The following is a 55659-nucleotide window of genomic DNA, read 5'->3' as shown; positions in this document are numbered from 1 at the left end:
ATCCGGGCGAGGTCCTCGCGGCTCAGCACCGGCGGCATCTGGTCGAGCACCGCACCGGTCGGGGCCCCGGCGAGCAGCGCCACCTCGGCCTGGTGGTCGGGGTAGCCCATCGAGATCCGCATCAGGAACCGGTCGAGCTGCGCCTCCGGCAGCGGGTACGTGCCGTCCATGTCGACGGGGTTCTGCGTGGCGATCACCATGAAGGGGCGCGGCACCGGATGCGGGACGCCCTCGACGGTGACCCGGCGCTCCTCCATGACCTCCAGCAGCGCCGACTGCGTCTTGGGCGAGCCGCGGTTGATCTCGTCGGCCACGGCCAGGTTCGCGAAGATCGGTCCAGGGTGGAACTCGAACTCGGCCGTCCCCTGGTTGAAGATCGACACGCCGGTGATGTCGCTGGGCAGCAGGTCGGGCGTGAACTGGATGCGCGCCCACTTGGCCTCGACGGACGCCGCGATCGCCCGCGCCAGCGTCGTCTTGCCGACGCCCGGGACGTCCTCGACCAGCAGGTGCCCCTCGGCCAGCAGGCAGGTGAGCGCCAGCTCGACCTTCTCCCGCTTGCCGCGCACGACCCGCTCGATGTTGCCCGCCAGCGCCGCGAACATCTGCGCGAACCGCCCGGCCAGCGCGTCCGCGTCCACCGCCGCGTTCTCACTCATGATCCGCTTCCCCGCGCGCTCGACATGGTTCGTTCACCCTCGGACGGCCTCGGCCGCTCACGTCTGGCATTCGAAGAGACCGTCCGACGGGTAGCCGTTCTTGGAAGTGGCCACCAGAGTGTCGTTGAGGTAGCCGTTGCCGTACGACGTCTGGACCTGGTTCCAGACGGAGCTCGACGTGTTGCTCTCGGGGTCGTTGTACGACTGCCCCTGGACCTGGCACACCACGGTCATCGTGATGATCTGCCCCTTGGGGATCGTGCCCGTGGTGGGACCGGAGGTGTTCGGGCCCGACCGGATCAGCGTGTTGGTCTGGCCGTTGTTCTGGTTGCGGATCTGCTTGGTCGGATAAGCGAGGTCCACCGTCTTCGTCAGTTCCGTGGACTCACCAGCGCCGTTGCGGGCCTTGACGCTCACCTGGTGTGTCGTCGCGTTGGCCAGCCCGCGGACCGCCTCCGAGGTGCGCTTGGTCGTGAGCGTCCCGCTGGGCGAGGTCACCACGTAGGTGACGTCGAAGCCGGCCGAGGGGGCCCATCGGAGGTCCGCTCCGTGGTTGACCGGGGTCGCGCTGAGGCCGGTCGGCGGGCCGGGGGCGGTGCAGGCGGTGGCGGCGACCTCGCCGGACTCGCTGTAGGCGGGCTTGCCGTCCTTCCCCTTGTACTCGGCTGCCACCTTGTAGACGTGGGTGGTCGTGTCGCAGGTGAGGCCGCCGACGGAGAACGTCCCGCCCTGGACGGCCCCGGCGAACTGCGCCGGCCTCGCGCCCGCGACCGGCTTGCCGTTCTGGCCGAGCAGGACGAACCGGGTCACCGGGTAGACGCCCTGCGGCTGCGCGGCCGCCGTGAACCGGACCTTGATCGAGCCGTTGTCGCCGGACGCGGCGGGCGTGGGCGGGTCGGGCGCGGTGGGGTCCTTCTTCACCGGCGGCCTGACGGGCCTGCTCGGCGGCGTGACGGTGGTGGTGCCGCCGTTGCCCGTGCCGCCGCGGTTGCGGTTGCCCTGGCCGCCTCCCGGGTTGGCCTGGACGGGCAGCGGGCGCCGCGCGCTGCCGGGGACCTTGTCGTCGTACTTCTCGATGCGCTTGACGCCGCCGTCCGGGCCGAAGGCGAGGGCGGTGGGGCCGTCGGGGTCGTTGACCCACAGCATGTGGTCGCGGACGAGCATCTCGATCGTTCCGCCGGGCCGCGCGGCCGCGACGGGCCGCTCCCAGGCGTTGCGCTCGGTGTTGAAGACCAGCAGCCGGCCGGACGTCCGGTCGGGCAGGTAGACGCGCTGCCCGAGGACGTTCGGGGGCTCGAAGGCGTGGTGGTCCGGCACGCGCAGGGCCACCGAGTCGACCCGCCCGACGCCCGTGTCCAGCAGGTAGAGGGAGCCGCCCGCGCCGAGCATCGGGACGATCTGCCCGTCGGCGACCGCCGGGACCTTGACCCCGTCCGCGGCCCGCGTGACGGGCGCGGGCAGGTTGACCCGCTGCGTGCCCTCGGGGCGGACGATCAGCGCGGTGGCGGACGTGCTGTCGGTGATCACGGGCCGTCCGGCGGCGATCGTCAGCGCGAGGCGGTCGCCGGCCTTCCCGACGGCGACGGGCTCGCCCTGGCGGCCCGACCTGAACGGGACGACGCGGCCCGTCTGCGGGACGGGCACCCAGAGCGCGCCGTCGGCGTCGATGCCCGCCTGCCCGAGCGGCGCGGTGAGGGTCGCGGGGGTGCCGACCGGCGCCAGGGTCACCGGGTCGATCTGCTGGACGGAGCCCTTGACGAGGTCGACGGTGTAGGCGGCGCCGGCGCCGGAGAGCACCTGCATGCCCGGCCCGCCGGCCTGCCGGCTCTTGGTGATCTTGAGCTGGGAGGGGTCGATCCGGCTGACGACGCCGGTCTCCTCGTCGACCAGCAGCACCGTGGCGCCGTCCTGGACGATCCTGATGCGGTGGCCGCGCATCTGCGGCACCACCGGGGTCTTGCCGTCGACCTTGCCGGCCAGCCCGTTGGCGTGCACGACCAGGCCCTTGCCGCTCGCGCTCAGCCAGGCCCCCACGTCCGAGAGCCGGTACCGCGCGCTGGCGGTGCCCACGCCGTAGACGAGCGCGCCCACGGCGAGCACGCCGACCAGCCCGGCGGCGATCTGGCCCGTCAGCCTGTCACGCCGGAAGAATCGGTAATGACCGCGCGGGCCGGTGGTCCGCGCGGAGGATCGGTCCCCGTTCAATCCCCGCTCACCCTCTCGGCGCGCCGGGAGCGGGAAACCGCTGACCCGGGGCGCGAAGGCACCTTAACGGCAATACGGGGCGCTCCGGAATGGGTTTGCGGAGATCGGCCTGGTAGATCGATGCCGGTCCGGCAGGTTACGGGCGATCCGCCATGACATCAATCGGTTGTGGGCAAGGGATTGCGGCTTGCCCCCGTCCGTCGGTCTGAGATCCGAACGCGAACGTTATCCGGGACGTCCTAGTGTTGGGCATCGCGACGACGACTCCGAGGTGGACGTGGAAAACGTGAGCATCGCCGACCTGTGGCACCGGGTGACGGGAACGCAGCCGGATCCGCCGTGGTGGCTGGTGGCCCTTGTCGGCCTCGTGGCGCTCGCCTCGGTGGTGCACGGCCCGACCTGGCGGATGGCGCGCAACACCGTCACGATCGCGCACGAGGGCGGGCACGCGCTGGTCGCGCTGGTCACCGGCCGCAAGCTGGACGGCATCAAGCTGCACTCCGACACCTCGGGCGTGACCGTGTCGCGCGGCAAGCCGCACGGCCCCGGCATGATCCTCACGGCGATGGCGGGGTACGTCACGCCGCCGCTGCTCGGGCTGCTGTTCGCGCTGCTGCTGGAGGACGGCCGCATCACGCTGATGCTGTGGTTCACCCTGGCCCTGCTCGCCGCGATGCTCATCATGATCCGCAACGCCTACGGGGCGCTCTCGGTGATCGTGACGGGCGCGGTGGTCTTCGCGGTGTCGTGGCTGGGCAGCGCCACGGTGCAGGCCGGGTTCGCCTACCTGGCCGCCTGGTTCCTGCTGCTGGCCGGCACCCGCCCGGTGATCGAGCTGCAGCGCATGCGGGCCCGGCACATGGCGCCGAGCTCCGACGCCGACCAGCTCCACCACCTCACCGGCGTCCCCGGGCTCGCCTGGGTGGGCCTGTTCGCCGCCACAGCCCTGCTGGCCCTGCTGGCGGGCGGCGCGCTCCTCATCCCGGACGTCTCGCTGCCCGACCTGCCCACCCCGCCCGGCTTCGGCGGGGTGGGCTGACGCCGGACCGGGCCGCGATGGCGCCGACTGTCCGAGGGCGCCGATAGTTTCGGCTGTGTGAGGGATCGGTGGTCTCGTGAGCAGGTGCTCGGGCTCGCGCCCGACGCGTCGTCCGCCAGGGCGGCGGGCGGCGTCGCCAAGCCCGCCAGGTGGGCGGGGACGGGGTGCGACGGCGAGGCCGTCTGGGGCGAGTGTCAGGGCAGCGGCAAGTCCTCCTACCGGACGTGCGCCGACCTGACCGGCCCGGCGTTCCGGTGCACGTGCCCGAGCCGCAAGTTCCCGTGCAAGCACGCCCTGGCGCTGCTGTTCCTGTGGGCCGACGGCCTCATAGAAGAAGCCGAAGGCGCTGCGGGGGGTGCGGGGGGTCGTCCCCCCGCAGAGGTAGGAGCCGAAGGCGCTGCGGGGGCCGCGGGGGAAGGCGCCGAGGGCGGGTCGCGTCCCGCGTGGGTCGCCGAGTGGCTGGAGGACCGCCGTGAGCGCGCCGGCCGGGCGGCCGAGCGGCGCGCCGCCCCGGCGGCCAAGGCCCGCGATCCGAAGACGGCGGAGCGGCGGGCCAGGCGGGTCGACGACGGGCTCGCCGAGCTCGACCAGTGGCTCCGCGACCAGGTCGCGCACGGCCTCGCCCAGGCGGAGAAGGCCCCCTACCGGCTGTGGGACGACGCGGCGCGGCGGCTCGTCGACGCCCAGGCGGGGGCGCTGGCGGGGCCGGTCAGGGGCCTGGCCGCGATCCCGCGCCGGCCCGGCTGGCCCGGGCGCCTGCTGGAGGAGTACGCGCTGCTGCGGCTGCTCGTCCGGGCCTACCAGCGGCGGGAGGAGCTGCCCGAGGGGCTGCGCGAGACCGTCCGCTCGCGGGTCGGCTTCACCGTCCCGCAGGAGGAGGTGCTGTCCGGCGGGGAGCGCGTGCGGGACCTGTGGTCGGTCACCGGGTCGCGCGACACCGCGCAAGACCTGCTCACCACGCGCAGGGTGTGGCTCCGCGGCGGCCGGACGGGGCGTCCCGCGCTCGTGCTGTCCTTCGCCGCGCCGGGCACGTCCTTGGACGGTTCCCTCGTGGTGGGTATGCAGATCGATGCGGAGCTGGTCTTCTATCCGGGCGCGCAGCCGCTGCGGGCGCTGGTCGCCGAGCGGTACGGGGCGCCGATGCGGGCCGCGCCCGCGGGGACGTCCGTCCGGGGCTTCCTCGACGAGCACGCGGCCGCCGTCGCGCTCGACCCGTGGCTGGACCGCTGGCCCGCGACGCTGGCGGACGTCCGCCTGGCGCGCACCGGAGAAGGAGACCTTTACGTCGTCGACGGCGCCGGAGACGCGCTGCCGCTGCGGATCGGCGATCCGTGGCGGCTGCTCGCGCTGTCGGGCGGCGGGCCGGTCACCCTGGCCGGGGAGTGGCGCCCGCGCGGCCTGCGCCCGCTGGCCGCGTGGCACGAGGACGAGGGGACGGTGGTCCTGTGACCGCCTGGGACGAGCACGTCACCGCCGCGCTGCTGGGCACCGAGCGCCGCGACCCGCCCGTCCGGGCGGAGGCGCCCCCCGACGGCGGCGCCGACAGGGCGGGGCGCCTGCTCGACCAGGCGGCGCTGCTGGCCGTCCGGCGGCGGGCGGGGCGGGTCCCGGCGGGCGCGGCGCCCGAGCCGGTGGCGCTGGCCCCGGTGGAGGACGTCCCGGCGGTGCCGAGGGCGGCGGCGGCCCGGCTGCGGCGGATCCTCGGCGGCGAGCAGATCCGGGTGCTGCCCGAATGGCTGGACGCGGCGGCCGCCCGGGGCCTGCGGGTGCCCGCCCAGTCCCTTCCCGAGCTGCTGGAGCGGGGGCGCAGCGACCGGATGCTGCGGCCCTCGATCGCGCGGGCGTGCGGGCGGCGCGGCGTGTGGCTGGCCCTGCAGAACACCGACTGGGCCTATCTGGTCGGCTCCGGCGACGACCCCGGCGGCGGCCCCGAAGTGTGGGAGACCGGGACGCGCAACCGGCGGGTGGCCTACCTGACCATGCTTCGCGAGACCGAGCCAGAGCGCGCGCGGGAGCTCCTCCGGGGAACCTGGGCCAAGGAGCCGGCGCCCGACCGCGCGGCGTTCCTCGCCACGTTCGGGCACGGGCTCTCCCTCGACGACGAGGAGTTCCTGGAGGCGGCCCTGGGCGACCGCGGCAAGGACGTCCGGCAGATCGCGTCCGACCTGCTGGCCCGCGTGCCGGGCTCGGCGTACGGGGAGCGCATGGCGGCGCGCGCCCGAGCCTGCCTGACCGCCGAGGAGCGCACGGTCCAGGGCCGGAAGCAGACGTGGATCCGGGTGGAGCCGCCGGACGCCCACGACGAGGACATGGCGCGCGACGGCGTCCCGTTCCACCCGACCGGGTCGTTCGCGCCGCGCGGCGGCGGCGCTCCGGTGGGGACGCGCGCCGCGTGGCTGCGCGAGATCCTGGCCCGCACCCCGCTGTCCACCTGGACGGAGCTGTTCGGGCTGCCGCCCATGGAGATCGTGTGCCTGCCCGTCTCCGACTCCGACGGGCGCGACGTCCACATCGGCTGGGCCCGCGCCGCCCTCGGCCAGCGCGACACCGGCTGGGCGCGGGCGCTGCTCAGGGGCGGCGTCATGGTCGACGAGCCGGAGGCCCTCGCCGACCTGCTGTCGGTCCTGCCCGGCCCGGAGCGCGACCCGGCGGCGGCCGACCTGATCCGCTGGGTGGAGGGGCGGCCCGGCCTGCTGCGGGTCCTGGAACGGGTGCCCGGTCCGTGGGCCGGGCCGCTGGCCGCCGCGGTGGTCGAGACGCTGAGCGCGTCGGCCGAGCGCCCCACCCGCCGTGACGAGCACCTGATCACGCAGCTGTGCCGGCTCGCCGACCAGCGGCTCGACCCGGCCGCCGCGGTCCGCCTGGCGGCCCTCGGACCGGCCGCCCCGCGGGCCGTGACCGACCTGGTCGCGACCCTGCGTTTCCGCGACGAGATGCTGAAGGAGCTTGACCAGTGACCGAAGAGGCAGGCCCGGCGGGCCTCGGGGACGGTTCCCCCGCGCCGACCGCGGGCGCCGTGCTGCGGCCGCACGCCGAGCAGGAGCACGCCGCCGAGCTGGCGCGGCTGGCCGAGCACGACGACCGGCCCCGGCCGCCCGGCTGGCGGCTGTCGCCGTGGGCCGTCACCGCGTACCTGCTCGGCGGCGAGCTGCCGGACGGCACGGCGATCACCCCGAAGTACGTGGGGCCGCGCCGGCTGATGGAGGTCGCGGTGGCGACGCTCGCGACCGACCGGGCGCTGCTGCTCCTCGGCGTCCCCGGCACGGCGAAGACCTGGGTGTCCGAGCACCTCGCCGCCGCGATCAGCGGCGACTCCACGCTGCTCGTGCAGGGCACGGCGGGCACGGCGGAGGAGGCGATCCGCTACGGCTGGAACTACGCGCGGCTGCTCGCCGAGGGCCCCTCGGAGCGCGCGCTCGTGGAGAGCCCGCTGATGCGCGCGATGCGGCACGGCTCCGTCGCCCGCATCGAGGAGCTGACCCGGATGCCCTCCGACGTCCAGGACGCCCTCATCACCGTCCTGTCCGAGAAGACGCTGCCCGTGCCCGAGCTGAACACCGAGGTGCAGGCGCGCAAGGGCTTCACGGTCATCGCGACCGCCAACGACCGCGACCGCGGCGTGAACGAGCTGTCCAGCGCGCTGCGCCGCCGGTTCAACACGGTCGTGCTGCCGCTGCCGGAGTCCGTCGAGGACGAGGTCGCGATCGTCGCGCGCCGCGTCGACCAGATCGGCGCCGGGCTGGAGCTGCCCGAGAGCCCGGCGGGCCTGGAGGAGATCCGGCGCGTCGTCACGGTGTTCCGGGAGCTGCGGTCCGGGGCGACGGCCGACGGGCGCACCAAGCTGAAGTCGCCCAGCGGCACCCTCAGCACCGCCGAGGCCATCTCGGTGGTCACCAGCGGGCTGGCGCTGGCCGCGCACTTCGGCGACGGCGTGCTGCGCGCCGCCGACGTGGCGGGCGGGCTCGTCGGCGCCGTCGTCCAGGACCCGGTGTCCGACCGCGTCGTGTGGCAGGAGTACCTGGAGGCGGTCGTCCGGGACCGCCCCGAGTGGCGGGACTTCTACCGCGCCTGCCGGGAGGTCTCTTGAGCCAGGTCGAAGTCTTCGGCATCCGGCACCACGGGCCGGGGTCGGCCCGCGCGCTGCGGGGTGCGCTGGAGGACTTCAAGCCGGACGCGGTGCTCGTCGAGGGGCCGCCCGAGGCCGACGCGATCGTGGAGCTGGCGGGCGACCCGGGGATGGTGCCGCCGGTCGCCCTGCTCGCCTACTCCCCCGCACCCGCCGACGGCGACCGCCGGGCCGCGTTCTGGCCGTTCGCCGAGTTCAGCCCGGAATGGCAGGCGATCAGGTACGCGCTGTCGGCGGGCGTGCCCGTCCGGTTCTGCGACCTGCCCGCCGCGAACCAGCTCGTCGCCGAGGAGGAGGAGCCGCCCGAGGAGGGCATCCGGCTCGACCCGCTCGGCTGGCTGGCGAAGGCCGCCGGGTACGACGACGCCGAGCGCTGGTGGGACGACGTGGTCGAGCACCGCCACGGCGGCCCGTCCCCGTTCCCCGCCATCGCCGAGGCCATGGCGGAGCTGCGCGGCGAGCTCGAACCGGCCGCCCGGGAGGAGCAGCGCGAGGCCCACATGCGCAGGACGGTGCGCCGCGCCCTCAAGGAGGGCCACGAGCGGGTCGCCGTGGTGTGCGGCGCGTGGCACGTCCCGGCCCTGCGCGCCAAGGTCCCGGCGAGCCGCGACGACCGGACGCTGCGCGGCCTGCCGAAGACCAAGGTCGCCATGACGTGGGTGCCGTGGACGCACGGGCGGCTCGCCGGCCGGTCCGGCTACGGCGCCGGCGTGCGCTCCCCCGGCTGGTACCACCACCTGTTCGCGGCCCGCGACCGCCCGATCGAGCGCTGGCTGACCGCCGCCGCCCGCGTCCTGCGCGAGGAGGACCTGCACGTCTCCTCCGCGCACGTGATCGAGGCCGTCCGGCTCGCCGAGGCCCTGGCCGCGCTGCGCGGGCGCCCCCTCGCCGGGCTGGACGAGGTCACCGAGGCGACCCGGGCCGTCCTGTGCGAGGGCGCCGAGCTGCCCGTCCGGCTCATCCAGGACCGGATGGTCGTCGGCGAGCGGCTCGGCGCCGTCCCGGACCGGACCCCGATGGTGCCGCTGCAGCGCGACCTCCAGGCCGAGCAGCGGCGGCTCAGGCTCAGGCCGAGCGCCCTTGAGAAGGAGCAGGACCTCGACCTGCGCAAACCCACCGACCTGGAGCGCAGCCGCCTGCTGCACCGGCTCCGCATGCTGGACGTGAACTGGGGCGTCCCGTCGGAGAGCCGCTCCAAGGGCACGTTCCGCGAGACGTGGACGCTGCTCTGGCGGCCCGAGTTCGACGTGGAGCTGATCGAGGCGAGCGCGTGGGGCACCACCGTGCGCGGCGCGAGCACCGCCCGCGCGCGGGAGGCGGCCGAGAGCGCCGCCGCCCTCGCCGACCTCACCGACGTGGCCGAGCGCTGCCTGCTCGCCGACCTCGGCGACGCGCTCCCCGCGGTCATGCGCGCCCTCGCCGACCGCGCCGCGGTCGACACCGACGTCGCGCACCTGATGGCGGCGATGCCCGCGCTGGTGCGCGCGCTGCGCTACGGCGACGTCCGCGGCACCTCCACCGGCCCGCTCCGCACGGTGGTCGACGGCCTCGTCGTCCGGGTCTGCGTCGGGCTCCCGCCCGCGATCACCGGGCTCGACGACGACGCCGCCCGCGAGTTCCTCGGGCACGTCGACGCCGTCCACGGCGCCCTGTCCCTGCTCGCCGACGAGGGCCACGTCGAGCGCTGGCGCCGCGCCCTGGAGGGCCTGCTCGGCCGCCCGGACGCCCTGCACGGCCTCATCGAGGGGCGCCTCACCCGCCTGCTGCTGGACGCCGGGCGGCTGCACGACGTCCCCGACCGGATGGCGCGGGCCGTGTCCACCGGCGCGGCGCCCGACCGCGCCGCCGCCTGGGTCGAGGGCTTCCTCGCCGGCGGCGGCCTCCTGCTCCTGCACGACGAGGCGCTCCTGCGGCTCGTCGACGGGTGGATCGCCGGCCTGCCCGCCGACTCGTTCACCGACGTCCTGCCCCTCCTGCGCCGCACCTTCGGCGCCTACCCCGCCGCCGAGCGCCGCGCCATCGGCGAGCGGCTCCGCCGGCGGGGCCGCGCCCCCGCCGGGCGGGACCGGCCGCCGGAGGACGACGTCGACGAGGCCCGGGCCGCCCCGGCGGCCGCCACGGCCCTGCGGATCCTCGGATGGGAGAGCCCCGCATGACGAACGAGAGCGCGACCGGCGAGAGCGCGGACGACCGGCTGCGGCGCTGGCGGCTCGTGCTGGGCGGCGACCAGGCCGACGGGACCGGCGTGACGCTGGGCGGCGACGACGTCCGCATGGACGGCGCGCTGGAGCGGCTCTACGGGGCCGGCGGCGGCGAGGGGCGGCCGCGGCCGGGGCGGCGCGGCGCCGGGCTCGGCGACTCGGCGCCCTCCGTGGCCCGGTGGCTCGGCGACATCCGCGCCTACTTCCCGTCGAGCGTCGTGCGGGTGATGCAGAAGGACGCGATCGAGCGCCTCGACCTCACCCGGCTGCTGCTGGAGCCGGAGATGCTGGACGCGGTCGAGCCCGACGTCCACCTCGTCGGGACGCTGCTGTCGCTGAACCGGGTGCTGCCCGACAAGGCCAGGGAGTCGGCGCGCGCGGTGGTCCGCACGGTCGTGCGCGACCTGGAGCGGCGGCTCGCGCAGAAGACCCGCTCGGCCGTCGGCGGGGCCCTGGACCGGTCGGCGCGGGTGCTGCGCCCGAGGCGGCTCGCCGACGTCGACTGGGACCGCACGATCCGCGCCAACCTGCGCCACTACCTGCCCGACCAGGGCACCCTCGTGCCGGAACGGCTGATCGGGTACGGCAGGCGGCGGCAGGCCCTCAAGCGGGACGTGGTGCTCGCGATCGACCAGAGCGGCTCGATGGCGGCGTCGGTGGTGTACGCCAGCGTGTTCGGGGCGGTGCTGGCGTCGATGCGGTCGCTGCGCACGTCGCTGGTGGTGTTCGACACCAGCGTCGTGGACCTCACCGACCAGCTCCACGACCCGGTGGAGGTGCTGTTCGGCACACAGCTCGGCGGCGGCACCGACATCAACCGCGCCGTCGCGTACTGCCAGGGCCTGGTGACGCGACCGGCCGAGACGACCCTCGTGCTGATCAGCGACCTGTACGAGGGCGGCGTCCGCGACGAGATGCTCCAGCGGGTCGCGGCGCTGACGGCGTCGGGCGTGCAGGTCGTCGTCCTGCTCGCCCTGTCGGACGAGGGCGCGCCCGCCTACGACCACGACAACGCGGCGGCCCTGGCCGCGATGGGCGTCCCGGCCTTCGCGTGCACGCCCGACGCCTTCCCCGGGCTGATGGCCGCCGCCATCGAACGCCGCGACCTCAAGGAGTGGTCCGAGCGCGCCGCACCGGACCGGTGAGCGCGTCAGACCGGTGAGCGGGACAGGCCGCGGACCAGGAAGAGCACCACCAGGGCGGTCACCAGGGCGTGGCCGGCCAGCGCGGACGGCTGGATCTCGACGAGCGCGCCCCAGGCCGCCCACATCGCGACGCGGGCGACACGCGCGGCCATCACCGTCCCGGCGGCGGCGCGGCTGCCGCGCCACGCCAGGATCACCCCGACCAGCGTGACGACGGCGACGACCGCGAACGACGAGGCGACCACGGGCAGCAGGCCGCCCCGGTGGCCCTCGCTGAGGGACGGCCGGGCGATCAGGATCGCGAGGGCGGCGACGTCCAGCGCGGCGAGAAGGCCGGCGAGGAGCAGGCCGGTCACGACCGCCGGGCCGCGCCGCAGCGTCCGGACGCCGCGGGGCGACCGGGGCAGCGGGCCCGGTGCGGGCCCCGGCCCCTGTGTCGGCGCGGGAGCCGGCGCGGGCGAAGGCGGCGCGGGTGAGGCCGGTCCGGGTGAAGGCGGAGCGGGCGCAGCCGTGGGCGGGCCGGGCCAGGTCGGCGTCTGCTCCCAGGAATCCGGGGCGGACGCGTCGGCGGCCGGCTGCGGCGCGAGCTCGGCCGCGGGCTCCGGGACCGGCGACGTCGGGCCGGCGAAGTCCTCCGTGAGGAACTCGGGAGGGATCTCCAGGCGGGCGTGCCGCTCGCTCTCGCCGAGCAGCCACAGCAGGACGTCCTCGGAGGTGGGACGGGCCTGCGGGTCCTTGGCGAGGCAGGCGGCGGCGACCTCGGCGAGCGGGCCGGGCAGGGCGCCGAGGTCGGGCGTCTCGTTCAGGATCCGGTACATCACCGCGGGCAGCGGGCCGCCCGCGAAGGGATCGCGGCCGGTGGCGGCGAACAGCAGGGTGCTCGCCCAGGCGAACAGGTCGGCCGACGGCCCGACCCGCCCGGTGAACTGCTCGGGCGCCATGTAGGCGGGGGTGCCGACCACCTGGCTCGTCATCGTCGCGCTCGCGTCGAACGCGCGGGCGATGCCGAAGTCGATCACGCGCGGCCCGTCCGGGCCCATCAGCACGTTCTGCGGCTTGAGGTCGCGGTGCACGACGTTCGCGCGGTGGATCGCCGACAGCGCCGTCACCGAGCTGATCGCGAGCCGGTCGAGCGCCGCGCCGGTGCGCGGCCCCTGGTCGTGGACGAGGGCGCGCAGCGACGGTCCCGGCACGTACTCGCTGACGATGTAGGGGCGGTCGCCCACCACGTCGGCGGCGAGCATCTGCGCGGTGCAGAACCCGGCGACCCGCTCCAGGACGGCCATCTCGCGCACGAACCGCTCCCGCGCGCTGGCGTCGCCGGCGAGCTGGGCGTGCAGCAGCTTGACGGCGACCCGGGACGGCCCGGGGCCCGGCTCGGCGGGCCGGCCGAGGTAGACCGCGCCCTGGCCGCCGGCGCCGATCCGGCCGAGCAGCTCCCACCGTCCGAGCCGGGTGGGATCGGCCGCTGTGAGGGGAACAGGACCCGCCATTCGCACCCTCTCGAAAAAATTGAGCATTCCCGCGGGCACAAAACCGCTCCGCCCGGCATCGAAGAGTATAGGTTCGGCGAGCCCGAAGCGGGAGAAGAGATGCTGCAGATTCGTTCGACGATTGCGCGGTCCAGGCCCGGCGCCGTGCCGCTGGCGGGGTGCGTCGCGGCCCTCGTGGCGGCCGGCGCGCTGACCGGCTGCGGGGACGCCGGCGCGACCATCACGCGGCTGACGGTGGGATCGCCGGGGCCCGACCCGTACACGCTGGTGTCCGGCACCGACAGGGTGGACGTGAAGGCGCGGCCGCAGGCGGGCGGCACCAAGGAGGGGGACGCACCGGGACTCTACGGCGGCACGCGCCGCGCTTCCACCTGCGACAGGGAGCGACTCGTCGCCTTCCTGCGGACTCATCCCGACAAGGCGCGGGCGTGGGCGCGCGTGCAGGGCATCCCGGTGGGCGACATCCCGCAGTACGTGTCGCGGCAGACGCCGGTGCTGCTGCGCACCGACACGCTCGTCACCAACCACGGGTACCGGGACGGGGAGGCGGTGAGCGACCCCGCCGTCCTACAGGCCGGAATGGGCGTTCTGGTCAATGGTTACGGAGTGCCCACGGTGAAGTGCAATTGCGGCAATCCCCTCAGTCCGCCCGGCAAAAAGATCTCCACCCGGAACGCGTCGTACAGTGGCCGGTCCTGGCCGGGATTCGAGAAGGGGAATGTCACCCGGGTACAGCCGCGGGATTCCCGTAAGGGACCGATCGCCACTTTCGTCCTTGTCGACCCGGAGGCCACGATGGGATTCGCCCGGCCCCGCGCCACCGGAGGGGCGTCGGACGGGCCGCCGACCGCGCTGCCGCCGGCGGAGACCGAGGTCGTGGCGAGCGACTCGCCCGCGCCGTCCGGCTCGGGCCTGGAGACGCCCGGCGCCGAGTCCCCCGGCACGGAGTCGCCCGGCACCGAGGCGCCCGCGCCGGAGTCGCCCGGCGCGCGGTCACCGGGGACCGAATCGCCCGGACCGCAGACCCCGGGCCCCGCGCTCTCGTCCCCGTCGCCGGGCGTGGTCACGCAGGACCCGGGTACGGGCGCCGGTGGGAAGGAGGCGCCGGGCGACGAGGCGCACGGGCCCGTCTCCCTGCCGCCGTCGAGGGAGCCCGCGCCCGCGACCTCCTGAGTTCGTGCGCTATCTTTGCTCATATGAGCAGTGCTTCAGATGTCATCGCCCCGGACGCCTGCGCCGTCCGGGTGGTCGACGCCGCGAAGGTCGCCGCCGTCTCGGCCTCCCTGCCGGACACGGAGACGATCACCGAGCTGGCGCAGGTGTTCGGGCTGCTGTCCGACCCCGGCCGGCTGCGGGTGATCACCGCACTGCTCGAAGGGGGAGAGATGTGCGTGTGCGACATCGCCGCGTCCTGCGGGCACTCGGAGTCGGCGGTCTCGCACGCGCTGCGCCTGCTGCGCGCCAACCGCGTCGTGCGCGTCCGCCGCGCCGGCCGGATGGCCTACTACCGGCTGGACGACTCGCACGTCCGGCTGCTGCTCGATCTCGCCCTCACCCACGTCGGCCACGGGGAGGAAGGCCCATGATCGGGGATCGCGGGGACACGCCCGGGAAGCGGGGGCACGAGCACGGGGGCGCCCGGCACGGGGGGCACGGCCACGGGCACGGGCACGCCGTCTCCGCCGGCGCCGACCGGCGGCTGCTGACCGGCGCGCTGGCGCTGATCATCGCCTACATGTCGGGCGAGGTGGTCGTCGGCCTGCTCGCCGGGTCGCTGGCACTGATCACCGACGCCGCGCACATGATGACCGACGCGTTCGCGATCGCGCTGGCGCTGGTCGCGATGCGCATCGCCGCGCGCCCGCCGAAGGGCGGGTACACCTTCGGCCTGCGCCGCGCCGAGATTCTCTCCGCGCAGCTGAACGGGCTGACGCTGATCCTGCTCACCGTCTACTTCGTGTACGAGGGGGTCCGGCGGCTGGTCGAGCCGCCCGCGGTGGAGGGCCAGTTCGTCTTCTGGACGGCCCTCGCGGGCATCGCCGTCAACGTCGCGGCGACGATGCTGATCAGCCGGGCGGACCGGCGCAGCCTGAACGTCGAGGGCGCGTTCCAGCACATCCTGAACGACCTGTTCGCGTTCGTCGCGACCGCGGTCGCGGGCCTGGTCGTGTGGACGACGGGCTTCGCCCGCGCGGACGCGATCGCCTCGCTGGTGGTGGCCGCGCTGATGCTCAAGGCCGGGTACCGGCTGCTGCGGGACGCGGGCCGGGTGCTCATGGAGGCCGCGCCCGCCGGGATCGACCCGTCCGAGCTCGGCGCGCGGCTCGCCGGCCGCCCCTGCGTCGAGGAGGTCCACGACCTGCACGTGTGGGAGGTCAGCTCGGGCTACCCGGCGCTGTCGGCGCACGTGCTCGTGGACTCCCAGGGCGACTGCCACGCCGTCCGCCGCGACCTGCAGGAGCTGCTGCGCGACGCCTACGCGATCACGCACACGACGCTGGAGGTCGACCACGTGGCCGAGCCGTCCGGCGGCGGCCACGTCCACTGCGACGACGCGCACGGCCCCCGCCATGTGGCGGAGGCCGCCGAGCCCCACGAGCACGCGGGCGGCGCGCCGTGCGACCACTAGGGCCGTGCGGGCGCGCCGCCCCGTGATCAGCGGGCGGTGCAGGCGGCGCCGTTCACCGTGAAGGCGCTCGGGGGCGGGTTCGCCCCGCCGCTCGATCCGTTGAAGCCGATCGTCACCGAGCCTCCCGGCCGGATCGTCCGGTTCCAGTCGAGGTTGCGGGCGGTCACGTCCGGGCCGCTCTGCGACCAGGCGGCGTTCCAGCCCTGGGTGACGCGCTGCCCCGCGCCGAACGCGAACTTCAGCGCCCAGCCCTCGATGGGCGAGGTCCCGGTGTTGGCGACGGTGACCTGCGCGGTGAAGCCCGTCCCCCACTGGCTCTGCACCGAGTACCCGGCCGCGCACGCCGGGGCGGCCGGGCCGCCGCCCGCCGGGATCTCGACCAGCGTGATCGAGGACGCGGGGAACGTCGAGGTGAACCCGTCCGCTCCCACCGCCACGTCCGGGGCGCGGACGATCGCGGCCGGGTCGGCGCCGCCGTACCGGTAGACGCGCCCCGCCGCCGAGCCCGACCGCCCGGCGATCGAGACGGTGCTGGTGAGGTCGTCGGTGAGCGACTTGTTCACGATCATGAGGGTGAGCGCCCCGTCGGACGCGCGCTCCGCCGCGTACACCGCGAGCCTGCCCTGGTCGGCGCTCGACGCGCGGACGGACGTCTCGCCGAACGAGGCGCCCGCGCCGTCGTAGTTCCGGTACATGCGGAACGCGTAGGCGCCCGGGTCGGACGCGCCCGGCGGCGCCCACAGCGTCGCCAGGTCGAGCCCCTCGCGGCCGAAGATCCCGAGGACGTCCGCCTGGGCCAGCGCGCCGTTCAGATGGCCGAGCGCGCCCCAGTTGTACTCGGTGATCGCCAGCTTGGTGCCCGGATAGTTCTGGTTCACGAGCTCGCGCATCCGCGGGATGTAGTTGATCGGCTGGCCGATCCAGCTCTCGTCGGTGTAGGCCGGGTCCCACAGCTGCCGGGTGGAGCGCAGCCGGAGCTCCTGGGTCGCCGCGTCGCCGGGGTCGGCGGAGGACACCCCGGCCTGCTGCGGGTAGATGTGCTCGTCGAAGTAGTCGAGGATGCGGGTGCCGTGCTCCTGCTCGTAGGCCTTCATCTGCCGCAGGTACCAGTCGGCGAACGGGACGCCGCCGTGCGCCGCCCGGTCCGGCGGGTTCGACCAGCAGTCCCCGCCCTCGCGGTCGCAGGTCTGCTTGTCCAGGCCCGACATCGTCAGCGACTGGAAGCCCCAGCCGACCGGGCCGAGCGTCCTGGCCCCCGGGTCGGCGGCCTTCACCGCGGAGGCGATCGCGTACGTCTGGCGGCGCATCTCGTCGTAGCCGGCGCCGTCCGGGTGCACGTCGCGGTGGGTGGCGTGCCAGAGGTCGGGCTCGTTGTCGAGATCGTAGAAGCGCACCCCGCCGTCGTCCGCCCGGCCGTACTTGCCGGTCAGGTGGGACAGCCAGTCGGTGACGTACCGGGGGCCGGCCGGGACGCTGGTGTCGGCCGGGTCGTTGCCCGTGACGTTCGAGCCGTCCGGCTTGACCCCGTTGCCGCAGTCGGGCCGCCACTGGGCGTCGGCGCCTTGCTGCGGGCCGTACTTGGCGATGCCGAACCCGCAGGTGTAGTCGCGGCCCTTCGGCGTCCAGCCGATCAGCGGGACGGTCAGGAGCGTGCCGGTGCCGGTCCGGCGGTCCTGCTCGGTGAACTGGTCGGTCTCGGATCCGTCGGGGAGCTTCGCGGGGTCCGGCGCGGGGCCGGGCACGTTCTCGAAGTACCAGTCCGAGCCCCGGTTGGTCTCATCGAAGAGATAGTTGTAGCGCGTCGTCGCGTTGCCGCCCCACCGCCGGACGGGGAGGCGCAGCTCCTTGGCGAGTTCCTCGGACGCGAAGTTCATCCCGTACACGTAGGGGCTGATCGCGTGCCGGGACGCGGACGGGTCGACGGTCAGCGCGGGCCCGTCCGCGGCCTGCGCCGGGGGCGCGGCCCACGGCAGGAGCGCGGCGGCCGCGGCGACGGCGAGCCAGGCCTTCCTGGTCATGTCACACCTCGCATGCCTTGTCGTTCACCTCGAACGCGGCGGGCGCGCCGCTCGCCGCGCCGGTCGCCTGGAACCCGACCGTGAGCGAGGCGCCGGGCGCGACCGAGGCGTTCCAGTCGAGGTTCTTGGCCGTGACGGCGGCGCCGCTCTGCGACCAGGCCGCGCTCCACCCCTGGCCGACCTTCTGGTCGCCGGGGAAGGCGAACTCCAGCGTCCAGCCGTTCAGCGCCGAGGACCCGGTGTTGGTGATGGTGACCTGGGCGGTGAAACCGCCTGACCAGCTGTTCTGCACGGTGTAGGCGACCTTGCACGACGTTCCCGGCGTGCCCGGGTCGCCGGGGTCGCCGCCCGGGTCGCCCGCGCCGAGCAGGTAGGGGTCGAGGTAGGCCTGCTTCGTCGTGTTGACGGTCGTCCAGTCGTCGTTGAGGATGCCGCCGGTGTCGCCCGAGTTGGGGTTCCACGACCAGAAGGTGAAGGAGACGCCGCCCGTGCCCTTGCCGAGGTAGGCCATCAGGGTGCGCAGCCACGTCTGGTCGCGCGGGTCCCTCAGCGTCGTCCCGAACTCGCCGAGCAGGACCGGCGCGACGTTGTTCTTGTAGAGGTAGCCCCAGTTCTTGTCCCAGATCCCGGCCAGGTTGGACGGGAAGGACGGGTCGTCGAACCACGGCTGCGGGTACACCGACGTGGCGTAGTCGTGGGCGGAGTACACGAGCCGGTTCGCGACGTTCAGCCGCACGGGGTACTGCGCGGCGCCCTGGAGGTTGCCGCCCCACCAGTAGTTGTCGCTCCCCTGGTCGTTGACGCCCTCGACGATGATCAGCCAGTTCGGGTTGGCCGCGAGGATCGCGTTGCCGGCCCGCTCGGCGGCCAGCCGCCAGTCCCTCGACTGGTCGCCGCAGCCCCAGCACGCCGGGGAGTGCGGCTCGTTGTGCAGGTCGGCGCCGATGACCGTGGTGTCGCCCGCATAGTGCCGGGCGAGCATCGTCCAGTCGGAGATCCAGCGCGACTCGGGGTAGGCGGCGGTGTACCAGAGCGCGGACTGGCCGCCGGAGTCCGGGCGGTGCCGGTCGAGGACGACCTTGAGCCCGATCCGCCCCGCGTAAGCGATGATCTTGTCCAGGATCTGCAGCCCGTTCAGCCCCTGCAGGTCGGGGTTCTTGGAGTAGTCGATGCTGTTCGGCGTGCTGCCGGAGTCGAACAGCTGGCTGCTGTAGGGCAGCCGCAGCGTGTTGTACCTCAGGCTCTTGATCTGGTCGAGCATGTCCTTGTAGCCGCGCGACCAGAGGCCGTGCGGCGCGTAGTTGGACGTCTCGGCGCCGAACCAGTTGACGCCCGTCATCCGCACCGGCTGCCCGGCGGCGTCGAGCAGTTGCCGGCCGCTGGTGTGCCAGTAGCCGGCGCCCGCCGCGCGGGCGGGGCGCGGCGCGGCCTGGACGAACGCCAGCGCCAGCAGCACGGCCACGATGATCGGGACGAGGCGGGTCCGCCGGAGTCTCACGGTCACGGTCGTTCTCATACGGGGTCCTCGATCGACGGGGTGGGAGCGCTCCCACAGTCGGCCGCGGCACCCGGCCTGTCAAGGACGGCTCCAGCCGTCCCGCGCTGACCAGGCACCCCGCGTGAAAACCCGTGAAAAAAGACCGGCCCCGCCCGGGGGGCGGGACCGGTCTGCTTAATCAATCAACAAGGGCCGTTCGTCAGTTCCGCTAGCCCCGCTCGACGCCGAGGTTCTTCGCCACCTCGTCGATGACCTCGTTGAGGTCCTCCTCGGAACCGCTGACCACGGGCTGCTTGTCGGCCCAGTCGTCGCGCTTCTCCGGCAGTTTGCCGCCAGCCATATCGATCACTCCATCTCGTTTTATCCCTCACAAAAGGTCGAAGCATTGACTCCGACCACACCGGAGACAGTCCGCGATGCCCGGGACGCCGCAACAGCGGTGTGCCGGCTAGGAGAGGGCGAACAGGTCGGCGGGGCCGTGCCAGCAGACCGTGCGCAGCCAGTCGTCGCCGAGGCCGAGCGCGGCCAGCGACTCCAGCTGGTGCGCGTACTCGTAGGGGATGTTCGGGAAGTCGGTGCCGAGCAGGATGCGCCCCTCCAGGCCGAGGTCGCGCAGCCGGGGCAGCAGCGCGTCCGGGAAGGGCGCCAGGGCGGCGAAGCGGGTGAAGATCATCGTCGTGTCGAGGCGGACGCGCTCGTGGGCGTCGGCCAGGGCGAAGAAGCCCTCGAACTCAGGCGCGCCGAGATGGGCGACGATCGCCGTCAGGCCCGGGTGGCGGGCGAGCACCTCGCCGAACGGGCCGGGCCCGGTGAAGCCGTTGGCCACCGGCCCGGAGCCGGCGTGGACGAGGGCGGGCACGCCGGCGTCGGCGAGCATCCCCCAGACCGCGTCCAGCTCCTTGAGGCGCGGATCGAAGCCGCCGACCTGGAGGTGGACCTTGAAGACGCGGGCGCCCGCGTCCAGCGCGCGGCGCACGTACTCCTCGACGCCGGGCTCGGGATAGAAAGTGGCGGACTGGAGGCACTCGGGGACCCGGGCGGCGAACCGGGCGGCCCACTCGTTCAGGGACTCGGCCATTCCGGGCCGGTGCGGGTAGGCGAGCGAGGTGAACGCGCGGACGCCGAGCCCGCGCAGGAAGTCCAGCCGCTCCTGCTCGGAGTCGCGGTAGCGGATGGGCCACTCGGTGCCGATCAGCGGCCCGGCCTCGTCGAAGTAGTCCCACACCGCGCTCATCAGGCGCTGCGGCATGAAGTGGACGTGGACGTCGATGATGCCGGGCAGCCCGAGCGACCGCCAGAACGCGGGGACAGCTGAATCAGAACGAGGTTCGGCCACGCCCCGACCCTAGCCGCTCAGGTGATCTCGGCGAGCAGGGCGGGCAGCGCGGCCCGCAGCTCGCGGCGCCAGTACGGCCAGGTGTGGGTGCCGCGGTAGAAGTGCGTGGAGACGGGGACGCCGAGCTTCTTCAGCTTGCCCGCGAACTCGCGGGAGACGGTGTGGGCGAGGGCCTCCAGCGCGTCGTGCGGGACGGGGTCCCGCCCGCCCCGGCCGGGGTGGTCGAAGGGGCCGGGGGCGCCGTCCCCCGCGCTGACGTGCACCCGGACGCCCGCGAGGCGCCCGGCGAGGTCGTAGGGGTTGTGCTGGCGCCACACGACGCGCTGCTCGTCGGGGTCGCCCCACACGTCCGTCCAGTCGAGGGACGGCGCGCCGATCGCGACGCTCAGCTCGACGAGGTCGGCGACGTCGAGACCGGCCGGGTCGCGGTGCAGCGTGTGGACCGGCCCGCTGAACGACGCCGCCGCCCGGAAGAGGCCCCGGTGCCTGGCCGCGTACGCCAGCGCGCCGAGCCCGCCCATCGCGTTGCCGGCGACGGCGCGGTCCGGGCCCGCGCGGTATCCGCGCTCCAGGATCTGCCGCAGCTCGGCGAGGTGGAAGGTCTCCCACTTCGGGGCGCCGCCGCCGCCGCGGTTCCACCAGTCGGTGTAGCTGCCGCACGGGCCGCCGTCCGGCATGACGACGATCACATCGGCGTCCTCGGTCAGCTCCTCGATGTCGCTGTGCTCGCTCCACGCGGTGTGGCCGTCCCGGCCCGCGGAGGCCCCGTGCAGGAGCCAGAGCGCCGGCCAGGTGCGGGAGGCGTCGCGCGACCAGCCGGGCGGCAGCAGGAGGCGGACGTGGACGACGTCCGCCAGGACGGGGGAGCGCACGGCCAGGTCGAGGACGCGGCGGCGCGGGCGGCGCTCGCCGACCACGGCCGCGCCGTCGTCGGCCGGGGCGCCGGGCGGGGCCGTGCCGCCCGCCGCGATGGACGCGGTCAGCCCGGCGACCGCAACGATGAGTCCCGCTCCCGCCAAGCCGCGCAACCGCATGATCTCCCCCGGTCGTCCAGAGGCGCCTGCTGGTAAAGGTTCCCTCTGACGGGAATGTTTCAACGCTGTGTAATCGGTTTATAAAATGTCGGGCCGGGAGTTCCGGTCCACGTACCCTCCAGGGTGGCGCGGACGAAGGGGGCGACCGGAAGAGATGCGGAGCGTCCAGATGCGGAGCAAGGCGGAGCTGGAATCGGCGATCGCGGGCGGCGGGCGCGCGGCGCTGGTGATCAACTCCCGCTCCCGGCGGGGGCGGCGGCTCTACGGCACGGCGCGCCGCCTGCTGCGCGAGGCGGGCCTGGAGTTCCCGCACGTCTTCCCGGTGACCGACCCGGCCCGCCTGCGGGAGCTGTTCACCGACGTCCTCGCCCTGGAGCCCGACCTCGTGGTCGTCGGCGGCGGGGACGGCACGGTCGCCGAGGCGGTCGGGCACCTGGCGCACCGCGACATCGCGCTCGGGGTGCTGCCGCTCGGCACCACCAACAACTTCGCCCGCAGCCTGGAACTGCCGCTCGACCTGCCGGGCGCGGTCGCGACCCTCGCCCTCGGCCGGCCGGGCGGCGGGAAGGTCGCCGACGTCGACGTGGGCTGGTTCGAGTCGACGGGCGACCCGCAGGGCGAGGGGCCGGGCGCCGACCGCGAGCACATCTTCGCCAACATGGTCAGCCTCGGCCTGTCGGTCGAGGTCGCCGAGCACGTCCCGCACACGCTCAAGCGGTTCATCGGGCGCCCCGCCTACGCGCTGACGGCGGCGGGGCTGCTGCCCCGGCACAAGGCGTTCACCGCCCGCATCACGATCGACGGCGAGACGCACGAGGTCGCGACGCACCAGCTGAACGTCGCCAACGGCGCGCACCACAGCGGGCAGCGCATCGCCCGCGACGCCAGCCCGGACGACCGGCTGCTGGCCGTGTACCGGCTCGGCGACGAGCGGCGGCTGCGGCTGGCGTCGGCCACGGCCCGGCACGTCCTCACCGGCCCGTGGCGGTCGCTGGAGGACGACGCCTTCCTCACCACGGCGAACGTGGAGATCGAGACCGACCCGCCGATGCAGGTGGACGTGGACGGCGAGGTCCGCGGCCGCACCCCGGTGTCGATCAAGCTGCGCGGCAACGCGCTGCGGGTGATCGTCCCCAGGACGTTCGTCGACACCTGACCGGCCGCGGGCGCCGCGGGCGCCCGGGCCCGTCAGCCGGTCGCGCCGCGCTCGTCGGCCATGACGTAGGCGCCCGCCTCCAGGCGCTCGATCACGCCGAGCGTCCAGGCCCTGGCGGAGTCGGCGGAGTGGACCCACCAGCCGAGCAGCTCGCGCAGGTGGTCGGAGGGGTCCAGCTCGTCCAGGGGCGGGGCGACGGAGGCGCGCCAGGCGGCGAGGCCGTCGAGGCGCTCGCGCAGCAGGGCGAGCGCCTCGGCGCGCGGCAGCTCGGTGAGGAACCCGAGGCCCGCCGTCAGCATCTCCGGATGCCGGACGTCCACCGCGGAGAGGGCGGAGCGCAGCAGCCGGTGGAACTCCGCCCGGCCGGCCTCGGTGATCTCGTAGTCGGTGTGCGGCGGGCCCGCCTCGCTCTCCTCCACCTCGTGGGCGTGCAGCAGGCCCTCCTTGGCCAGCTGCCTGAGCGCGTGGTAGATCGAGCCCGGGTTGACGTGGGCCCACTCGTCCGAGCCCCAGGAGAGCAGCTCACGGCGGACCTCGTAGCCGTGCGCCCGCCCGAACCTGCGCACCCCGCCGAGCACCAGCAGCCGCGTCGTCGACATCCTCTCCCCCTGATCGCAAACCCGTTCAGGGTAGAGGCTCCGGCGGCCGCGCGCGCGGTCCTCACCGCTTCAGGGCGGCGAGATCCTCCGGGGCGAGCACCAGATCCGCGGCGGCGAGGTTCTCCTCCAGGTGGTCCGGGGAGCCGGTGCCGGGGATCGCGAGCATCACCGGCGACAGCGCCAGCAGCCCGGCGAGCAGCACCTGCGGGACGGTGGCGCCGTGGCGGGCGGCGACCGCGTTGACGCGCGCGTCGTCGGGGATGCCGAACCCGCCGAGGGGGAAGTAGGGGGCGTAGGCGATGTGGTCGCGCTCACATGCGGCGAGGAGCTCGGCGTCCCGCGGCCGCGTCACGTCGAACCGGTTCTGGACGGCCGCGACCGGCGCGATCCCGCGCGCCTCCTCCAGCTGGGCGAGGCTCACGTGGCTCAACCCGAGATGCTTGATCAGCCCCTCCTCGCGGAGTCCGGCGAGGACGGCGAAGCGCTCCCCGATCGGCTCGGTCCCCGGCTCCTCCAGCCCGCCGGGCCGCAGGTAGACCAGGTCGAGCCGGTCGAGCCCGAGTTCGGTGAGGTTGCGCTCCACCTCGGCGCGAAGCTCCGGTGCCGGGAGCTGCCCGGACGGGAAGGGGTCGCCCGGGCCCCGGTACGGGCCCACCTTCGTGGCGACGACCAGGCCGGGCGGGTAGGGGGCCAGCGCGGCGCGGATCATCTCGTTGGCCGCGGGGCCGCCCTCGTAGTAGTAGAACGCGGCCGTGTCGATGTGGTCCACGCCCAGCTCGACGGCCCGCTGGAGGATCTTGATTCCGGTGTCCCGGTCGCCCGCGGGCCCGCCGAGGGTGCTCGCGGGCAGCCGCATCGCGCCGAAGCCCATCCGGGAGATCCGCAGGTCGCCGCCGAGATCGAAGTGTCGTGTCATGCGGTCCACTGTGCTGCGCCCGCCGGGGCGCGGCGACCGGCTGGCAGCTTGCTGCCACGGCGGCGGCCCGCGGGCCGCGTGGCAGACTGGGTCCGTGAGCGCCGATCTGGACCGGAACGTCGTGCTGCGCGGCGAGGAGGAGCTGGTCGAGCGCGCCGGACGGCTGTTCTTCGCGTGCGAGGAGTTCTCGTGCGCCGCGACGGACCAGAACACGTGGGCGCTGCCCGGCCTGCGGGAGTGGATCGTCGCCGAGCGGCGCCGGATCCGGCCCGCCCCGGCCGTCCGCAAGCTGTACAACCCGGCGGCCCTGGCCGACGAGGAGTCCGAGCGGCGGCTCCTCGCGATCGCCGCCGCGGGCGGGCGGGTGCGGATCTGCCCGGCGCCGCTCCCCCACGAAACGATCATCGTGGACCGGAGGGTCGCCATCCTCGCCGGCCCGGTCGAGGGCGGCGTCCGCGAGTACACCGTCGTCCGGTCGCCGGGCGTGGTGAAGGGCGTGGTCTCGCTCTTCGAGGCGACGTGGGAGACGGCGGCCGACCTGGCCGACCACCGGCGCGGCCGGCCGCCCGCGCTGAGCGAGGAGAGCCTGCGCATCCTGCGGCTGCTCGGCGGCGGGCTGAAGGACGAGGCCGCCGCGCGCCGGCTCGGCATGTCGCTGCGCACCTACCGGCGCCGCGTCGCGGAGATCCTGACCCTGCTGGACGCCGACTCCCGCTTCCAGGCGGGCCTGCGCGCCCACGAGTTCGGCCTGGTCGGCTGAGAGCCCCCTCAGCCGCCGACGAGCGGGACGAGCCTGATGAAGACCAGGTCGGGGTCGCCGGTGAGGTCGATCTCCTCGTCGAGGTCCTCGACCTGCCGGTCGGCGGCGAGGACGAAGAACCCGTTGCCCAGGAAGGCGCGCTCGGCGATGTCGGCCTGCCGCTCCCAGTCCAGGCGGCGGGGCTCGCGCAGGCGGTAGCCGTTCAGCTCGGCCTCGGCGCCGTCCGGGCGGACCAGGCCGTGGAACCGGTCGGAGGGGCGGGCGTTGTGCCGGGCGACCTCCTCGCGGACCCGGAGCCTGATCAGCTCCCGGAGGGTCATCCGGTCGGGCAGCCCGCCCACCTGGAACGCGGCGACGGGCGCGCCGGCGGCCGTCTCGTCGCGGAAGTTCACGGCGGTCATCAGGCGCCTCGCTTGATCTGCGTCAGGATGGACTCGTCGTCGATCGCGGCGTCGGCGGCGAGCAGGAACGCCTTGCTGAGGATGAGGGAGAGCCGCTCGTCCTCGAACGGCAGGAAGACCTTGGCGCCCGCTGCACGGCGCTCCGGGACGACGCACAGGAACGCGTCGTCCGGCTCCATCACGATGTTGGCCGAGCCGAGGTGGATCCTGTAGGTGCGCAGGTCGCCGCGCACGACCAGGTGGCGGCCCTCGATCGAGCAGCGGTCGGCGATCTTCGTGCGCGGAAGGACGCGTTCCAGGGCGTCCCGGCGCGTCCGGGCCGACTCGCCGAGGTCGGCGTACCACGCGCGCACCCAGTACTCGTGGGCCTCGCCGTCCTCCCACATGGGGTCGGCGGCGATGGAGGTGACGCCGACGAACAGGTCCACGTCGCGCATCGCCTCGCTGAACACCAGCGGCGGGACGTCGGCGAGGGCCGCCTCACGCCAGCCGCCGTCGCCTCGGCGGTCGAACACCACCCGGTTCGTGCCGGCGATCTCGTGCTCGCCCTGCCAGTCGGCCAGGACGTGGGAGAACCTGACCCGCCACTCCCCCGCCGCGAGCGTCCGGGCCGCCTCGTCGGAGCCTCCGCCGTCCCAGGGGCCGAGCAGGGCGCTCGTCCAGCCGCGGGCCCGGAAGAGCGCGAACATCCGCCGGTAGTGGACGAGGTGCGCGGCGAACCGGTTGGAGTACGTCGCCGTTTCCACCTCCGCGGGGGTGAGCAGGTAGATCTCGCGGAACGCCTGCTTGAAGGGCTGCCGGATCCGCCGCTCGACGAGCAGGTCGCGCCAGGCGCGCACCTCGTCCGGCCCCGACCTGATGGGGTGCCACAGCCGGACGGAGGCGTCGTCGGCGGCGTCCGGAAGGTCGCCGGTCTCGGGCAGGACGGTGCGCCACTCGCCGGGCGCGGTCTCGATCTCCCAGATGAGGGTGCGCACCGTCGGCCCCGCGATCGGATGGCGCAGCAGGGTGTCCCGCCACCGGCCGAACGGGTGGACGGCGTCGACGGAGAAGCCGCCCTCCAGCGCCCGCGCGAGCGTGACGAGCTGGGCGTTGACGCGTGCGACGAGGTCGCGGAGCTCCTTGACCTCGTCCTTGTGGTCGCGGCGGACGGGCACGGGGACGCCCTTGAGCGCGGCGCCGCCCTTCTCGAAGGTCAGCGCGGCCTTGCCCGTGGTGATCGTGACGAGGGCGGTGTAGTCGCCCAATTCCCTGCGCAGGACCCCGCCGGGGCCGAAGCCGAGATCGGGGAGGCGCAGCGCGACCTCGGTCCGCTCGGCCAAGGCGGCCTCGACCTTCTTGAGCATCTTGTCGAGCTGCTTGGGCACCCCGGCGTGCCGGACGATCCCGCGGACGGTCCGGATCGCGGTGACCAGCTCGGGCGTGGGGAACTCCTGCGCGGCCCGGACGATCTCGTACAGCAGCGCCTGCGACGGCAGCGTCCTCGCCTGCGTCGGGGCCACCGAGACGCCGGGCAGGAGCCGGTCGAACAGGGCGGGCAGCCACGGCTCGTCGCGCAGCAGCGCGATGCGCGCGGCGAGCCCGACGGCGGCGACCTCGTCCCCGGTGAACGCCCGGTCCGCGCGGAACGGGATCTCTCCCTCCTGGACGGCGCGGGCGCGCTCGGCGGCGGCCTCCAGGGCGCGGCGGGCGAACTCGGCGCAGGCCGGGACGGCGGCGACGCGCTCCCACACCTCGGGCGGGACGGGCGGGGAGTTGAACGACCGGTTCTCGGCCACCTGGGCGAGCAGCACCCGTTCCACCGGAGCGAGGCGCACGACGGTGTCCAGTTCGTCGTGCACGATCGGTCCCTTCCACTTCTGGCGCAGGCGTCCGGCGACCGCCTGCAGGACGCCGTCGCCCGCGAGCCCGCCGACCGCGAGCAGCGCGAACGGCTGGTCGAGGCGCTCGCGGGCGAGGAGGTACTCGACGAGCTTCCGGGCGGGGCCGGCGAGGTCGGGCCACGGCCCCGTGCAGCGGACCAGCGTGCCCGCGCCGAGCACGAGGTCGGCCCACTTGCGGTGGGCCAGCCCGCCGACGAGCGCCTGGAACATGCGCTCGCACGCCTCCGGCGTGTAGCGCGGCTGCCGCTGCTTGGCCTCGTCCTCGATCCTGAGCCGGACGGACATCGACACGAACGGCGCCTCCCGGCCGACCGCGTAGGCGGCGGGCACGAGGTCTCCGAGATCGCGGTCGGACAGCGCCGACAGGTCGGGATACCAGGTGCGGAACTCCTCGTCCTCCGCCGCCGGGTCGGTCATGGCGCGCAGCAGCCGCGCGGTCAGTTCCATCGGGCGTCCCTCCTGATCTGCCGCAGGACGGCCTCGTCGGTGATCCGGTGGTCGGCGGCCAGCAGGAACGCCGTGCCGAGGACGCGTGCCAGCACCTCGTCCTCGAACGGCAGGAACAGGCCCTTCTGCCCCGTCCGGCGGGACGGCCCGATCCGCAGCCGGTCGCCGCCCGGTTCCATCAGCACGCCGCCGGAGCCGAGGTCGACGCGGTAGGTGCGCAGCCCGCCGCGGACGACGAGGAACCGCCCGTCGACCGCGCAGCGGCCCGCGATCCTCGTGCCGGGCAGGATCCGGCGCAGCACGTCCGCCCGGATCTCGGCGGTCGCCGACGGCGCGCCGAACGGGTCCTCCTCCGCGGCCGGGGCGAGGCGCAGGAACAGGTCGGCCTCCCGCATCCCCTCGCTGAACACCGGCGGCGGCACGGCCCGCGGCGGCTCCTCCCGCCAGGACCCGGCGGCCCGCCGCTCGAACGTCACCCGCGCCCGGCCCTCGCGGCAGCCGACCCGCCACGCGCCCCCGGCGAGCACGCGCCGTTCCTCGCCGTCGAAGCGGCCGCGGCGCAGATCGGTCTCGGCCCCGGGCGGGCCGGGCCGGTAGGTCTCCCGGAACGCCTGCCGGAACGACTGCGCCATCCGGTTGCCGGTCACGAAGCTCCGCCAGGCCCGGACGGCGCCCGGGAGCGCCCGCACCGGATGCCACAGCCGTACCCGCGCGCCGCCCGGCGGCGCGGGCAGGGCGCGGCCGTCCACCGTGACCAGCACGTCCTCGCCGGGCGTGGCGGCCTGCCAGTGCCCGTCCGGCTCCTCGAACTCCCAGATCAGACCGTGCGCGACCCGTCCGGTGACCGGATGGTCGCGGTAGTGCCGGCACCACTGCCCGTAGGGCCAGGTCCGCTCGGCCGCCATCAGCGCCTCGACCCGCGCCCGCTCGGCGGCCAGCGTCGCGCGGACCCGCCTCGCCAGCGCCTTCGTCTCCTTGACCTGCGCGGCGAAGCCCGTCCTGAGCGCGCCCGGGACGGTCGGCAGCGGGCGGCCCTCCGCGCCGATGAAGGTGAGCCGGACGGTCATCGGGTCGGCGATGGCGAGGACCGCCTGGTAGCCGCCGATGTCGCGGGCCAGCGAGCCGTCGCGGCCGAGCCCGTGCGCGGGCACCCCGGAGTCGGCGGGCCCGCCGGGGACGGGCGGGCGGTCCAGAAGGTCGAGCGCGGCCGGCGGCCGGTGGTCGTCGGACATGAGGTGATCTTTCCAGATGGAAGCGCCGGTTCCGGGACGTTTCAGGTGATCACACGCTGAGCTGCCGCCGGATCGAGGGGTCGGTGATCTTGTGGTCGGCGGCCAGCAGGAACGCCTTGCTGAGGATGAGCGAGAGCCGCTCGTCCTCGAACGGCAGGTACAGCGTGCCGGGGGGCCGGCGGCCCTGGACGACGCACAGGTAGGCGCCGTCCGGTTCCATCAGGACGTTCGCCGACCCGAGATGGATCCGGTAGGTGCGCAGCTCGCCGCGCACGACGAGGTGCCGGCCGTCCAGGGCGCAGCGGCCGGCGATCCTCGTGCGCGGCAGGATGCGCTCCAGCGCCGCCCGGCGGACCTCGGCGCTCGCGGTCAGCGCGCCGAAGCCCGCCTCGCGCCGGTAGGCGGCGTGGCGGTCCTCGCCCCGGTCGGCCCAGTCCGGGTCGGCGGCGATGGAGGTGACGCCGACGAACAGGTCCACGTCCCGCATCGCCTCGCTGAACACGGGCGGCGGGACGTCGGCGAGCGGCGCCTCCCGCCAGCGCCGGCCGTGCCTGCGCTCGAAGCGGACCTGGTCGGTCGCGGCGTGCTCGACCGTCCAGTCGCCGTCGTCGTCGACCGGCTCGTGGTAGAAGCACGCCCGCCATTCGCCGCCGCCGAACTCGCCGCGCGCCTCGCCGTGGAGGCCGCCTTCGTGCCGGCCGAGGAAGTTCGACTGCCAGCCCCGCTCCTTGAACAGCGCGTACAGCCGCCGGTAGTGGACGATGTGCGCCGCGTACCGGTTGGAGTAGGTCGCGGTGCCCTCCTCCGCGGGGGTGAGGAGGTAGATCTCGCGGAACGCCTGCTTGAACGGCTGCCGGACCTGCTCGTCGACGACGCGCTCCCGCCAGGCCCGCACCTCGCCGACGGCCGCCCGGAGCGGATGCCAGAGCCTGACCCGCGCGGCGTCGCCGCCGGGAGCGCCGAGGGACGCGCGCCAGCGGCCGTCCTCGCCCTGGAACTCCCAGACGAGGCCGCGGGCGACCGCCCCGGTGATCGGGTGGTCGCGGTAGAACTCGCGCCATTCGGCGTAGGGCCAGGAGCGGTCCTCGGACAGCAGGCCCTCGACGCGCGCCCGCTCGCCCGACAGCGTCGCCCGCACCTCCTTGGCGAGCGCCTTCAGGCGCCTCAGCTCGTCGGGGAAGCGGTCCTTGACCGCGGCCGGGGCCGTCCGGGAGACGCGGCCGTCGGGGCCGGTGAAGGTGACGCGGACGGTCGCCGCGCCCTCGACCGCGACGCGCGCGGTGTGGTCGCCGAGGACCCGCTCCGCCGAGCCGTCCGGGCCGAGCCCGTGGGCGGGGACGCTGCGCTCCACGAGCTGCGCCCGCGTGATGCCCTGCCGCTCGGCCGCCGCCTGGAGCGCCGTGTCGAGCTGCTTGCGCAGCGCGCGGTTGGTGACCGGCGCGCGGAGCCGCCAGAGCGCCTCCAGCGCGCGCGGATCGTCGACCGCGCCCAGCGCGTTGATCGCCGCGCCCGCGACCTTGGGGCCCTCGTAGAGGTCGCGGCCGGCCGTGCCCATGCGCAGGGCGACCGCGCGGAGCCGGGGCACCGCGTCCGGGCCGCCGGTGAGGGCCGCCGCCCAGACGAGGCCGCGCGCGACGTCTCCGTGGTGCGGGTCGACCAGATGGTGGTACCCGCAGGACGTCGCGGTGTGCGGGCCGTCCTCGCGGGGGCAGTGCGGCTCGTCCTCCGCGAGCGCGCGGAGGCACTCGGCGACGTCCTCGCGCGCGGCCGCCTCGTCGGCGAGGGTGACGCACGCGCGGTGCCACGCGCGCGAGGGGCGCGGCGCCGACAGGCTCGCCAGGTGCCGGACGAACCGGGTCAGCTCGGCCGACGGCGCGACCCGCACTCGCTCGCGGAGCGGCGCGGCCCAGACGTCGTGGACGGGAAGCACCCCCTCGGGCAGGTACGCCTCGTCCACGCTCGCCAGCAGCGCCCGCAGGCGGCGGTCGACCCGCTGGCGGTACCCGATCGGGACCTCGGCCCGCGCGAAGACGCCGTTGAGTCGCTTCAGCGGCGGCGCCATCTCGCGCAGGGTTCCGGCGTCGAGGCGCTCGGCGCCGGACAGGGCCTCTTCGACGAGCACGGCCAGCCGGTAGCCCTCCTCTCCGGACTCGCAGGCGCGCGCCATCAGCGCCTGGACCGTTCCGGGACCGTCGTCGGCGCGCGCTTCGGCGGCGAGGGCATGGTCGGGCATGCCGGGATGCTGGCAGAACCGACCGACAAACGCGCCGCGGCGACACCTTCTCAGTGACTTCACGGTCACCTACGCTCGTGGGGGACCCAGACAGAATGAGATTCGGGACTGCCATGACGCACAGCGTGGTGATCATCGGGAGCGGGTTCGGCGGGATCGGGATGGCGATCCGGCTGCGGCAGGCCGGCGTCCGCGACGTGGTGATCCTGGAGAAGGCCGCCGACCTCGGCGGGACCTGGCGCGACAACACCTACCCGGGCGCGGCCTGCGACGTCCCGTCCCACCTGTACTCGTTCTCGTTCGAACGCAGGACCGACTGGTCGCGCCGCTTCCCGCCGCAGGCGGAGATCCTGGACTACCTGCGGCACTGCGCCCGCGAGCACGGCGTCCTCGACCGGATCCGGTTCGGCGCCGAGGTGACCGAGGCGCGGTTCGACGAGGACGCGGCGCTCTGGCGGATCTCCACCACGACCGGGGACCTCGCCGCGCGGGTGCTGGTCTCGGCGTGCGGGCAGCTCAACCGGCCCGAGCTGCCGCCGATCGAGGGCCGCGAGTCGTTCACCGGACCGGCCTTCCACTCCTCCCGCTGGGACCACGGCGCCGACCTGCGGGGCAGGCGCGTCGCGGTGATCGGGACGGGCGCGAGCGCGATCCAGATCGTCCCGGAGGTCGCCCGGGAGGCGGCGGAACTGCTGCTGTTCCAGCGGTCCGCGCCGTACGTGATCGACAAACCGGACCGGCCGTACCGGGCCTGGGAGCGGGCCGCGCTGCGGGCCGTGCCGGGGCTGTACGCGCTGAGCCGCGCCCGGATCTACGCGCTGTTCGAGGCCCGCGCGCTCGGCTTCATCCGGTACCCGCGGCTGATGGGACTCATGGAGCGCGGCTTCCGCCGCCGCCTGGCCGAGCAGGTCGCCGACCCCGCGCTGCGCGCCGAACTCGTCCCCGGCTACCGGATGGGGTGCAAGCGGATCCTGCTGTCCGACGACTACTATCCGGCGCTGAGCAGGCCGAACGTCCACCTGATCACCGACCCGATCGAGCGCGTCACCCCGACCGGGATCCGGACCGCGCGCGGCGCGCACGAGGCCGACGTCATCGTGTACGCGACCGGGTTCCGCTCCACCGAGTTCCTGTCCCCCATGAAGATCGTCGGACGGGGCGGCCGGGAGCTGAACGAGGCGTGGCGGGACGGCGCGCAGGCCCACCTCGGCATCACCGTCAGCGGCTTCCCCAACCTGTTCCTGCTGTACGGGCCCTACACCAACCTCGGACACAACTCGATCATCTACATGCTGGAGTCGCAGTTCCGGTACGTCCTCGGATGCGTGGAGGCGCTGCGCGGCGCGGGCCTGGCCTGGATCGACGTGAGGCCCGACGTGCAGGACGCGTTCACCCGGGAGATGCGGGAGCGGATGCGCTCGACCGTCTGGGAGGCGGGCTGCCGGAGCTGGTACATGACGGAGGGCGGGAAGGTCGTCAACAACTGGCCGGGCTACACCTTCGCCTACCGCCGCGCGACCCGCCGCCCCGACCCGCGGCACTTCCGCGCGCGGCGTGCCGCCGCCCGGTAGGGAACGCGCCCTAGGCTCGGGGCCATGCCGACCGCCTTCATCACCGGCGCGACCGCGGGGATCGGTGCCGCCTTCGCCCGCCGCCTCGCCTCCGACGGGTTCGACCTGGTCCTGCTGGCCCGCGACGCCGAACGGCTGGAGCGGACCGCCGCCGAGCTGCGCGCGGCCTACGGCGTGCGCGCCGAGGCGCTGCCCGCCGACCTGTCCACCGAGGAGGGCCTGGCCGCGGCCGAGGAGCGCGTCGGCAAGGACGTCGACCTGCTGGTCAACAACGCCGGATTCGGCAACAGGGGCGTGTTCCTGGACGTCCCGGTGTCCGACGAGCTGACCATGCTGCGCGTGCACTGCGAGGCCGTCCTGCGCCTCACGCACGCCGCCCTCCCGGGGATGCTGGCGCGCGGCCGGGGCGGCGTCGTCAACGTCTCGTCGGTCGCGGCGTTCGCCACGCGCGGCACCTACGGGGCGTCCAAGGCGTGGGTCGTGAACTTCAGCCAGGGCGTCGCCGCCGACATCCGGAGACGGTCGCGGGGCCGCGTCCGGGTGATGGCGCTGTGCCCCGGTTTCGTGCACACCGAGTTCCACGACCGCGCCCAGATGGACATGTCAGACGTCCCCGACTTCATGTGGCTGGACAAGGACGACGTCGTGGCCGCCGCCCTGCGCGACCTGCGCCGCGGCGTGCAGGTCAGCGTCCCGGGAGCGCAGTACAAGGCCGTCGTCGGGATCACACGGCTGCTGCCCCGGGGCCTCGTCTCCCGCCTGTCGTCCACCCGCGGCCGTCACTACGATTGATCATGTAGTCAGGGGTCACGGCCTTGTCACAGGCGGTGCGAGAGGGCATCGTGGCAGGGCGAGTCGCTTCGAGGCGCGCCGGACGACTCTTCCCGCCCCCGTCCGCCGAAGGGTCTTTCCCGATGGGTCACGACCTGGGCTACGCCGCCCTCGCCCTGCTCGCCACCACCGTCTACTACATCGCCTTCCTCGTCTTCCGCGTCTCCGCGCGCCGGATGGAGCCGCTGCGGGGCAGCCGCCCGTTCCGCGTCGCCCGGCTCATGCTGACCGACCCCGTCTGGCTGGGCGGCGGCCTGCTGCTGTTCCTCGGCCTCGGCTACGAGGTCGTCGCGTTCTCCGCGGTGCCGCTCGCCGTCGCGCAGCCCGTCTTCGCCCTCGGCCTGGTGCTCCTCGTCGCCTTCGCGGCCGGGGTCCTCGGCGAGCGGCTGAGCCTGCGCGAATGGGCGAGCGTCGCGCTGTTCGTCCTCGCCACCGGGCTGATCGGCCTGTCGGCCACGACCGAGGGCGAACCGCGCGCCGACGCCACCCTCGCCGGGACCCTCGCCCGGCCCTGGACGATGCTCGCCGTCTGCGCCCCCGCGGTGATCGTCGCGGCCCTGGTCTGGCTGGTCGGCGACCGCCGCGCGGGCGGCCGGCACGCCCGCAGGCTCGCCGGGGTCGCCTACGGGATCGGCGCCGGGGCCTGCGCCGGGCTGGCCGAGGCCGGCATCCGCGGCATCTCGCTCGTCTACCAGGACACCGGCAGCGCGCGGGCGGTCCTGGAGTCCCCCTACCCGTACCTGACGATCGGCCTCGCCGCGATCGCGCTCGGGCAGCTCCAGGTCGCGCTGCAGCGCTGCCGGATCGCGATCGTCGCCGTCGTGCTCACCGTCATCGGCCGGACCTACCTCGTCCTCAGCAGCACCGTCCTGTTCGACGAGCAGTGGCCGCGCGACACCGCGCCGTTCGCGCTCCGGGCGGGCGGCTTCGCGCTCGCGCTGGCCGCGCTGGCGCTGTTCCCCCGCTACGAGGACCCTGCCGCGCAGACGCAGCGGGCCGCCGCCGGCAAACGCGTGCGCGCCGCCCCCTGATCGCCTACAGTGCGGCCATGGCCCTGCCCTCCCGCCGGTCCCTCGGTCTAGCGCTGCTCGGAGCCTGCCTCGGGCTCGCGCCGCTCGCCGCCACCGCCGCCCCCGCCGACGCCGTCGTGGGCGGCGCCCCGGCGCCCGCCGCCCGGTACCCGTGGATGGCCGCCGTCGGCTCCCCGATCTTCTTCGTCCGCCCGGCCGGGCAGTTCTGCGGCGGCGTCCTGGTGAAGCCCGATCGGCTGCTCACCGCCGGCCACTGCGTGTCGATGTTCCGCCGGGTCCCCGGCGTCCTCACCGCCACCTTCGGCCGGGACGACCTGGCCGGCCGCGGCGGGGAGACGGTCGCGGTGAAGTCCGTGCGCATGCACCCGAAGTACCGCGAGACGACCTTCAAGGACGAGACCGTCAGCCACCACGACCTCGCCGTCCTGACGCTCGCGCGCCGCGTGAACCGCCCGGCCGCGCCCCTCGGCGCCCCCGGCTCCGCCCGCACCGCAGAGATCGCCGGGTGGGGCTTCACCTCCGAGAACGACCTGTTCAACACCCGCCTCCGGGCCGCCGCCGTCCCGCTCCCCGGCGACGCGGCGTGCCGGCGCGCCTACGGCGACTCCTTCGACCCGTCCGACATGCTGTGCGCCGGATCCGCGAAGGCCGACTCGTGCCAGTTCGACAGCGGCGGCCCGCTGATCGCCGGCGGGCGCGTCGCCGCGCTCGTCTCCTGGGGCTACGGCTGCGGCAAGCCCGGCTACCCCGGCGTCTACGCCAGGCTCACCTCCCTGCCCTGACCCCGCCCCGGGCGCAGCGCGGAACGTTCCTACCCGCGCGGACGGATAAACTCGCCCGCGTGTCCGAGCCCAAGTTCGAAGTCCAGATGCTGCACGACCGCGTCATGATCAAGTCCGAGAAGGACAGCGGCGAACGCCGCAGCACCGGCGGCATCGTCATTCCCGCGACGGTCGAGCAGCAGAACCGCCTGGTATGGGGAGAGGTCTGCGGGGTCGGCCACCACGTGCGGATCGTCAAGCCCGGCGACCGCGTCCTCTTCCACCCCGCCGACCAGTACGAGGTCGAGATCCAGGGCGAGAACTACCTGATCATGCGCGAGCGCGACCTGCACGCCATCGCCAGCGAACGCCCAGAACACGGCACTGGGCTCTATCTATAGCCTTTTTCTCCTCCTTCGGGCCTGGCGGCCCTCCATCGTCGAAAAACGCGGGCGATCGCTGGCATCGCTCCGGCTCGCCTTGCGGCTCGCTGCGCGATCAGATTCTTGCTTCGCTCGAATCTGCCTTCGGACGCGATCGCAGCCCCCCAGGTTGTCGCGTGGTCCTGTGGTGGCTGAGGTCGTCGCAGTAGTGGGTGCTGGTCTGCGGTATGGGGGCTCCGGACTTCGTCTGGTGTTGGGCGGCCAGTGCCCGCTGGGCGGGCGTGACAGGCCCTATCGCGCTTCCGTCGTCGTCCAGCCTGCTGAGACGCTTTGCTCCGGCTCGAAATCTGCGCCAGGCCTGCCAGGCGGCCGCACGTGCTCCGGAGATCTCGCCGCATGGCGGTCAGTGCCGGGTGCGGTGCTTCTCGGAGCCTGCAGCCGCCTGGAAATGGGCCTCTGCCCGGCGGAGTGACGGGTCAGTGCGCGGCCTCGAACTTCTGGAGCACATCGGCGGGAATGCGCCCGCGGTCGTTGACGGGGATTCCCGCCGACCTCGCCCACCGGCGGATCTCGGCGCTGCGCTCGCGGCTGCCCGCCGTGCGCGTGGCGCTCCTCGCCGCGGTGCGGCGCGCCTTGCGGGCGTGCTCCCGGTAAGGCTCGATGACCTTGCGCAGTTTGGCGGCGTTCTTCTTGTTCAGGTCGATCTCATAGGACCGGCCGTCCAGCGAGAACGACACGGTTTCCACCGCCTCCCCGCCGCTGATGTCGTCGACCAGGCGAACCTTGACCTGCTGCGCCATGAATTGCCTTCCCCCTCGTTCACTGACGAATGACGGTCCCGTCTTCATACTAGGCCGCCGGGGAACAGGCCAGGTCATCGCAACCGCGCCGCCACGGCCTCGTCCGGGCGAGGCACCGCCCCCATGTTCCGGTATAAAGGCAGCAGACCGGCGCGGACACGATGCTTCTGCAATTCGGACCCTGTCTTGGCAATTTCTTGTGCCCAGGGTGTCGATTGCAGTGCACTTCTCGGTCGGGCTCTCAGGGGGTGACCGGGAAGTTGCCGCGGAAGGTGTCGCGCGGGTCGTGGTGGGCCTTGACGCGGCGGAGGCGGTCCAGCGCCTCGGGGGCGAAGGCGTTCGCGGCGGTCTCCTCGGGGTTGAGGAACGTGAAGGGCTTGCGTCCGCTGGCGGGCAGGAGGCCGGCGAGCGCCTCCTGCTTCGCGGCGACCGCGTCGGCGGTCGCCGGATCGGCCGGGATGCCGAACATGTACAGCGCGTAGGGCTCGGTGAGCGGCCCGTGCGGGCTGTCGGAGGGACGGGCGAACGCGCCCTCCAGATGCCGGATCTGCACGCTCAGCAGCGGGGCGATGGGATCGGCCAGCAGCGCCTTGACCGCGCGGTCGTCCAGCTCCGTGAGCAGTTCGGCCCGTGAGCGGCCCGCGCCGGGGTCGGTGGGCTCGGCCGTGATGGCGCCCAGCTCGGAGACCGGCATGGTCGCCCTGCCGTCGGACAGGGGGCGTGCGAGCCGGTCCAGGGGGCGCAGCAGGTCGCGCGCCTCGTCCGCGGGGCCGAGGTGGGTGACGTCCACCGCGACCATCGGGTCGGCGCCGGGGAAGTGCAGCAGGTCCAGCCAGACGGTCAGCTCGTCCGGGGCGGCGGCGGTGATCTGCCGGTAGGCGTCCATCACCTCGGGCGCGTGCACGGCCGGCCACAGCATCCGGCCGCCGTACAGGTGCGGCGCCGGGTGCAGCGCCAGGTCGAGGGACGTCACGACGGCGAGGCCGCCGCCCCCGCCGCGCAGCGCCCAGAACAGGTCGGCGTCGGTGTCCGCGGTGACGCGCCGGCGGCGGCCGTCGCCGTCCACGACCTCGAAGGCGGTGACGCTGTCGGCGACCCACCCGTGGGCCCGCCCGAACCAGCTCAGCCCGCCGCCGAGGGCGACCCCGGCGACGCTGACCACGGGAGAGCTCCCCGGCAGCCCGGTCAGGCCGTGCGGCGCGACCGCCGCCTGGAGCCGCCCCGAAGCGACGCCCGCGCCCACCCGGGCCCGGCGTGCCACGGGGTCGATCTCCAGGCCGTCCAGCCGCCGGGTGCGCAGGAGGATCGCGCCCTCGGTGCGGCCGGTGGCGCCGTGGCCGTTGGGCTGCGTGGCGATCGCCGTCCCGGCGGAACGGGCGTACCGGACGAGCGCGGCGACGTCGTCGGCGTCGGCGGCCTCGACCACGGCCTCCACCGGCTGCTCCACGGCGAGGTTCCAGGGACGCCGCGCGGCGTCGAATCCGGCGTCGCCGGGCAGCAGGACCCGACCGCGGACAGCGGCGCGCAAGTCGTTCATCATTTCCTCCGAATCAGCAGGTCATCAAGCCCTACACCGAAATCTAGGAGGAGAAGAGACCGGAGATAGGGTGCAATCCCATGGCAGAAAACTGGGTCAATCTGGCGGAGCGGATCGGGGCCGACCTCCACCTCGACCTGCCCGGCGGCGGGCGGCGGGCGGCGCTGACCCGCGCGCTGCGCGCGGCGGTCCGCTCCGGGCGGCTGGCCCCCGGCACCCGGCTGCCGCCCTACCGTTCGCTGGCCGCCGACCTGGGCCTCGCCCGCAACACCGTCGCCGACGCCTACGCCGAACTCGTCGCCGAGGGATGGCTGACCGCCCGCCAGGGCTCCGGGACGAAGGTGGCGCTCGGCGCGCAGCCCCAGGCCCGGCCCGCCGCCCGTCCCCTCGGACCCCGCCCGTCCGAACCGGCGCACGACCTGAGGCAAGGTCAGCCGGACGCCTCGTCGTTCCCGCGCGCCGCCTGGCTGGCGTCGGCGCGCCGCGCGGTCACCGCGGCGCCGAACGAGGCCTTCGGCCCCGGCGACCCGCGCGGACGCCCCGAGCTGCGCCGCGCGCTGGCCGCCTACCTGGCCCGCACCCGCGGCGTGCGGACCGACGCCGACCACATCGTGGTCTGCTCCGGATTCGCCCACGCCCTGCGCCTGCTGTTCGGCGGCGGGGTGCTGCCCGGGCCGCTGGCGGTCGAGGGGTACGGCCTCCCCTTCCACCGGGCCCTGCTCGACCAGACCGGCACGCGCACCCGTCCGCTCACCGTCGACGGCGACGGAGCCCGGGTCGACGAGCTTTCCGAAGCCGAGCGCACCGTCCTCCTGACACCCGCGCACCAGTTCCCCACAGGCGGCCCGCTGCATTCGCGCAGACGCACGGCGGTGGTGGAATGGGCCGCCGCGTCGGACGGGCTCATCATCGAGGACGACTACGACGGCGAGTTCCGCTACGACCGCCAACCCGTCGGCGCGGTGCAGGGCCTGGCCCCCGACCGGGTCGTGTACGTCGGCTCCGTCAGCAAGAGCCTGTCCCCCGCCGTCCGGCTCGGCTGGATGGTCCTGCCCGACCGCCTGGTGGACGGCGTCCTCACGGCCAAGGGCGAGCGCGAAGCGTGGGCGAGCGTTCTCGACCAGCTGGCCCTGGCCGATTTCCTCGACTCCGGCTCCTATGACCGCCACGTCCGCCGGATGCGCCAGAGGTACCGCGCCCGCCGCGACCGCTTCGTCACCGCCCTGGCCGAGCACGCGCCCCACGTCCACGCGACGGGCATCGCCGCCGGTCTGCACGCCGTCCTGCGCCTGCCGTCCGGCACCGAGCCCGGCGCTCTGGAGGCCGCGACCCGCGCGGGAGTGGCGGTCGACGCCCTGTCGGCGTTCCGCCACCCCGGCGCCCGCCTTCCGCCCCAGGACGGCCTGGTGGTGGGCTACGCGACGCCTCCGGACCACGCCTTCGAGTCGGCGCTGCAAGCGCTCGTGCGCGTCCTCGCGGTCAGCCGCCGAAGAGGGGGAGGATCGCCCTGACCGTCTCCACCACGCCGTAGATCAGCGGGATGCCGACGACGGACCAGGAGACGACGAGGCGCGCCGCCGCCCTGTCAGGGGGGCTCTCGTCCGGCGTTGACTCCATGGTGCTCCTCCTTCGCTCTCAGGTGGCCGGGCTGGGGTCGGTCACGGGGGCCTCGGCGTCCGCCACGTGGTGCCGCTCCGCCACCGGGCGGATGAGCAGGTTCGCGGCGAAGCCGACCGCGAGGACCCCGACCATCGTGAACAGGGCGGGCCGGTAGTCGGCGGCCGCCAGGGCGCCCGGTTCGCCGCGGGCGTCCAGGAACCGGTTCACGATCAGCGGCCCGGCGATGCCCGCCGCCGACCACGCGGTCAGCAGCCGGCCGTGGACGGCGCCGACCTGGTAGGTGCCGAACAGGTCCCGCAGGTACGCCGGGACGGTGGCGAACCCGCCGCCGTAGAAGGAGATGATCAGTGCGGCGAGGGCGACGAAGAACGCCGTCGAGGCGTCCCCGAAGAGCGCCAGCAGCACGTAGGCGGCCATGCCGGCGCCGAGGTAGCCGACGTAGACCGGTTTGCGGCCGAGGTAGTCCGAGGTCGAGGACCAGACGAACCGCCCGGCCATGTTGAAGATCGACAGCAGTCCGACGAACCCGGCCGCCTCGGTCGCCGACACCGAGGTCGAGCCGCCGGAGCGGAAGAAGTCGCCGATCATCGGCCCGGCCTGCTCCAGGATCCCGATCCCGGCGGTGACGTTGCAGAACAGCACCGTCCAGAGCAGCCAGAACTGCGGCGTCCTGATCGCCGACGCCGCCGAGACGCCGCGCGGAGCGCCGACCCGTTTCGTCGCGGAGGCGGCCCCGGCGGGCCGCCATCCCGGCGGCGGCACCCGCACGGTGAACACCCCGAGCATCATCACCAGGAAGTAGGCGACGCCCAGCGTGACGAACAGCAGGGCGACGGCGGCGCCGGACGCGGGGTCGCCGCCCGGGTCGTAGAGCGACAGCAGCCGCCGCGACAGCGGCGAGGCGACCAGCGCGCCCCCGCCGAAGCCCATGATGGCCATGCCGGTCGCCAGGCCCGGCCGGTCCGGGAACCATCTGATCAGGGTCGACACGGGCGAGATGTAGCCGATGCCGAGGCCGATGCCGCCGATGACGCCGTAGCCGAGGTAGACCAGCCAGAGCTGCCCGGCGGCGATGCCGAGCGCCCCGACCAGGAACCCCGACGCCCAGAAGCAGGCGGCGGTGAACATCGCCCGCCGCGGCCCGACGCGGTCGACCCACGTGCCCATGACCGCCGCGGACGCGCCGAGCATCACGATCGCGATGGAGAAGACGACGCCGACCGCGGTGAGGCTGGCGTCGAAGTGCTCGACGAGCGCCGTCTTGTAGACGCTGGTGGCGTAGGCCTGCCCGATGCACAGGTGCACGGCGAGCGCGGCGGGTGGAATCAGCCAGCGGTTGTAGCCCGGTTCCGCGACGGTGTGCCGCAGGTCGAGGAAGGAGAGCGCCACAGCGGGCCTCCGGTTCGGGAGCGTATCCGGACAGGTGATGCGCCCCCGACACCGACGACCATAAACACAAACGTGCTACATGAAAACCCCTCCCCACCACCGACCTGTCGACCATGGCGCCGGGGTGTCGGCCTTTCGCGGGCCTCAAGCAGGTGGCCCCGTGTGGAATCATGAGCGCATGTCCGAGCCGGTCAGCCCGCGCCCCCGCGGCCCCGGGAGACCGGGGTACGACCAGGCCACGGTTTTGCGGCGGGCCATCGAGCTCTTCAATCGGAAGGGCTACGAGGGGACCAGCATGGGGGACCTCGCTGAGGAGCTCGGGTTCAGCAAGTCGGCGATCTACCACCATGTGCCGGGCAAGACGCATCTGCTCGCGCTGGCCCTGGACGAGGCGCTCGACGAGTTGACGGCGGTGATCCGCGAGGCGCAGGACGAGTCGGCGGGCAGCGCGTACGAGCGGCTGCGGTCGGTGGTGCGGGAGAGCGTGCGGGTGCTGGTGGCGCACCAGCCGGCGGTGACGCTGCTGCTGCGGGTGCGGGGGAACAGCGAGGTGGAGCTGGCGGCGCTCCAGCGGCGGCGGTGGATCGACGCGCGGCTGGCGGAGCTGGTGCGCGCGGCGGCCGCGGAGGGGGCGGTGCGCGCGGACGTGCCGCCGGAGCTGGTGAGCCGGCTCCTGTTCGGGATGGTCAACTCGCTGGTCGAGTGGTACCGGCCGGGCGGCGAGGTGAGCGCCGACGACCTGTCGGACGCCATCACCGCGATCGCGTTCGACGGGCTGGCCGCGCCGCCGTCCTGACGGGGTCAGGCGTCGAAGTCGACGGTGACGGCGGCGCTGACGGGGTGGGACTGGCAGGTGAGCACGAACCCGGCCTCGACCTCGGCGGGCTCCAGGGCGTAGTTGCGGACCATGTCGACCTCGCCTTCGGTGACGCGGGCGCGGCAGGTGCCGCAGACCCCTCCCTTGCAGGCGAACGGGAGGTCGGCGCGGGTGGCCTGGGCGGCGTCCAGGATGCGCTGGTCGCGCGGCATCGGCGCGGTGCTCGACCGGCCGTCCAGCACGACGGTGACCTCGCTGGTCTCGCCGGTGGCGGCCGGGGCGTCGCGCCGCACCTCGGGGGGCGGCTCGTCGACGTAGAACAGCTCGACGTGCACCTTCTCGCGCGGGACGCCGAACTCGGCGAGGACGTCGCGGGCGCCGGTGACCATGGGCAGCGGGCCGCACAGCCAGACGTGGTCGACGTCGTCGACGGGCGTCACGGCGCCCAGCAGGCGGCGCAGGCGGTCGGCGTCGAGGCGGCCGGAGAACAGCTCGACGTCGCGGGGCTCGCGGCTCAGCACGTGGACGAGCTGGAACCGGGGGCCGTAGCGGTTCTTGAGGTCGCCGAGCTCCTCGGCGAACATCACGGTCCCGCTGGTGCGGTTGCCGTACAGCAGCCGCACCTCGGTGCCCGGGTTGGCGAGCACGGTGGCGGCGATGGAGATCATCGGGGTGATGCCGGAGCCCGCCGCGATCAGCAGGTGCCGTCCGGGCTCGGCGGGGTCGGCGCGCAGGCTGCCGGACGGGACCTGGACGTCGATCTCGGTGCCGGGGCGGACCTCCCGCACGAGCCAGGAGGAGAACATCCCGTCGGGGATCTCCCGGACGCCGATCCGGGGCCGGGCGCCCGCGGGGGCGCAGATCGAGTACGACCGGCGGTGCTCCCGCCCGTCGATCACCCGGCGCAGGGTGAGGCTCTGGCCGGCCGCGAACGCGTAGTCGCCGGCGAGCTCGGGCGGGACGTCGAACGTCACCGCGGCCGAGTCGTCGGTCAGCCGGTCGACCGCGGCGACCTTCAACGGGTGGAACGTCGCTGGCGCCACCGCTAGATCTCCTTCACGTGCTCGAACGGCTCGAGGCAGCCGGTGCAGCGGTACAGCGCCTTGCAGGAGGTGGAGCCGAACTCCGAGGTCAGCTCGACCGACGCCGATCCGCACCGCGGGCAGCGCAGCCTCCGGCGGGTCGGTGTCAGGGTGAGCGCGACGGGCCCGGAGGGCGCCGGGGCCGGGCCGGGCGGCGAGATCCCCGCGGCGGCGAGGGCGGCCCGGCCCCGCTCGCTGATCCAGTCGCTGGACCAGGGCGGGGACAGCTCGATCTCGACGCGCACCTCGGCGTATCCGGCGTCGGTGAGCCGGTGGACGAGGTCGTCGCGCATCGTGGCGAGCGCGGGGCAGCCCGAGTAGGTCGGGGTGATCGCCACGGTGACGGCGGAGCCGTGCTCCTCGACGCGGCGCAGCACGCCGAGGTCCTCCAGGGTCAGCATCGGCATCTCCGGGTCCCGGACGGACGCGGCGACGGCGCGGGCGGTTCCGGTCACGGCGGTCACCACCGTCCCAGGGGGTGGGCGCGGGCGACGACCTGCATCTCGGCCAGCATCCGGCTCAGCGCCTCGGTGTGGACGCCGTCGCGTCCGGCGCGCCCGCCGAGCATCCCCGTCTGCGGCACCTCGGGCCGCTCGACGCCGCTCGCGGTGAAGACCTGCGCGAGCACGGCGTCGGCGTCGCCGGCGGTGGCGGCGGGGTCCACGGCGACGCCCACCTCGGCCAGCGCCCGCTCGACCGGGTGGGTGCGGAACAGCTCGTCGTGGTGGCGCCAGACCTCGTCGAGCCCGGCGAGGACGCGGCGGCGCGACTCCTCGGTGCCCTGGGCGAGGGTGAGGAACCACCGGCCGGCGAAGTCGCGGTGGTAGGCCAGCTCCTTGGCGCCCTTGGCCGCGACGGCGGCGAGGACGGCGTCGCGGCTGCCGGTGAGGCGCTCGAACAAGGCCAGCCGGGCGGTCGCGAACACCAGGACGCGGGCCATGGTGTGCCCGAAGTCGCCGTTCGGCAGCTCGGCGAGGCGCACGTTGCGGTAGGCGCCCGCGTCGCGGAAGAACGCCAGCGCGTCCTCGGCCGGGACCGGTGAGCCCTCCGGCAGCGCCGGGACGACCGACGGGTCGGCGGTGGCGGCGCGGGCGAGCAGCAGCCGCGCCTGGCCGAGCAGGTCCAGCGCGATGTTGGCGAGGGCGATGTCCTCTTCGAGGTCGGGCGCGTTGCCGCACCACTCGGAGAGCCGGTGCGACAGGACGAGGGCGTCGTCGCCGAGCATCAGGCAGTACGTCGCGAGCGCGTGCGGGTCGACGCCGTCGGGGACGGTCGTGTCGACGCCGGCCAGCGGGTCCTCGAAGTCGGTCCCGAAGGCCCACTGGGAGCTGTCGCCGTCCAGGAGCCCGTCGTAGACCGAGCCGTGCTGACTTTCCATGGCGGCCTTCACATGTGCGGGACGTTCTCGGGGATCTCGTAGAACGTCGGGTGCCGGTAGACCTTGTCGCCGCTGGGGGCGAACAGCGGGTCCTTCTCGTCCGGGCTGGAGGCGGTGATGGCGTCCGACCGCACCACCCAGATGCTGACGCCCTCGTTGCGGCGCGTGTACACGTCGCGCGCGTGCCGGACGGCCATCTCGTCGTCGGGGGCGTGCAGCGACCCGACGTGCACGTGGTTGAGGCCGCGCTTGCCGCGCACGAACACCTCGTAGAGCGGCCACTCGCTCATGTCCCGGCTCCTTCCTCGCTCCGGGCCGCCTGCTTGCGCGCGAAGGCGGTCGCGGCCTCGCGGACCCAGGCGCCGTCCTCGTGGGCCCGGCGGCGGTGCGCCAGCCGCTGGGCGTTGCAGGGCCCCTCGCCCTTGATCACGGCAGAGAGCTCCGACCAGTCGGGCTCGCCGAAGTCGTGGGCCTGGCGCTCCTCGTTCCACCGCAGGTCGGGGTCGGGGAGCGTGACACCCAGGGCCTCGGCCTGCGGGACGGTCATGTCGACGAAGCGCTGGCGCAGCTCGTCGTTGCTGTTGCGCTTGATGCCCCACGCCATGGACCGCTCGGAGTTCGGCGAGTTCGCGTCGGGCGGGCCGAACATCATCAGCGAGGGCCACCAGAACCGGTCCACCGACTCCTGCACCATCCGCCGCTGCTCGTCGGTGCCGCGCATCATCGTCATCAGCAGCTCGTAGCCCTGCCGCTGGTGGAAGGACTCCTCCTTGCAGATGCGGATCATCGCGCGGCCGTAGGGGCCGTAGGACGTCCGGCACAGCGGCACCTGGTTGCAGATCGCCGCGCCGTCCACCAGCCATCCGATCGTGCCGACGTCGGCGTAGGAGAGCGTGGGGTAGTTGAAGATCGAGGAGTACTTCTGCCGGCCGGTGAGCAGCATCTCGGTCAGCTCTGCGCGGGAGACGCCGAGGGTCTCGCACGCCGAGTACAGGTACAGGCCGTGCCCGGCCTCGTCCTGGACCTTGGCCAGCAGGATCGACTTGCGGCGCAGGGAGGGGGCGCGGGTGATCCAGTTGCCCTCCGGCTGCATCCCGATGATCTCCGAGTGCGCGTGCTGGGCGATCTGCCGGACCAGCGTCCGCCGGTAGGCGTCGGGCATCCAGTCGCGCGGCTCGATCCGGTCGTTGCGCGCGATCGTCGCCTCGAACTGCTCGGCGGGCGCCGGCTGGGGCGCGGCCTGCGGCGTCGTCATGGGCTCCTCCCGCTGGGGACCCGGCTGGACTCGGCCTATTAACTGACCGATCGGTCTGTATTCAGACTGACACAGGCCGCGCGAGCGTGCAAGAAGGGCGGCGCACCCACCCCGCGGCGCGACCGGGAGCTCAGTCGTCCCAGGCCTCCCACTGCGCTCCCCTGCCCCGCGCCTCGTCGAAGACCAGCCAGGTGCGGGTCGCCCGGACGCCGGGGATGTCCTGGATCTGCTCCAGCACCACGTGCCGGAGCGCCTCGTTGTCCGGGGCCCTGACCAGGGCCAGGACGTCGTAGTCGCCGCCCACCATCGCGAAGTGCTCGACGTAGGGGGTGTCCTGGAGCCGGGCGGAGACCGAGCGCCAGGAGTTCTGCTCGATCGTGACCGAGACGTAGGCGCTGGTGCCGAGGCCGGCCTTGTGCGGGGCGAGCTCGGCAGTGAAGCCGGTGATGACGCCCTCGTCCAGCAGCCGGGTGAGCCGCGCGTAGGCGTTGGCGCGCGAGACGTGCACGCGCTCGGCCAGCGCCCGCACCGACAGCCGGCCGTCGCGCAGCAGCTCGGCGATGATCGCGCGGTCCACGGCGTCCAGCCGCGCGGCAGAACGTCCGGGCCGGACGCCCTCCGCGCTCACGTCGGATGACAATTGGTGCCCCCATAGCCACTGAACGAGCCATTTGTCGCTCATTGTGCCCCATGTCTTGAGCAGATCGTCGACCGAGCGGACGATCGAACCGACAACCGTCCACAGGAAGGGAGCGGCGCCATGTCCGTGCGGACACCTCATCAGGAGGTCGAGGGCCTCCTCCCCTCCGCCGTCCCGGTGCGCTTCGTCGCCGAGGACGGGACGGACGCCGGGACGCCGGCCGGATACCGCGCCCCGGAGGACGGGACGCTGGTCGAGGCCTACCGCCGGATGGTGCTCGGCCGCCGGTTCGACCGGCAGGCGACCGCGCTGACCAAGCAGGGCCGGCTGGCCGTCTACCCGTCCAGCCGCGGGCAGGAGGCCTGCCAGATCGCCGGGGTGCTCGCGCTGCGCGAGGACGACTGGCTGTTCCCCACCTACCGCGACTCGGTGGCGCTGGTCGCCCGCGGCATGGACCCCGTCGAGGTGCTCACGCTGCTGCGCGGCGGCTGGCACTGCGGCTACGACCCGGCGGCCGCCCGCGTCGCGCCCCAGTGCACGCCGCTGGCCACCCAGACGATCCACGCCGTGGGCATGGCCGACGCCCTGCGCCGCAAGGGCGAGGACGGCGTGGTGATGGCGTTCGTCGGCGACGGCGGGACCAGCGAGGGCGACTTCCACGAGGCGCTCAACTACGCCGGTGTCCTGCGCGCGCCCGTGGTCTTCTTCGTCCAGAACAACAAGTACGCGATCTCGGTGCCGCTGGCCAAGCAGACCGCCGCGCCCGCCCTGGCCTACAAGGGGGTCGGCTACGGCGTCCGGTCCGAGCAGGTCGACGGCAACGACCTCGTCGCGGTGCTGTCGGTCCTGACCGCCGCCGTCGAGCACGCCCGCTCCGGAGGCGGCCCGTTCCTGGTCGAGGCGCACACCTACCGCATGGACTCCCACACCAACGCCGACGACGCCTCCCGGTACCGCGAGGACGAGGAGGTCGCGCGGTGGGAGGCGGCCGACCCCCTCGCGCGGCTGGAGACCCACCTGCGCGGGCGGGGCCTGCTCTCGGAGGAGGACGTCGCGTCGGCCCGGGAGGCCGCCGAGGAGTACGCGGCGCGCCTGCGCGACCGGATGGCCGCCGACCCGGAGGCCGACCCGTTCGAGCTGTTCGACCACGTCTTCGCCGAACCCACGCCCCAGCTGCGCGAGCAGCGCGCCCTGCTGGCGTCCGAGATGCTCCCCGGGGAGGACTGACATGCCCGCGACGACGATGGCGCAGGCGCTGAACGCCGCGCTGCGGGACGCGCTGGCCGAGGACGAGCGGGTGCTGGTCTTCGGCGAGGACGTGGGGCCGCTCGGCGGGGTCTTCCGCATCACCGACGGGCTGACCCGGGACTTCGGCGAGGACCGCTGCTTCGACACCCCGCTGGCCGAGTCGGGGATCGTCGGCCTGGCCGTGGGCATGGCGATGGGCGGCTTCCGGCCCGTGGTGGAGATGCAGTTCGACGCCTTCGCCTACCCGGCCTTCGAGCAGATCGCCTCGCACGTGGCCAAGTTCCGCAACCGCACCCGCGGCCGCCTGTCGCTGCCGATGGTGATCCGCATCCCCTACGCGGGGGGCATCGGCGGCGTCGAGCACCACTGCGACTCCAGCGAGGCCTACTACGCCCACACGCCGGGCCTCAAGGTCGTCACGCCCGCCACCGCCGACGACGCGTACTGGCTGCTGCGCGACGCCGTCGCCGACCCGGACCCGGTCGTCTTCATGGAGCCGAAGCGGCTCTACTGGGCCAAGGGCGACGTCGCCCGCGAGAACCGGCGCGCCCCCGGGTTCGGCCGGGCCGTGGTGCGCCGCGAGGGGCGGGACGCGACGCTGGTCGCCTACGGGCCGAGCGTCCCGGTGGCGCTGGAGGCCGCCGAGGCCGCCGCGCGGGAGGGACGCGACCTGGAGGTGGTGGACCTGCGCACCATCGTCCCGTTCGACGACGGGACCGTCGCCGCCTCGGTCCGCAAGACGGGCCGGTGCGTGGTCGTCCAGGAGGCCCAGGGCTTCGCGGGCGTGGGCGCGGAGATCGCGGCCCGCGTGCAGGAGCGCTGCTTCCACTCGCTGGCCGCGCCGGTGCTGCGGGTCTCCGGGTTCGACATCCCCTACCCGCCGCCGAAGCTGGAGCACTCGCACCTGCCGGACGCCGACCGCGTCCTGGACGCCGTCGACCGGCTCCAGTTCGACGACGTCCCCGACGTCCTGCACCTGGACAGGGAGGCCTCGTGACCGCCGCCACCCGGCAGGTGTTCCGCCTGCCCGACCTCGGCGAGGGCCTCACCGAGGCCGAGATCGTCGAATGGAAGGTCGCCGCGGGCGACACCGTCGAGGTCGACCAGGTCGTGGTGGAGGTCGAGACCGCCAAGGCGGCGGTGGAGGTCCCCGTCCCCTTCGCGGGGACCGTGCTGAGGCTGGCCGCGGAGGCGGGCGCGATCCTCGCGGTCGGCGAGCCGCTGATCGAGGTCGGTCCCGCCGGCGGCGCCGGGACGGAACCCGCCGCGGACGTGCGTGCCGTCCCGGACGCGCACCCGGACGCCGCCCGCTACCGCGAGGAGGAGCAGGCCGGGTCCGGCAACGTGCTGATCGGCTACGGCACCGGGCACGGGCCGGGGCGGCGCGGACGCCGCCGCGCGGGCGGCCCGAAGGCCCCGGCGGCGGCCCCCGCTCCGGTGACCCCCGCTCCCGTGGCCCCCGCTCCGGCGCCCCGCCGCGCGGACGCCCCCCGCGTGATCTCTCCGCTCGTCCGCAGGATCGCGCGCGAGCACGGCCTCGACCTCGGCGCCGTCGCCCCAACCGGGCCGCGCGGCGTGATCCTGCGCCGCGACGTCGAGGAGGCCATCGCCGCCGCCGGCACTCCCGCCGAGACGGCCGCCGAGGCTCCGGCGCCCGCCGCCCGTCCCATGCCCGAGCGGATTCCGCTGCGCGGGCTCCGCCGCGCCGTGGCCGACAAGCTCACCCGCAGCCGCACCGAGATCCCCGACGCGACGACCTGGGTGGACGCCGACGCCACCGCCCTGGTCGAGGCCAAGGACGCGCTGCGCCGGTCCCGCCCCGAGCTCGGCATCGGGCTGCTGGCCCTGCTGGCCCGCATCTGCGTGGCCGCTCTGCGGGAGTTCCCCGAGCTGAACTCCTCGGTCGACGCCGACCGGCAGGAGATCGTCCGGTACGGGCACGTCAACCTCGGCTTCGCCGCGCAGACCGACCGCGGCCTCGTGGTGCCGGTCGTACGGGACGCGCACCTGATGACGACCGCGCAGCTCGCCGCGGAGCTGGCCAGGCTCACCGGCCTGGCCCGCTCGGGCGGGCTGCCGCCCGAGTCCCTGACGGGCGGCACGTTCACCCTCAACAACTACGGCGTGTTCGGCGTGGACGGCTCCACCCCGATCATCAACCACCCCGAGGCGGCGCTGCTCGGCGTAGGCCGGATCATCGACCGCCCCTGGGTGGTGGACGGCGCGGTCGTGCCGCGCAAGATGACCCAGCTCTCGCTGACGTTCGACCACCGCGTCTGCGACGGCGGCGCGGCGGGCGGGTTCCTGCGGTTCGCGGCCGACTGCGTGGAGAACCCCGCCGTCCTGCTCACGAACCTGTGACGTCCGGCGGCGGGCGCCGGTAGGCGAAGCCGCCCCCGGCACCGTGGCCGGCGGCGGCGGTCAGGTCACGCACCAGGTGGTGGTCGGGCGAGAGCGAGCAGGCGGGGTCGGTGCGGGCGGCGTCCCCGGTGAGGGCGTGCGCCTGGCAGCGGCAGCCGCCGAAGTCGGTGTCGCGGCGGGGGCACTCCCGGCACGGGCCGGTCATCCAGCCGGTCCCCCGGTAGGCGTTGAAGGCGGGCGAGTCCGCCCAGATCCATGCCAGCGGGTGGTCGCGGACGTTCGGCGCCTCCAGGTCCGGCAGCGCGTACGCGGCCGGGCACGGCAGCGCGGAGCCGTCCGGGCCGACCGTGAGGGAGCGCGCGCCCCATCCGCCCATGCAGGGCTTCGGGACGCCCTCGTAGTAGTCCGGCACCACCCAGACGATCTCGGGGCCGGGCCGTCCCCGGCGCTCGGCGACGACGGCCTTCGCCCGGTCCAGCTGGTCGCGCGAGGGCAGCAGCGCCGCGCGGTTGCGCAGCGCCCAGCCGTAGAACTGGGCGTTGGCCAGCTCGATCCGGTCGGCGCCCCAGGCCGCGGCGAGGTCGAGGATCTCCGGGAGGCGGTCGAGGTTGTGCCGGTGCAGGACGACGTTCAGCCCGAACGGGAGCCCGGAGGCGGCGACGACCCCGGCGGCGCGTTCCTTGGCCCGGAAGGACGTCCGCCCGGCGATGAGCTCGGACGGCTCCGGGCGCGCGTCCTGGACGGACAGCTGCACGCCGTCCAGCCCGGCACGGACCAGGCCGTCCAGCCGGCGCGCGGTCAGGCCGAGGCCGCTCGTGACGAGCTGGGTGTGGACGCCCGCGCGGTGCGCGGCCCGGGTGATCTCCGGGAGGTCGCGGCGCAGCAGCGGCTCGCCGCCGGACAGGTGCGCCTGGACGACCCCGAGAGCCGCCGCCTCGGTGAGGACGCGGGCCCAGTCGCCGGTGCCGAGCTCGGCGTCCCGCCGGACGAGGCCGAGGGGGTTGGAGCAGTAGGGGCAGTGCAGCGGGCAGGCGTGGGTGAGCTCGGCGAGCAGGGCCCACGGGGCGGGCGCACCGGTCATCGCAGCCACCCTTCCGCCCGCACGCGGTCGAGGAACTCGGGGACGTCGTCGTCGAGCGGCGCGTCCGGGAAGCTCTCGCCGAGCGCGGCAACGATGTCGCCGACCGTCCTCGCGCCGTCGCAGAGCCGCAGGACGCGGCCGCCGGTCGCGCTGAGCAGCACCGCCCGCTCGGGCATGAGCAGCAGGTCGGCGCCGCGGACCGCGTCGTGCCTGAGGACGACGGAGCGCGCGAGGGCCGGCCGCCACTCCCCCTCCGCCCGGTCAGCCGGCATCGGGGGGCTCCGCGGCGGCGGACGCGTGCTCGACGGCGTCCAGCAACGACCAGAGGACGTCGCACTTGAAGGCGAGCGCGGCCAGCGCCGTCTCCTCGTCCTCGGGGGTGCGCGCCCATTCCCGGACGAGGGCGAGCGCCTCGGCGGAGTCGCGCCGCCCCTGCGGCACCCGCACGCGGAAGTAGCGCAGCCCCTCGGGCTCGACCCACGGGTAGTGGCGCTCGAAGGCGCCGATCCTCGTCGCCATCAGCTCGGGCGCGAACAGCTCGGTCAGCGAGGACGCGACGGCCTCCAGGCGCGAGCCGTCGCGGCAGAAGCCCACGTAGGCGTCGACCGCGAACCGGACGCCCGGCAGGACGCCCTCGCCTGACAGGAGCACCCGCCGGTCCAGCCCGACGGCCTCCCCGAGGCGCAGCCACCGCTCGGCGCCGCCGTCCTCGCCGGGGCGGCCGTCATGGTCGTGGATGCGGCGGATCCAGCTCCGCCGCAGGTCGCCGGTGCCGAGCTTGGCGAGGACGTACGCGTCCTTCACCGGGATGCTGCGCTGGTAGTGGAACCGGTTGAGCACCCAGCGGCGCAGCTCGTCCGGGGAGAGCAGGCCCTCGTGCATGCGGACGTTGAACGGATGCCGGTGGTGGTAGCGCTCGGCGGCGAGCGCGCGGAGCCGGTCTTCGAGGTTCACAGTTCGATCACCGCGCCCTCCGCGGCGACCTCGATACCGAGGGCGGCCAGCGCGCGGTGCCCGTCCGCGTTCGGGTCGACCAGCGGGTTGGTGTTGTTCAGGTGGGTGTAGAGGCGGCGCGCGGCGGGCAGCTCGGCGAACGGGCCGTGCGTGGCGGTGATGGGCAGGTGCCCCATCTCCGTCGCGGTCCGGTCGCCGACGCCGGAGCGCCGGGGCTCCTCGTCGTCCCAGAAGGTGCCGTCGAGGAGCACGCAGCCGGCCCCGCTCAGCGCGGCGTCGAGCGCGGGGGGCCAGGCGGCCAGGCAGGGCGCGTAGACGACGGTCCCGCCGTCCCGTCCGTCGGTGACGCGCAGTGCCGCCGACCACGCGTCGCCGGGGGCGTCGAGGCCGGCGGCGTAGCGGGGCCGCTTCCCCGAGACGCGGACGGCCCGCACCTCCAGCGCGCCGAAGACGGCGGGCTCCTCCTCCCCGAGCTCCGCCCACGTCAGGTTCGCGTAGGGGGCGAGGACGGCGTCGAGCCGGAGGCCGCCGGAGAGGGCGTGCCGGACCGCGCCCGTGGCGAGGACGTGCAGGTCCGGCGCCTCCCGCAGCAGGGGGAGCCCGAGGACGTGGTCGAGCTCGGCGTCGGTGAGGGCCACGCCCGCCACCGGGCTGCGCCGCGACCCCGGCTCCGGGCGCAGCTCGGCGACGGCCCCGATCTGCTCGGCGACGTCGGGCGTCGCGTTGACCAGAAGCCACCGCCCGCCGCCCGCCTCGACCGCGACGCAGGCGTGTCGGCGGCGCAGCGCGGGACGGGCGCGCGCGGCGGCGCACCCGGTGCATCCGCAGTTCCACTGGGGAACGCCGCCGCCCGCCGCGGTGCCGAGAATCCGCAACCGCATATGAGCCGTTCTCAGCTTTCGGCGGTGAAATACGCCGTGACCTCCAGCGAGGTCTCGATGATCTCGTAGTCGGGCCTGACCCAGCGGGTCTCCCGGTCCTGGGAGCCGGTCATGGCCTCTCCTTTCGCTCGGTGACGAACCGTCCGAGGCGATCACCCGAGGGCCATTGAAGCACAATTCTCCGACTTTCTACAGAAAGCCAGTTAGACCCGCATACCCCTCCATAACGCGGCAGATCTTCATGTTTTCCGGCGGACCATGAATGCCATTCACCTATTCCCGCAATGGCCGGTTCAGCGGTCAAAGTCCCCGGACGGCGGCGACGGTGAAGGGGATCTCCGGGGTGCCCTCGCCGAGCGGGCCGCCCTTGTCGAACTGCGAGCGGACGACGTAGAGGGTCCCGTGGCGGCGGACGAGCGTCGTCGGCACCTGGAGGGACGGGTCCGCGAGCGTGCGCTCGAGGCGGGCCCGCGTCCCGTCGGGCGCCACGCGCCAGCGGGTGAGGACGTTGTCGACGTTGTTCGCCGTCCAGAGGCGCCCCTCCTGGAGTTCGAGACCGTCGGCGTTGTGCATGTCGCCGCCGCTGAGCGCGACCTTGCGGATGGCGCCGGTCGCGAGGTCGAGCCGGTAGAGGTCGCCGCCGAGCATGTCGTCGGTCAGCAGGAACCGCCCGGTGGGGTCGGCCACGATCCCGTTCAGGGTGAAGTCGGCCGGCTCGTGCGGTTCGAGGACGTCGCTCAGGTCGAAGCGCGGCGAAAGCGTCCCCGTCCCGCCGCGGGCGGCGTCCAGATCCCGCGGCGTGACCTCGTAGACGACGGCGCGGGAACTGTCCGTCAGGTAGACGGCGCCGTCGGGGGCGACGGCAAGGTCGTTGACGAACCGGGCGCCGTCGCCGGGAACGACGAAGCGCGCCAGGAGGGCGCGGCTCCGGGCGTCGTAGACCGCGACGCCGGACGAGGAGTCGGTCACCCACAGCCGTCCGGCCCGGTCGGTCTTCAGGCCGTTGGCGGTGCGGCGGCCGTCGGCGCCCGCGGGCAGGAACACCTCGGCCGTCCGGTGGCCCGGACGCATGCGGTAGACCGTGCCGTCCTTCCAGGACCCGGCGTACATCGTCCCGGTGCGCGGGTCCGCGGCGATGCCCTCCGGGTACACGCGGTCGCCCGGCAGGACGTAGGCCGCGGAGATCCGCGACGCGGCCGCGGACGCGGGCGCCGCGGAGACGGCGAGGGAGGCGGCGGCGAGGCCCGCCACGGCCGCCGCGGTGGAGCGCTGGATGCGCGACATGACTCTCCATTCGAAATGCATCATTAGTACGCGCACATACGATAGTTAGAACTCTAATGCTCGTCAACGGTCTTCTCTTCAGGGGCTCGGTACCATGCGGGAATGACCTCGTTGCCCGTCTCGGAGCGGCTCGGCTCGCACCTCAAGCGCGCCGAGCAGGCGCTCAACGGCGCCAAGCAGGCGGCGCTGAAGCCGAGCGGGCTCACGAGCCCGCAGTACGCCGCCCTGCTGCACCTCGCCGACAACCCGGGCATGTCGGCCGCCGCGCTGGCCCGCAAGTGCGCCGTCACCCCGCCGACGATGAACACCGTCCTGAAGAACCTCCAGGAGCGGGGGCTGATCGAGCGCACCCCGCACGAGTGGCACCGCAACATCCTGGAGACGCGGCTCACCGCCGAGGGCACCGCCGTCCTGGAGGACGCCGACGCCCGCGCCGTCAAGGTCGAGCGCGGGCTCGCCGCCGAGTTCACCGACGCCGAGCGGCAGGCGCTGATCGACCTGCTCGGCCGGTGCGTCGGCTTCCTGGAAGCCGCCCGGTCCGCGCCCGGCGGCTGAGACACTCCCTACGGAACGGGACGAACGCCGCGAGCACCGGAGGAGCCATGGGCGACGGGGTCCAGCACGACAGGTCGGGCCAGCTCAAGCAGATCGAGAGCGGGCTGCTGCCCGGCGAGCAGATCATCGCCGTCTACGACGCGATCGGCGCCGGCACCGGGTTCATCGGGCTCACCGACCGCCGGGTCATCGTCCAGGACCGCAGCTTCGCCGGCAAGAAGTACGCCATCACCAGCGTGCCCTACTCCCGCATCACCTCGGTGAGCGTGGTCAGCAACAAGTCGTGGGCCGGGTCCTACTTCTCCACCGGCTCGATCGCGATCAACGTCGGGACCCACACCTACGAGGTCGAGTTCCGCGGCGCCGACAAGAGCCACCACGTGCACAACGTGATCCTGCAGTACATCTCCGCCTGACCGGCGCCCGGAGCCTCCGGCGCGTCAGACGACGACCGCGGCGGTGGAGCCGGCGCGGTCCTTGGTGACGCGGAGCTGGGCCGGGATGCGGGCCCGCAGCTCGGCGACGTGGCTGACGATGCCGACCGCGCGGCCGCCGTCGCGCAGGCCGTCCAGGACGTCCATCACCTCGTCGAGGGTCTCCTCGTCGAGCGTGCCGAACCCCTCGTCGACGAACAGGGTGCCGATCTCGGTGCCGCCCGCCTCGGCCGTGACGACGTCGGCGAGGCCCAGGGCCAGCGCCAGCGAGCTGATGAACGACTCGCCCCCCGACAGGGTGACCGGGTCGCGCGTCAGGCCCGTCCAGGAGTCGGCGACGCGCAGGCCGAGCCCCCCGGCGCCCTTGGTGCGGTCGCCCGCCGCCTTCTCCGTGGTGTGGACGAGGGCGTAGCGCCCCCCGGACATGCGGTGCAGCCGCTCGTTCGCGGCGGCGACGACCTGTTCGAGGCGGGCGGCCAGCACGTACGCCGACAGCGACATGGCGTGCCGGTTCGCGGCGTGCTTGCCCGAGGCGAGCCCCGCCACGCGCTCGGCGACCTCGTGCCGCCCGGCGGCGGGGCGCCACGCGCCGACGGCGGCGGCGAGGTCCCTGCGCAGCTCGGCCAGCCGCTCGCAGCGGTGCCGCGCGCGGTCGGCGGCGTTCGCGGCCGCGGTGTGCGCCGCGTCCGCCGCGGCCACCGCCGCCGCCAGGGCGGGCAGGTCCTGCGCGGGTGGTGCTGGAGTTGCGCCGCCGGA

At 74.4% G+C, this 55659-nt stretch carries 54 protein-coding genes (1 of these 54 only partly in view); 23 read left to right on the top strand and 31 right to left on the bottom strand.

The window, feature by feature from the left end:
* A protein-coding gene (locus ABD944_RS29400; RefSeq protein ID WP_345182307.1) for an AAA family ATPase crosses the window boundary here: on the bottom strand, window positions 1-659 show its 5' portion. The gene continues 325 nt to the left of window position 1, outside the view; the window shows 659 of its 984 coding nt (coding positions 1-659); the start codon lies at window positions 657-659; its stop codon lies beyond the left edge, outside the window.
* Between the two features lie 57 nt (window positions 660-716).
* Window positions 717-2864: a fibronectin type III domain-containing protein gene (locus ABD944_RS29395; RefSeq protein ID WP_345182305.1), complete on the bottom strand. Its 2148-nt coding sequence runs from the start codon at window positions 2862-2864 to the stop codon at window positions 717-719.
* 277 nt (window positions 2865-3141) lie between these two features.
* Here ABD944_RS29395 and ABD944_RS29390 point away from each other — a divergent pair, with 277 nt between their 5' ends.
* Genes ABD944_RS29390 through ABD944_RS29365 form a run of 6 tightly spaced genes read left to right on the top strand, consistent with a single transcriptional unit; the run spans window position 3142 to window position 11375 of the window.
* The gene (locus ABD944_RS29390) at window positions 3142-3903 is read left to right on the top strand and encodes a M50 family metallopeptidase (protein WP_378187843.1); all 762 of its coding nucleotides are present in this window, start codon (window positions 3142-3144) and stop codon (window positions 3901-3903) included.
* Window positions 3904-3960: 57 nt separating this feature from the next.
* A complete protein-coding gene (locus ABD944_RS29385; RefSeq protein ID WP_345182300.1) occupies window positions 3961-5352 on the top strand; it encodes an SWIM zinc finger family protein in 1392 nt (463 codons plus the stop codon).
* Window positions 5349-6860, top strand: coding sequence for a DUF5691 domain-containing protein (locus tag ABD944_RS29380; protein WP_345182298.1), 1512 nt, complete (start codon window positions 5349-5351; stop codon window positions 6858-6860). Before ABD944_RS29385 ends, ABD944_RS29380 begins: the two co-directional genes overlap by 4 nt.
* Entirely contained in the window at window positions 6857-7990 is a 1134-nt protein-coding gene (locus ABD944_RS29375; protein ID WP_425550322.1) for an ATP-binding protein, read from the top strand. Before ABD944_RS29380 ends, ABD944_RS29375 begins: the two co-directional genes overlap by 4 nt.
* Window positions 7987-10185 (top strand): DUF5682 family protein, encoded by a 2199-nt coding sequence (locus tag ABD944_RS29370; protein ID WP_345182296.1) that lies wholly within the window; start codon window positions 7987-7989, stop codon window positions 10183-10185. Before ABD944_RS29375 ends, ABD944_RS29370 begins: the two co-directional genes overlap by 4 nt.
* On the top strand, window positions 10182-11375 hold the full coding sequence (locus ABD944_RS29365) for a VWA domain-containing protein (protein WP_345182294.1): 1194 nt from the start codon (window positions 10182-10184) through the stop codon (window positions 11373-11375). The genes ABD944_RS29370 and ABD944_RS29365 overlap by 4 nt, the downstream gene beginning before the upstream one ends.
* Before the next feature lie 5 nt (window positions 11376-11380).
* Here ABD944_RS29365 and ABD944_RS29360 read toward each other — a convergent pair whose 3' ends face one another.
* Window positions 11381-12868, bottom strand: a complete 1488-nt coding sequence (locus tag ABD944_RS29360) for a serine/threonine-protein kinase (RefSeq protein WP_345182291.1) — start codon at window positions 12866-12868, stop codon at window positions 11381-11383.
* Between the two features lie 99 nt (window positions 12869-12967).
* On the opposite strand from ABD944_RS29360, the gene ABD944_RS29355 reads away from it, so the two are divergent.
* Genes ABD944_RS29355 through ABD944_RS29345 form a run of 3 tightly spaced genes read left to right on the top strand, consistent with a single transcriptional unit; the run spans window position 12968 to window position 15497 of the window.
* Window positions 12968-14041, top strand: a complete 1074-nt coding sequence (locus ABD944_RS29355; RefSeq protein ID WP_345182289.1) for a DUF6777 domain-containing protein — start codon at window positions 12968-12970, stop codon at window positions 14039-14041.
* Between the two features lie 23 nt (window positions 14042-14064).
* A complete protein-coding gene (locus ABD944_RS29350) occupies window positions 14065-14454 on the top strand; it encodes an ArsR/SmtB family transcription factor (RefSeq protein ID WP_345182287.1) in 390 nt (129 codons plus the stop codon).
* Window positions 14451-15497, top strand: a complete 1047-nt coding sequence (locus ABD944_RS29345) for a cation diffusion facilitator family transporter (protein WP_345182285.1) — start codon at window positions 14451-14453, stop codon at window positions 15495-15497. Before ABD944_RS29350 ends, ABD944_RS29345 begins: the two co-directional genes overlap by 4 nt.
* A 26-nt stretch (window positions 15498-15523) precedes the next feature.
* Here ABD944_RS29345 and ABD944_RS29340 read toward each other — a convergent pair whose 3' ends face one another.
* The 5 genes from ABD944_RS29340 to ABD944_RS29320 all read right to left on the bottom strand — a co-directional run bounded on the left by ABD944_RS29340 (window position 15524) and on the right by ABD944_RS29320 (window position 21383).
* Window positions 15524-17515, bottom strand: coding sequence for a glycoside hydrolase family 44 protein (locus tag ABD944_RS29340; RefSeq protein WP_345182283.1), 1992 nt, complete (start codon window positions 17513-17515; stop codon window positions 15524-15526).
* A 1-nt stretch (window position 17516) separates the two neighbouring features.
* The gene (locus ABD944_RS29335) at window positions 17517-19019 is read right to left on the bottom strand and encodes a cellulase family glycosylhydrolase (protein ID WP_345182281.1); all 1503 of its coding nucleotides are present in this window, start codon (window positions 19017-19019) and stop codon (window positions 17517-17519) included.
* A 202-nt stretch (window positions 19020-19221) separates the two neighbouring features.
* Window positions 19222-19353, bottom strand: a complete 132-nt coding sequence (locus tag ABD944_RS29330) for a hypothetical protein (RefSeq protein ID WP_345182279.1) — start codon at window positions 19351-19353, stop codon at window positions 19222-19224.
* Between the two features lie 108 nt (window positions 19354-19461).
* Entirely contained in the window at window positions 19462-20349 is an 888-nt protein-coding gene (locus ABD944_RS29325) for an amidohydrolase family protein (protein ID WP_345182277.1), read from the bottom strand.
* Between the two features lie 17 nt (window positions 20350-20366).
* Window positions 20367-21383, bottom strand: coding sequence for an alpha/beta hydrolase (locus ABD944_RS29320; protein WP_345182275.1), 1017 nt, complete (start codon window positions 21381-21383; stop codon window positions 20367-20369).
* Between the two features lie 169 nt (window positions 21384-21552).
* Here ABD944_RS29320 and ABD944_RS29315 point away from each other — a divergent pair, with 169 nt between their 5' ends.
* Window positions 21553-22539 (top strand): diacylglycerol/lipid kinase family protein, encoded by a 987-nt coding sequence (locus tag ABD944_RS29315; RefSeq protein ID WP_345182273.1) that lies wholly within the window; start codon window positions 21553-21555, stop codon window positions 22537-22539.
* A 32-nt stretch (window positions 22540-22571) separates the two neighbouring features.
* On the opposite strand, the gene ABD944_RS29310 is transcribed toward ABD944_RS29315, so the two are convergent.
* Window positions 22572-23138 (bottom strand): PadR family transcriptional regulator, encoded by a 567-nt coding sequence (locus tag ABD944_RS29310; RefSeq protein ID WP_345182271.1) that lies wholly within the window; start codon window positions 23136-23138, stop codon window positions 22572-22574.
* Between the two features lie 61 nt (window positions 23139-23199).
* Window positions 23200-24054, bottom strand: a complete 855-nt coding sequence (locus ABD944_RS29305) for an aldo/keto reductase (protein WP_345182269.1) — start codon at window positions 24052-24054, stop codon at window positions 23200-23202.
* 94 nt (window positions 24055-24148) lie between these two features.
* Here ABD944_RS29305 and ABD944_RS29300 point away from each other — a divergent pair, with 94 nt between their 5' ends.
* Complete coding sequence (locus ABD944_RS29300; RefSeq protein ID WP_345182267.1) at window positions 24149-24814, top strand: DNA-binding response regulator; 666 nt, start codon at window positions 24149-24151, stop codon at window positions 24812-24814.
* A gap of 8 nt (window positions 24815-24822) precedes the next feature.
* On the opposite strand, the gene ABD944_RS29295 is transcribed toward ABD944_RS29300, so the two are convergent.
* From ABD944_RS29295 to ABD944_RS29280, 4 genes are read right to left on the bottom strand one after another with little or no spacing between them, the layout of a single operon-like run.
* The gene (locus tag ABD944_RS29295) at window positions 24823-25215 is read right to left on the bottom strand and encodes a hypothetical protein (RefSeq protein WP_345182264.1); all 393 of its coding nucleotides are present in this window, start codon (window positions 25213-25215) and stop codon (window positions 24823-24825) included.
* Window positions 25215-27545 (bottom strand): DUF4132 domain-containing protein, encoded by a 2331-nt coding sequence (locus tag ABD944_RS29290; RefSeq protein WP_345182262.1) that lies wholly within the window; start codon window positions 27543-27545, stop codon window positions 25215-25217. The genes ABD944_RS29295 and ABD944_RS29290 overlap by 1 nt, the downstream gene beginning before the upstream one ends.
* Entirely contained in the window at window positions 27536-28777 is a 1242-nt protein-coding gene (locus tag ABD944_RS29285) for a DUF4132 domain-containing protein (protein WP_345182260.1), read from the bottom strand. Before ABD944_RS29285 ends, ABD944_RS29290 begins: the two co-directional genes overlap by 10 nt.
* 49 nt (window positions 28778-28826) lie before the next feature.
* Entirely contained in the window at window positions 28827-31010 is a 2184-nt protein-coding gene (locus ABD944_RS29280; RefSeq protein ID WP_345182258.1) for a DUF4132 domain-containing protein, read from the bottom strand.
* A gap of 113 nt (window positions 31011-31123) precedes the next feature.
* On the opposite strand from ABD944_RS29280, the gene ABD944_RS29275 reads away from it, so the two are divergent.
* From ABD944_RS29275 to ABD944_RS29255, 5 genes are all read left to right on the top strand, one after another.
* A complete protein-coding gene (locus ABD944_RS29275; RefSeq protein ID WP_345182256.1) occupies window positions 31124-32581 on the top strand; it encodes a flavin-containing monooxygenase in 1458 nt (485 codons plus the stop codon).
* Between the two features lie 24 nt (window positions 32582-32605).
* On the top strand, window positions 32606-33373 hold the full coding sequence (locus ABD944_RS29270) for an SDR family NAD(P)-dependent oxidoreductase (protein ID WP_345182253.1): 768 nt from the start codon (window positions 32606-32608) through the stop codon (window positions 33371-33373).
* A 122-nt stretch (window positions 33374-33495) separates the two neighbouring features.
* Entirely contained in the window at window positions 33496-34443 is a 948-nt protein-coding gene (locus ABD944_RS29265; RefSeq protein WP_345182251.1) for a DMT family transporter, read from the top strand.
* A 17-nt stretch (window positions 34444-34460) separates the two neighbouring features.
* Window positions 34461-35225: a serine protease gene (locus ABD944_RS29260; protein ID WP_345182249.1), complete on the top strand. Its 765-nt coding sequence runs from the start codon at window positions 34461-34463 to the stop codon at window positions 35223-35225.
* A 59-nt stretch (window positions 35226-35284) separates the two neighbouring features.
* Window positions 35285-35605 (top strand): GroES family chaperonin, encoded by a 321-nt coding sequence (locus ABD944_RS29255; protein ID WP_345182246.1) that lies wholly within the window; start codon window positions 35285-35287, stop codon window positions 35603-35605.
* Window positions 35606-36063: 458 nt separating this feature from the next.
* On the opposite strand, the gene ABD944_RS29250 is transcribed toward ABD944_RS29255, so the two are convergent.
* Together ABD944_RS29250 and ABD944_RS29245 are read right to left on the bottom strand one after the other, a co-directional pair.
* The gene (locus ABD944_RS29250; RefSeq protein WP_345182244.1) at window positions 36064-36387 is read right to left on the bottom strand and encodes a histone-like nucleoid-structuring protein Lsr2; all 324 of its coding nucleotides are present in this window, start codon (window positions 36385-36387) and stop codon (window positions 36064-36066) included.
* A 241-nt stretch (window positions 36388-36628) separates the two neighbouring features.
* Entirely contained in the window at window positions 36629-37924 is a 1296-nt protein-coding gene (locus tag ABD944_RS29245) for an FAD-binding oxidoreductase (protein ID WP_345182242.1), read from the bottom strand.
* An 80-nt stretch (window positions 37925-38004) separates the two neighbouring features.
* Here ABD944_RS29245 and pdxR point away from each other — a divergent pair, with 80 nt between their 5' ends.
* Window positions 38005-39435: a MocR-like pyridoxine biosynthesis transcription factor PdxR gene (pdxR, locus tag ABD944_RS29240; protein ID WP_345182240.1), complete on the top strand. Its 1431-nt coding sequence runs from the start codon at window positions 38005-38007 to the stop codon at window positions 39433-39435.
* Here the strand turns inward: pdxR and ABD944_RS29235 are convergent.
* Both ABD944_RS29235 and ABD944_RS29230 read right to left on the bottom strand, forming a co-directional pair.
* The gene (locus tag ABD944_RS29235) at window positions 39404-39541 is read right to left on the bottom strand and encodes an MFS transporter small subunit (RefSeq protein ID WP_345182238.1); all 138 of its coding nucleotides are present in this window, start codon (window positions 39539-39541) and stop codon (window positions 39404-39406) included. The two genes, pdxR and ABD944_RS29235, sit on opposite strands and share 32 nt — an antisense overlap.
* An 18-nt stretch (window positions 39542-39559) precedes the next feature.
* Window positions 39560-40933 (bottom strand): OFA family MFS transporter, encoded by a 1374-nt coding sequence (locus tag ABD944_RS29230; protein WP_345182236.1) that lies wholly within the window; start codon window positions 40931-40933, stop codon window positions 39560-39562.
* Between the two features lie 178 nt (window positions 40934-41111).
* On the opposite strand from ABD944_RS29230, the gene ABD944_RS29225 reads away from it, so the two are divergent.
* Window positions 41112-41729, top strand: a complete 618-nt coding sequence (locus ABD944_RS29225; RefSeq protein ID WP_345182234.1) for a TetR/AcrR family transcriptional regulator — start codon at window positions 41112-41114, stop codon at window positions 41727-41729.
* A gap of 5 nt (window positions 41730-41734) precedes the next feature.
* On the opposite strand, the gene paaE is transcribed toward ABD944_RS29225, so the two are convergent.
* The 6 genes from paaE to ABD944_RS29195 form a co-directional block, all read right to left on the bottom strand.
* Window positions 41735-42793 carry a 1,2-phenylacetyl-CoA epoxidase subunit PaaE gene (gene paaE, locus ABD944_RS29220; RefSeq protein WP_345182231.1) on the bottom strand — a complete coding sequence of 353 codons (1059 nt, stop codon included), beginning with the start codon at window positions 42791-42793 and terminating at the stop codon, window positions 41735-41737.
* A gap of 2 nt (window positions 42794-42795) precedes the next feature.
* Window positions 42796-43296: a 1,2-phenylacetyl-CoA epoxidase subunit PaaD gene (paaD, locus tag ABD944_RS29215; protein WP_378187825.1), complete on the bottom strand. Its 501-nt coding sequence runs from the start codon at window positions 43294-43296 to the stop codon at window positions 42796-42798.
* Complete coding sequence (paaC, locus tag ABD944_RS29210; protein ID WP_345182227.1) at window positions 43293-44210, bottom strand: 1,2-phenylacetyl-CoA epoxidase subunit PaaC; 918 nt, start codon at window positions 44208-44210, stop codon at window positions 43293-43295. The genes paaD and paaC overlap by 4 nt, the downstream gene beginning before the upstream one ends.
* 8 nt (window positions 44211-44218) lie before the next feature.
* Window positions 44219-44500 carry a 1,2-phenylacetyl-CoA epoxidase subunit PaaB gene (gene paaB / locus ABD944_RS29205; protein WP_089315753.1) on the bottom strand — a complete coding sequence of 94 codons (282 nt, stop codon included), beginning with the start codon at window positions 44498-44500 and terminating at the stop codon, window positions 44219-44221.
* A complete protein-coding gene (paaA, locus tag ABD944_RS29200) occupies window positions 44497-45465 on the bottom strand; it encodes a 1,2-phenylacetyl-CoA epoxidase subunit PaaA (protein WP_345182222.1) in 969 nt (322 codons plus the stop codon). The genes paaB and paaA overlap by 4 nt, the downstream gene beginning before the upstream one ends.
* 130 nt (window positions 45466-45595) lie before the next feature.
* Entirely contained in the window at window positions 45596-46093 is a 498-nt protein-coding gene (locus ABD944_RS29195) for an Lrp/AsnC family transcriptional regulator (protein WP_345182219.1), read from the bottom strand.
* A 132-nt stretch (window positions 46094-46225) separates the two neighbouring features.
* Here ABD944_RS29195 and pdhA point away from each other — a divergent pair, with 132 nt between their 5' ends.
* The 3 genes from pdhA to ABD944_RS29180 are packed head-to-tail and all read left to right on the top strand — an operon-like array spanning window position 46226 to window position 49714.
* Window positions 46226-47332, top strand: coding sequence for a pyruvate dehydrogenase (acetyl-transferring) E1 component subunit alpha (gene pdhA, locus ABD944_RS29190; protein WP_345182217.1), 1107 nt, complete (start codon window positions 46226-46228; stop codon window positions 47330-47332).
* Between the two features lies 1 nt (window position 47333).
* Entirely contained in the window at window positions 47334-48350 is a 1017-nt protein-coding gene (locus ABD944_RS29185) for an alpha-ketoacid dehydrogenase subunit beta (protein WP_345182214.1), read from the top strand.
* Complete coding sequence (locus ABD944_RS29180) at window positions 48347-49714, top strand: dihydrolipoamide acetyltransferase family protein (protein WP_345182212.1); 1368 nt, start codon at window positions 48347-48349, stop codon at window positions 49712-49714. The genes ABD944_RS29185 and ABD944_RS29180 overlap by 4 nt, the downstream gene beginning before the upstream one ends.
* Here ABD944_RS29180 and pqqE read toward each other — a convergent pair.
* From pqqE to ABD944_RS29150, 6 genes are all read right to left on the bottom strand, one after another.
* Window positions 49701-50795: a pyrroloquinoline quinone biosynthesis protein PqqE gene (gene pqqE / locus ABD944_RS29175; RefSeq protein WP_345182210.1), complete on the bottom strand. Its 1095-nt coding sequence runs from the start codon at window positions 50793-50795 to the stop codon at window positions 49701-49703. The genes ABD944_RS29180 and pqqE overlap by 14 nt on opposite strands.
* The gene (pqqD, locus tag ABD944_RS29170; RefSeq protein ID WP_345182208.1) at window positions 50792-51067 is read right to left on the bottom strand and encodes a pyrroloquinoline quinone biosynthesis peptide chaperone PqqD; all 276 of its coding nucleotides are present in this window, start codon (window positions 51065-51067) and stop codon (window positions 50792-50794) included. The genes pqqE and pqqD overlap by 4 nt, the downstream gene beginning before the upstream one ends.
* Window positions 51057-51749 carry a pyrroloquinoline-quinone synthase PqqC gene (pqqC, locus tag ABD944_RS29165; RefSeq protein WP_345182206.1) on the bottom strand — a complete coding sequence of 231 codons (693 nt, stop codon included), beginning with the start codon at window positions 51747-51749 and terminating at the stop codon, window positions 51057-51059. The genes pqqD and pqqC overlap by 11 nt, the downstream gene beginning before the upstream one ends.
* Window positions 51746-52630, bottom strand: a complete 885-nt coding sequence (gene pqqB, locus ABD944_RS29160; protein ID WP_345182204.1) for a pyrroloquinoline quinone biosynthesis protein PqqB — start codon at window positions 52628-52630, stop codon at window positions 51746-51748. The genes pqqC and pqqB overlap by 4 nt, the downstream gene beginning before the upstream one ends.
* Before the next feature lie 11 nt (window positions 52631-52641).
* Window positions 52642-52743 carry a pyrroloquinoline quinone precursor peptide PqqA gene (gene pqqA / locus ABD944_RS29155; protein WP_345182202.1) on the bottom strand — a complete coding sequence of 34 codons (102 nt, stop codon included), beginning with the start codon at window positions 52741-52743 and terminating at the stop codon, window positions 52642-52644.
* Window positions 52744-52930: 187 nt separating this feature from the next.
* Complete coding sequence (locus tag ABD944_RS29150) at window positions 52931-53914, bottom strand: SMP-30/gluconolactonase/LRE family protein (protein ID WP_345182199.1); 984 nt, start codon at window positions 53912-53914, stop codon at window positions 52931-52933.
* A gap of 102 nt (window positions 53915-54016) precedes the next feature.
* On the opposite strand from ABD944_RS29150, the gene ABD944_RS29145 reads away from it, so the two are divergent.
* Window positions 54017-54469 (top strand): MarR family winged helix-turn-helix transcriptional regulator, encoded by a 453-nt coding sequence (locus ABD944_RS29145; RefSeq protein ID WP_345182197.1) that lies wholly within the window; start codon window positions 54017-54019, stop codon window positions 54467-54469.
* 47 nt (window positions 54470-54516) lie between these two features.
* Entirely contained in the window at window positions 54517-54885 is a 369-nt protein-coding gene (locus tag ABD944_RS29140; RefSeq protein WP_345182195.1) for a PH domain-containing protein, read from the top strand.
* 24 nt (window positions 54886-54909) lie between these two features.
* Here ABD944_RS29140 and ABD944_RS29135 read toward each other — a convergent pair.
* Window positions 54910-55659: ATP-binding protein (locus ABD944_RS29135; protein ID WP_345182194.1), on the bottom strand; the 750-nt coding region annotated here is incomplete at its 5' end.

This window comes from Actinomadura verrucosospora (assembly GCF_039540335.1).
Classification (GTDB): domain Bacteria; phylum Actinomycetota; class Actinomycetes; order Streptosporangiales; family Streptosporangiaceae; genus Spirillospora; species Spirillospora verrucosospora.
Note: the sequence above shows the minus strand (reverse complement) of the source record. Positions and strands in the feature narration are given on the sequence as shown.

Coding starts and splice junctions, on each gene's coding strand:
- pqqA (WP_345182202.1), bottom strand. CDS start 52,743: ATGACCGGCTCCCAGGACCGGGAGACCCGCTGGGTCAGGCCCGACTAC.
- pqqE (WP_345182210.1), bottom strand. CDS start 50,795: ATGACCGGTGCGCCCGCCCCGTGGGCCCTGCTCGCCGAGCTCACCCAC.
- pqqB (WP_345182204.1), bottom strand. CDS start 52,630: ATGCGGTTGCGGATTCTCGGCACCGCGGCGGGCGGCGGCGTTCCCCAG.
- ABD944_RS29355 (WP_345182289.1), top strand. CDS start 12,968: ATGCTGCAGATTCGTTCGACGATTGCGCGGTCCAGGCCCGGCGCCGTG.
- paaA (WP_345182222.1), bottom strand. CDS start 45,465: ATGACGACGCCGCAGGCCGCGCCCCAGCCGGCGCCCGCCGAGCAGTTC.
- ABD944_RS29150 (WP_345182199.1), bottom strand. CDS start 53,914: ATGTCGCGCATCCAGCGCTCCACCGCGGCGGCCGTGGCGGGCCTCGCC.
- ABD944_RS29330 (WP_345182279.1), bottom strand. CDS start 19,353: ATGGCTGGCGGCAAACTGCCGGAGAAGCGCGACGACTGGGCCGACAAG.
- ABD944_RS29265 (WP_345182251.1), top strand. CDS start 33,496: ATGGGTCACGACCTGGGCTACGCCGCCCTCGCCCTGCTCGCCACCACC.
- ABD944_RS29340 (WP_345182283.1), bottom strand. CDS start 17,515: ATGACCAGGAAGGCCTGGCTCGCCGTCGCCGCGGCCGCCGCGCTCCTG.
- ABD944_RS29275 (WP_345182256.1), top strand. CDS start 31,124: ATGACGCACAGCGTGGTGATCATCGGGAGCGGGTTCGGCGGGATCGGG.
- ABD944_RS29260 (WP_345182249.1), top strand. CDS start 34,461: ATGGCCCTGCCCTCCCGCCGGTCCCTCGGTCTAGCGCTGCTCGGAGCC.
- ABD944_RS29305 (WP_345182269.1), bottom strand. CDS start 24,054: ATGACACGACACTTCGATCTCGGCGGCGACCTGCGGATCTCCCGGATG.
- ABD944_RS29285 (WP_345182260.1), bottom strand. CDS start 28,777: ATGTCCGACGACCACCGGCCGCCGGCCGCGCTCGACCTTCTGGACCGC.
- ABD944_RS29295 (WP_345182264.1), bottom strand. CDS start 25,215: ATGACCGCCGTGAACTTCCGCGACGAGACGGCCGCCGGCGCGCCCGTC.
- paaC (WP_345182227.1), bottom strand. CDS start 44,210: ATGGAAAGTCAGCACGGCTCGGTCTACGACGGGCTCCTGGACGGCGAC.
- ABD944_RS29320 (WP_345182275.1), bottom strand. CDS start 21,383: ATGCGGTTGCGCGGCTTGGCGGGAGCGGGACTCATCGTTGCGGTCGCC.
- pdhA (WP_345182217.1), top strand. CDS start 46,226: ATGTCCGTGCGGACACCTCATCAGGAGGTCGAGGGCCTCCTCCCCTCC.
- pqqD (WP_345182208.1), bottom strand. CDS start 51,067: ATGCCGGCTGACCGGGCGGAGGGGGAGTGGCGGCCGGCCCTCGCGCGC.
- pdxR (WP_345182240.1), top strand. CDS start 38,005: ATGGCAGAAAACTGGGTCAATCTGGCGGAGCGGATCGGGGCCGACCTC.
- ABD944_RS29280 (WP_345182258.1), bottom strand. CDS start 31,010: ATGCCCGACCATGCCCTCGCCGCCGAAGCGCGCGCCGACGACGGTCCC.
- ABD944_RS29235 (WP_345182238.1), bottom strand. CDS start 39,541: ATGGAGTCAACGCCGGACGAGAGCCCCCCTGACAGGGCGGCGGCGCGC.
- paaB (WP_089315753.1), bottom strand. CDS start 44,500: ATGAGCGAGTGGCCGCTCTACGAGGTGTTCGTGCGCGGCAAGCGCGGC.
- ABD944_RS29145 (WP_345182197.1), top strand. CDS start 54,017: ATGACCTCGTTGCCCGTCTCGGAGCGGCTCGGCTCGCACCTCAAGCGC.
- ABD944_RS29310 (WP_345182271.1), bottom strand. CDS start 23,138: ATGTCGACGACGCGGCTGCTGGTGCTCGGCGGGGTGCGCAGGTTCGGG.
- ABD944_RS29185 (WP_345182214.1), top strand. CDS start 47,334: ATGCCCGCGACGACGATGGCGCAGGCGCTGAACGCCGCGCTGCGGGAC.
- ABD944_RS29365 (WP_345182294.1), top strand. CDS start 10,182: ATGACGAACGAGAGCGCGACCGGCGAGAGCGCGGACGACCGGCTGCGG.
- ABD944_RS29350 (WP_345182287.1), top strand. CDS start 14,065: ATGAGCAGTGCTTCAGATGTCATCGCCCCGGACGCCTGCGCCGTCCGG.
- ABD944_RS29345 (WP_345182285.1), top strand. CDS start 14,451: ATGATCGGGGATCGCGGGGACACGCCCGGGAAGCGGGGGCACGAGCAC.
- ABD944_RS29315 (WP_345182273.1), top strand. CDS start 21,553: ATGCGGAGCAAGGCGGAGCTGGAATCGGCGATCGCGGGCGGCGGGCGC.
- ABD944_RS29140 (WP_345182195.1), top strand. CDS start 54,517: ATGGGCGACGGGGTCCAGCACGACAGGTCGGGCCAGCTCAAGCAGATC.
- ABD944_RS29360 (WP_345182291.1), bottom strand. CDS start 12,868: ATGGCGGGTCCTGTTCCCCTCACAGCGGCCGATCCCACCCGGCTCGGA.
- ABD944_RS29250 (WP_345182244.1), bottom strand. CDS start 36,387: ATGGCGCAGCAGGTCAAGGTTCGCCTGGTCGACGACATCAGCGGCGGG.
- ABD944_RS29225 (WP_345182234.1), top strand. CDS start 41,112: ATGTCCGAGCCGGTCAGCCCGCGCCCCCGCGGCCCCGGGAGACCGGGG.
- ABD944_RS29270 (WP_345182253.1), top strand. CDS start 32,606: ATGCCGACCGCCTTCATCACCGGCGCGACCGCGGGGATCGGTGCCGCC.
- ABD944_RS29290 (WP_345182262.1), bottom strand. CDS start 27,545: ATGGAACTGACCGCGCGGCTGCTGCGCGCCATGACCGACCCGGCGGCG.
- ABD944_RS29245 (WP_345182242.1), bottom strand. CDS start 37,924: ATGAACGACTTGCGCGCCGCTGTCCGCGGTCGGGTCCTGCTGCCCGGC.